The 57,671-nt window shown below is 36.2% G+C and carries 55 protein-coding genes, 7 pseudogenes and 1 riboswitch (2 of these 63 running past the window's edge); of the genes and pseudogenes, 33 read left to right on the top strand and 29 right to left on the bottom strand.

What is annotated here, in order from left to right; genetic code table 11:
• Positions 1-44, top strand: partial view of a hypothetical protein gene (locus NYE61_RS17970; RefSeq protein WP_339316234.1) — the end only. The gene continues 133 nt to the left of window position 1, outside the view; only the last 44 of its 177 coding nucleotides appear in the window; its start codon lies beyond the left edge, outside the window; the stop codon is at positions 42-44.
• Between the two features lie 453 nt (positions 45-497).
• The gene (locus tag NYE61_RS17975; protein WP_339317518.1) at positions 498-1,940 is read left to right on the top strand and encodes a M14 family zinc carboxypeptidase; all 1,443 of its coding nucleotides are present in this window, start codon (positions 498-500) and stop codon (positions 1,938-1,940) included.
• 105 nt (positions 1,941-2,045) lie between these two features.
• Here the strand turns inward: NYE61_RS17975 and NYE61_RS17980 are convergent.
• Positions 2,046-3,493: pseudogene (locus NYE61_RS17980) on the bottom strand (DEAD/DEAH box helicase).
• 247 nt (positions 3,494-3,740) lie between these two features.
• Between NYE61_RS17980 and NYE61_RS17985 the strand changes: the two are divergent.
• Complete coding sequence (locus NYE61_RS17985; protein WP_168927303.1) at positions 3,741-3,914, top strand: hypothetical protein; 174 nt, start codon at positions 3,741-3,743, stop codon at positions 3,912-3,914.
• A gap of 125 nt (positions 3,915-4,039) precedes the next feature.
• Here the strand turns inward: NYE61_RS17985 and NYE61_RS17990 are convergent.
• A pseudogene (locus tag NYE61_RS17990) lies at positions 4,040-4,162 on the bottom strand (hypothetical protein); the annotation flags it as partial.
• A gap of 1 nt (position 4,163) precedes the next feature.
• Between NYE61_RS17990 and NYE61_RS17995 the strand changes: the two are divergent.
• The gene (locus NYE61_RS17995) at positions 4,164-4,322 is read left to right on the top strand and encodes an arginase family protein (RefSeq protein ID WP_316246675.1); all 159 of its coding nucleotides are present in this window, start codon (positions 4,164-4,166) and stop codon (positions 4,320-4,322) included.
• A gap of 47 nt (positions 4,323-4,369) precedes the next feature.
• Here the strand turns inward: NYE61_RS17995 and NYE61_RS18000 are convergent.
• A pseudogene (locus tag NYE61_RS18000) lies at positions 4,370-4,653 on the bottom strand (YeeE/YedE thiosulfate transporter family protein); the annotation flags it as partial.
• 302 nt (positions 4,654-4,955) lie between these two features.
• On the opposite strand from NYE61_RS18000, the gene NYE61_RS18005 reads away from it, so the two are divergent.
• A complete protein-coding gene (locus NYE61_RS18005) occupies positions 4,956-5,060 on the top strand; it encodes a putative holin-like toxin (protein ID WP_222863058.1) in 105 nt (34 codons plus the stop codon).
• 391 nt (positions 5,061-5,451) lie between these two features.
• Here the strand turns inward: NYE61_RS18005 and NYE61_RS18010 are convergent, their stop codons facing one another.
• Positions 5,452-5,760, bottom strand: coding sequence for a hypothetical protein (locus tag NYE61_RS18010; RefSeq protein ID WP_339316239.1), 309 nt, complete (start codon positions 5,758-5,760; stop codon positions 5,452-5,454).
• Between the two features lie 496 nt (positions 5,761-6,256).
• Between NYE61_RS18010 and NYE61_RS18015 the strand changes: the two genes are divergently transcribed.
• The 8 genes from NYE61_RS18015 to NYE61_RS18050 all read left to right on the top strand — a co-directional run bounded on the left by NYE61_RS18015 (position 6,257) and on the right by NYE61_RS18050 (position 14,667).
• Positions 6,257-6,787, top strand: coding sequence for a PTS transporter subunit EIIC (locus NYE61_RS18015; RefSeq protein WP_339316241.1), 531 nt, complete (start codon positions 6,257-6,259; stop codon positions 6,785-6,787).
• Between the two features lie 309 nt (positions 6,788-7,096).
• Complete coding sequence (gucD, locus tag NYE61_RS18020; RefSeq protein WP_339316243.1) at positions 7,097-8,563, top strand: alpha-ketoglutaric semialdehyde dehydrogenase GucD; 1,467 nt, start codon at positions 7,097-7,099, stop codon at positions 8,561-8,563.
• A 96-nt stretch (positions 8,564-8,659) separates the two neighbouring features.
• Positions 8,660-9,604: a U32 family peptidase gene (locus tag NYE61_RS18025; protein ID WP_187393191.1), complete on the top strand. Its 945-nt coding sequence runs from the start codon at positions 8,660-8,662 to the stop codon at positions 9,602-9,604.
• Between the two features lie 138 nt (positions 9,605-9,742).
• Positions 9,743-10,939 carry an iron-containing alcohol dehydrogenase gene (locus NYE61_RS18030; RefSeq protein ID WP_251660682.1) on the top strand — a complete coding sequence of 399 codons (1,197 nt, stop codon included), beginning with the start codon at positions 9,743-9,745 and terminating at the stop codon, positions 10,937-10,939.
• Positions 10,923-11,978 (top strand): DctP family TRAP transporter solute-binding subunit, encoded by a 1,056-nt coding sequence (locus NYE61_RS18035; protein WP_303448837.1) that lies wholly within the window; start codon positions 10,923-10,925, stop codon positions 11,976-11,978. The genes NYE61_RS18030 and NYE61_RS18035 overlap by 17 nt, the downstream gene beginning before the upstream one ends.
• 69 nt (positions 11,979-12,047) lie before the next feature.
• Entirely contained in the window at positions 12,048-12,572 is a 525-nt protein-coding gene (locus NYE61_RS18040) for a TRAP transporter small permease (protein WP_303448835.1), read from the top strand.
• Positions 12,573-12,593: 21 nt separating this feature from the next.
• A complete protein-coding gene (locus NYE61_RS18045) occupies positions 12,594-13,859 on the top strand; it encodes a TRAP transporter large permease (RefSeq protein WP_251660676.1) in 1,266 nt (421 codons plus the stop codon).
• Positions 13,860-13,887: 28 nt separating this feature from the next.
• Entirely contained in the window at positions 13,888-14,667 is a 780-nt protein-coding gene (locus NYE61_RS18050; protein WP_095308354.1) for an IclR family transcriptional regulator, read from the top strand.
• 64 nt (positions 14,668-14,731) lie between these two features.
• On the opposite strand, the pseudogene NYE61_RS18055 reads toward NYE61_RS18050, so the two are convergent.
• The 7 genes and pseudogenes from NYE61_RS18055 to NYE61_RS18085 form a co-directional block, all read right to left on the bottom strand.
• Positions 14,732-15,229, bottom strand: a pseudogene (locus NYE61_RS18055) (transposase); the annotation flags it as partial.
• A 487-nt stretch (positions 15,230-15,716) separates the two neighbouring features.
• On the bottom strand, positions 15,717-17,027 hold the full coding sequence (locus tag NYE61_RS18060) for an LLM class flavin-dependent oxidoreductase (RefSeq protein ID WP_303448833.1): 1,311 nt from the start codon (positions 17,025-17,027) through the stop codon (positions 15,717-15,719).
• Between the two features lie 81 nt (positions 17,028-17,108).
• Positions 17,109-17,861, bottom strand: coding sequence for a 3-oxoacyl-ACP reductase (locus NYE61_RS18065; RefSeq protein ID WP_095308357.1), 753 nt, complete (start codon positions 17,859-17,861; stop codon positions 17,109-17,111).
• A 150-nt stretch (positions 17,862-18,011) separates the two neighbouring features.
• A riboswitch (TPP riboswitch) is annotated at positions 18,012-18,111 on the bottom strand.
• Between the two features lie 255 nt (positions 18,112-18,366).
• The gene (locus NYE61_RS18070; RefSeq protein WP_095308358.1) at positions 18,367-18,612 is read right to left on the bottom strand and encodes a DNA alkylation repair protein; all 246 of its coding nucleotides are present in this window, start codon (positions 18,610-18,612) and stop codon (positions 18,367-18,369) included.
• 167 nt (positions 18,613-18,779) lie between these two features.
• Positions 18,780-18,917: a hypothetical protein gene (locus NYE61_RS18075; RefSeq protein WP_251660673.1), complete on the bottom strand. Its 138-nt coding sequence runs from the start codon at positions 18,915-18,917 to the stop codon at positions 18,780-18,782.
• Between the two features lie 24 nt (positions 18,918-18,941).
• On the bottom strand, positions 18,942-19,151 hold the full coding sequence (locus tag NYE61_RS18080; protein ID WP_095308359.1) for a hypothetical protein: 210 nt from the start codon (positions 19,149-19,151) through the stop codon (positions 18,942-18,944).
• Positions 19,144-20,688 (bottom strand): annotated as a pseudogene (locus NYE61_RS18085) (transposase); the annotation flags it as partial. The gene NYE61_RS18080 and the pseudogene NYE61_RS18085, both read right to left, overlap by 8 nt.
• Here NYE61_RS18085 and NYE61_RS18090 point away from each other — a divergent pair.
• Positions 20,688-20,876 (top strand): annotated as a pseudogene (locus tag NYE61_RS18090) (glucose-6-phosphate isomerase); the annotation flags it as partial. The pseudogenes NYE61_RS18085 and NYE61_RS18090 sit on opposite strands and share 1 nt — an antisense overlap.
• 104 nt (positions 20,877-20,980) lie before the next feature.
• On the opposite strand, the gene NYE61_RS18095 reads toward NYE61_RS18090, so the two are convergent.
• Positions 20,981-21,346: a winged helix-turn-helix transcriptional regulator gene (locus NYE61_RS18095; RefSeq protein WP_118890494.1), complete on the bottom strand. Its 366-nt coding sequence runs from the start codon at positions 21,344-21,346 to the stop codon at positions 20,981-20,983.
• 208 nt (positions 21,347-21,554) lie between these two features.
• Here NYE61_RS18095 and hxlA point away from each other — a divergent pair, with 208 nt between their 5' ends.
• The 4 genes and pseudogenes from hxlA (at position 21,555) to NYE61_RS18115 (ending at position 26,184) form a co-directional block, all read left to right on the top strand.
• Complete coding sequence (gene hxlA / locus NYE61_RS18100; protein ID WP_118890493.1) at positions 21,555-22,187, top strand: 3-hexulose-6-phosphate synthase; 633 nt, start codon at positions 21,555-21,557, stop codon at positions 22,185-22,187.
• Between the two features lie 7 nt (positions 22,188-22,194).
• Complete coding sequence (gene hxlB / locus NYE61_RS18105) at positions 22,195-22,752, top strand: 6-phospho-3-hexuloisomerase (protein WP_118890492.1); 558 nt, start codon at positions 22,195-22,197, stop codon at positions 22,750-22,752.
• Between the two features lie 541 nt (positions 22,753-23,293).
• On the top strand, positions 23,294-24,427 hold the full coding sequence (locus tag NYE61_RS18110) for a zinc-dependent alcohol dehydrogenase (protein WP_065180902.1): 1,134 nt from the start codon (positions 23,294-23,296) through the stop codon (positions 24,425-24,427).
• 106 nt (positions 24,428-24,533) lie between these two features.
• Positions 24,534-26,184, top strand: a pseudogene (locus NYE61_RS18115) (IS1182 family transposase).
• Positions 26,185-26,284: 100 nt separating this feature from the next.
• On the opposite strand, the gene NYE61_RS18120 reads toward NYE61_RS18115, so the two are convergent.
• Positions 26,285-26,485 carry a hypothetical protein gene (locus NYE61_RS18120; RefSeq protein WP_303448824.1) on the bottom strand — a complete coding sequence of 67 codons (201 nt, stop codon included), beginning with the start codon at positions 26,483-26,485 and terminating at the stop codon, positions 26,285-26,287.
• Positions 26,486-26,917: 432 nt separating this feature from the next.
• On the opposite strand from NYE61_RS18120, the gene NYE61_RS18125 reads away from it, so the two are divergent.
• The 3 genes from NYE61_RS18125 to NYE61_RS18135 are packed head-to-tail and all read left to right on the top strand — an operon-like array spanning position 26,918 to position 30,164.
• Positions 26,918-28,324: a PTS transporter subunit EIIC gene (locus NYE61_RS18125; protein ID WP_303448823.1), complete on the top strand. Its 1,407-nt coding sequence runs from the start codon at positions 26,918-26,920 to the stop codon at positions 28,322-28,324.
• Between the two features lie 32 nt (positions 28,325-28,356).
• Positions 28,357-29,406, top strand: a complete 1,050-nt coding sequence (locus tag NYE61_RS18130) for an ADP-ribosylglycohydrolase family protein (RefSeq protein ID WP_095313812.1) — start codon at positions 28,357-28,359, stop codon at positions 29,404-29,406.
• 44 nt (positions 29,407-29,450) lie between these two features.
• On the top strand, positions 29,451-30,164 hold the full coding sequence (locus tag NYE61_RS18135; protein ID WP_095313814.1) for a GntR family transcriptional regulator: 714 nt from the start codon (positions 29,451-29,453) through the stop codon (positions 30,162-30,164).
• Positions 30,165-30,402: 238 nt separating this feature from the next.
• Here the strand turns inward: NYE61_RS18135 and NYE61_RS18140 are convergent, their stop codons facing one another.
• The gene (locus NYE61_RS18140) at positions 30,403-30,975 is read right to left on the bottom strand and encodes a sigma-70 family RNA polymerase sigma factor (RefSeq protein WP_303448820.1); all 573 of its coding nucleotides are present in this window, start codon (positions 30,973-30,975) and stop codon (positions 30,403-30,405) included.
• Between the two features lie 363 nt (positions 30,976-31,338).
• Positions 31,339-31,587, bottom strand: a complete 249-nt coding sequence (locus NYE61_RS18145; RefSeq protein ID WP_303448817.1) for a DNA alkylation repair protein — start codon at positions 31,585-31,587, stop codon at positions 31,339-31,341.
• Between the two features lie 528 nt (positions 31,588-32,115).
• On the opposite strand from NYE61_RS18145, the gene NYE61_RS18150 reads away from it, so the two are divergent.
• A complete protein-coding gene (locus tag NYE61_RS18150) occupies positions 32,116-32,253 on the top strand; it encodes a hypothetical protein (RefSeq protein ID WP_303448815.1) in 138 nt (45 codons plus the stop codon).
• 70 nt (positions 32,254-32,323) lie between these two features.
• On the opposite strand, the gene NYE61_RS18155 is transcribed toward NYE61_RS18150, so the two are convergent.
• The 8 genes from NYE61_RS18155 to NYE61_RS18190 all read right to left on the bottom strand — a co-directional run bounded on the left by NYE61_RS18155 (position 32,324) and on the right by NYE61_RS18190 (position 39,817).
• The gene (locus NYE61_RS18155; protein WP_303448812.1) at positions 32,324-33,052 is read right to left on the bottom strand and encodes an SIS domain-containing protein; all 729 of its coding nucleotides are present in this window, start codon (positions 33,050-33,052) and stop codon (positions 32,324-32,326) included.
• The gene (locus NYE61_RS18160; protein WP_303448936.1) at positions 33,052-33,768 is read right to left on the bottom strand and encodes a KDGP aldolase; all 717 of its coding nucleotides are present in this window, start codon (positions 33,766-33,768) and stop codon (positions 33,052-33,054) included. The genes NYE61_RS18155 and NYE61_RS18160 overlap by 1 nt, the downstream gene beginning before the upstream one ends.
• A gap of 20 nt (positions 33,769-33,788) precedes the next feature.
• Positions 33,789-34,508 carry a creatininase family protein gene (locus NYE61_RS18165; protein WP_303448809.1) on the bottom strand — a complete coding sequence of 240 codons (720 nt, stop codon included), beginning with the start codon at positions 34,506-34,508 and terminating at the stop codon, positions 33,789-33,791.
• Positions 34,509-34,540: 32 nt separating this feature from the next.
• Positions 34,541-35,533, bottom strand: a complete 993-nt coding sequence (locus NYE61_RS18170; protein ID WP_303448807.1) for a phosphotriesterase — start codon at positions 35,531-35,533, stop codon at positions 34,541-34,543.
• Between the two features lie 91 nt (positions 35,534-35,624).
• Positions 35,625-36,920 (bottom strand): PTS ascorbate transporter subunit IIC, encoded by a 1,296-nt coding sequence (locus NYE61_RS18175; RefSeq protein WP_303448805.1) that lies wholly within the window; start codon positions 36,918-36,920, stop codon positions 35,625-35,627.
• Between the two features lie 35 nt (positions 36,921-36,955).
• Positions 36,956-37,225, bottom strand: coding sequence for a PTS sugar transporter subunit IIB (locus NYE61_RS18180; protein ID WP_118890265.1), 270 nt, complete (start codon positions 37,223-37,225; stop codon positions 36,956-36,958).
• 6 nt (positions 37,226-37,231) lie between these two features.
• On the bottom strand, positions 37,232-37,672 hold the full coding sequence (locus NYE61_RS18185) for a PTS sugar transporter subunit IIA (RefSeq protein ID WP_303448803.1): 441 nt from the start codon (positions 37,670-37,672) through the stop codon (positions 37,232-37,234).
• A gap of 36 nt (positions 37,673-37,708) precedes the next feature.
• The gene (locus tag NYE61_RS18190) at positions 37,709-39,817 is read right to left on the bottom strand and encodes a BglG family transcription antiterminator (protein ID WP_303448801.1); all 2,109 of its coding nucleotides are present in this window, start codon (positions 39,815-39,817) and stop codon (positions 37,709-37,711) included.
• Between the two features lie 456 nt (positions 39,818-40,273).
• On the opposite strand from NYE61_RS18190, the gene NYE61_RS18195 reads away from it, so the two are divergent.
• On the top strand, positions 40,274-40,468 hold the full coding sequence (locus NYE61_RS18195) for a hypothetical protein (RefSeq protein WP_303448799.1): 195 nt from the start codon (positions 40,274-40,276) through the stop codon (positions 40,466-40,468).
• 205 nt (positions 40,469-40,673) lie between these two features.
• Here the strand turns inward: NYE61_RS18195 and NYE61_RS18200 are convergent, their stop codons facing one another.
• Complete coding sequence (locus NYE61_RS18200; protein ID WP_303448797.1) at positions 40,674-41,216, bottom strand: NAD(P)H-dependent oxidoreductase; 543 nt, start codon at positions 41,214-41,216, stop codon at positions 40,674-40,676.
• A gap of 167 nt (positions 41,217-41,383) precedes the next feature.
• On the opposite strand from NYE61_RS18200, the gene NYE61_RS18205 reads away from it, so the two are divergent.
• The gene (locus NYE61_RS18205; protein WP_303448795.1) at positions 41,384-41,569 is read left to right on the top strand and encodes a gamma-type small acid-soluble spore protein; all 186 of its coding nucleotides are present in this window, start codon (positions 41,384-41,386) and stop codon (positions 41,567-41,569) included.
• Between the two features lie 56 nt (positions 41,570-41,625).
• Here NYE61_RS18205 and NYE61_RS18210 read toward each other — a convergent pair whose 3' ends face one another.
• Complete coding sequence (locus NYE61_RS18210) at positions 41,626-41,865, bottom strand: alpha/beta-type small acid-soluble spore protein (protein ID WP_303448793.1); 240 nt, start codon at positions 41,863-41,865, stop codon at positions 41,626-41,628.
• Positions 41,866-42,157: 292 nt separating this feature from the next.
• Between NYE61_RS18210 and NYE61_RS18215 the strand changes: the two genes are divergently transcribed.
• From NYE61_RS18215 to NYE61_RS18225, 3 genes are all read left to right on the top strand, one after another.
• On the top strand, positions 42,158-42,769 hold the full coding sequence (locus tag NYE61_RS18215; protein WP_303448791.1) for a hypothetical protein: 612 nt from the start codon (positions 42,158-42,160) through the stop codon (positions 42,767-42,769).
• 231 nt (positions 42,770-43,000) lie between these two features.
• Positions 43,001-43,537, top strand: a complete 537-nt coding sequence (locus tag NYE61_RS18220; protein ID WP_303448789.1) for a TetR/AcrR family transcriptional regulator — start codon at positions 43,001-43,003, stop codon at positions 43,535-43,537.
• A gap of 110 nt (positions 43,538-43,647) precedes the next feature.
• Positions 43,648-44,775, top strand: a complete 1,128-nt coding sequence (locus NYE61_RS18225; protein WP_303448787.1) for an MFS transporter — start codon at positions 43,648-43,650, stop codon at positions 44,773-44,775.
• A 279-nt stretch (positions 44,776-45,054) separates the two neighbouring features.
• Here NYE61_RS18225 and NYE61_RS18230 read toward each other — a convergent pair whose 3' ends face one another.
• The 3 genes from NYE61_RS18230 to NYE61_RS18240 all read right to left on the bottom strand — a co-directional run bounded on the left by NYE61_RS18230 (position 45,055) and on the right by NYE61_RS18240 (position 49,233).
• A complete protein-coding gene (locus NYE61_RS18230; RefSeq protein ID WP_118890245.1) occupies positions 45,055-46,308 on the bottom strand; it encodes a YeeE/YedE family protein in 1,254 nt (417 codons plus the stop codon).
• A 290-nt stretch (positions 46,309-46,598) separates the two neighbouring features.
• A complete protein-coding gene (locus NYE61_RS18235) occupies positions 46,599-48,026 on the bottom strand; it encodes a Na+/H+ antiporter NhaC family protein (RefSeq protein ID WP_118890244.1) in 1,428 nt (475 codons plus the stop codon).
• Between the two features lie 25 nt (positions 48,027-48,051).
• Complete coding sequence (locus NYE61_RS18240) at positions 48,052-49,233, bottom strand: Xaa-Pro peptidase family protein (protein ID WP_240033855.1); 1,182 nt, start codon at positions 49,231-49,233, stop codon at positions 48,052-48,054.
• A gap of 119 nt (positions 49,234-49,352) precedes the next feature.
• Between NYE61_RS18240 and NYE61_RS18245 the strand changes: the two genes are divergently transcribed.
• From NYE61_RS18245 to NYE61_RS18255, 3 genes are all read left to right on the top strand, one after another.
• Positions 49,353-50,240, top strand: a complete 888-nt coding sequence (locus NYE61_RS18245; RefSeq protein ID WP_118890242.1) for a LysR family transcriptional regulator — start codon at positions 49,353-49,355, stop codon at positions 50,238-50,240.
• Positions 50,241-50,733: 493 nt separating this feature from the next.
• Positions 50,734-51,186 carry a VanZ family protein gene (locus NYE61_RS18250; protein WP_303448781.1) on the top strand — a complete coding sequence of 151 codons (453 nt, stop codon included), beginning with the start codon at positions 50,734-50,736 and terminating at the stop codon, positions 51,184-51,186.
• 100 nt (positions 51,187-51,286) lie between these two features.
• Entirely contained in the window at positions 51,287-52,210 is a 924-nt protein-coding gene (locus tag NYE61_RS18255) for an LCP family protein (protein ID WP_303448934.1), read from the top strand.
• Between the two features lie 385 nt (positions 52,211-52,595).
• Here the strand turns inward: NYE61_RS18255 and NYE61_RS18260 are convergent, their stop codons facing one another.
• On the bottom strand, positions 52,596-53,456 hold the full coding sequence (locus NYE61_RS18260; RefSeq protein ID WP_303448779.1) for a carbonic anhydrase family protein: 861 nt from the start codon (positions 53,454-53,456) through the stop codon (positions 52,596-52,598).
• A 432-nt stretch (positions 53,457-53,888) separates the two neighbouring features.
• Here NYE61_RS18260 and NYE61_RS18265 point away from each other — a divergent pair, with 432 nt between their 5' ends.
• The 3 genes from NYE61_RS18265 to NYE61_RS18275 form a co-directional block, all read left to right on the top strand.
• Positions 53,889-55,076, top strand: a complete 1,188-nt coding sequence (locus NYE61_RS18265) for a glycerate kinase (RefSeq protein ID WP_303448777.1) — start codon at positions 53,889-53,891, stop codon at positions 55,074-55,076.
• Positions 55,077-55,084: 8 nt separating this feature from the next.
• The gene (locus tag NYE61_RS18270; protein WP_303448775.1) at positions 55,085-56,530 is read left to right on the top strand and encodes an SLC13 family permease; all 1,446 of its coding nucleotides are present in this window, start codon (positions 55,085-55,087) and stop codon (positions 56,528-56,530) included.
• Positions 56,531-57,142: 612 nt separating this feature from the next.
• Positions 57,143-57,671: the 5' portion of a GntR family transcriptional regulator gene (locus NYE61_RS18275; RefSeq protein ID WP_339316261.1), read on the top strand. 194 nt of this gene lie beyond the right edge of the window; only the first 529 of its 723 coding nucleotides appear in the window; the start codon lies at positions 57,143-57,145; its stop codon lies off the right edge, out of view.

A 57,671-nucleotide genomic window follows, 5' to 3' on the forward strand; every position in this document is an offset into this window, starting at 1 on the left:
AGCCATTAACCTATTCGAGACTCAACCCGCCAATCACTGGCTAAAAGACCTGATAGAAATCTTTCATGTTATTAACGATAGTTATCAGACACAGAAGACTTCGGATGGTTCAATTAAAAAGCCAGCAAAAAGTTAAACCTCCATCGTCTTCTTAGGAGGACATGATAAGAGGAAGAAAATGATTTGTTTTTTGGCGAGACCTAGTCCTTACATAGAGGACCATTAAACCTAATTTATGAATAATTGCTAGTGATAAGGACTCGATTTTAAAAAACGAAGGAGTAGATTAGATTCATTTTTAATTTACTAGAAGGAAATTGCAATAAGTAGAAAGAATAGTTTTAATTATGAAATAAATATATAAAGGAGTAAAGATGAAGGGAGGGATTTTTAGGAAAAATTATAGGGATTCGTGATAAAACTACTATTTCTGTTACTATCGGGAACAACGTGAAAAGGTAAATTGATATTAGGAGGAGGGTATTAAGGTGGCTAATATGAAAAATGACAGTTGGAAGAAATTTATGTTTTTTATAATTGTCTCTCTGATAATGTGGATTCCAGTGAGTGGAATATCTGCTGAATCTGAAAGAGATTGGATGACCAATGAAGAATTTCTTGTAAAACTAAGCGAAATTGTGGAGGCTAGTGATGGAAAAGTTGAGACGGATGTCGCCGGTTATTCCATGCAAGGAAATGAAGTAATGTCTGTACGTGTTGGTACTGGTGATCAAGTGTTACTAATCACTGGTAGCATACATGGCAATGAAAAAAGTGGTGGCGAGGCACTTGTGGAAATACTAGAATACCTTGGGACTAGCGATAGCTCCTTCGCTCAATCTGTTCGTAATGAGATTACTATAGTGGCTATTCCACGATATAATGTTGATGGTCTCGAGATACCGCAAAGACAAAATATCTTTCCGTGGGACGAAGTTGTTTCTGCATACCCACATCTAGAGGGTGCTGCACCAGCTTGGTATTATAATGAGAGAAATGGTGGCTTTGATATTAATCGTGATTTTAATGCTGATTTGAACTATGAAGTTGCAGCGGAAGATTTACCTGGACACACGAATGATTTTGGTTTCTTTATAACGAAGGAATCTCAACTACTGAGAGATCTATACGTGGAGTTGCAAGATGAGTTTAGTCATGTAGAAGCTTATGTTGATCTTCATCACATGGGGACCCCAGTAATGAATAAAACAGGTGAAGACGTTACAATTGCTATAGACTACCCACCTTTGGGGCCAGACGATAGTACAAAATACGATGACTATCCATTATTGGATCAGGATAAATCAAAACGTTATGCGTTAGCTGCAGCTCGTGGAGTAAAGGAATTCTCAGATAAAGAGGAGCCTGGTGTAGCCCAGTATATTGCCTTTCAAGAACGTGATTTTCCTGGACAAGCTAGATCTGCATTTGCTCTTAATGGAACGGCAACTGTTCTTTTCGAAATGCCTGGTCAACAACCCCAATTCGGCTATGATCAAGATCTAGTAGATCGTGTGGAAAACGGGTTATGGGGGATTATTTCTCACATGGCTGATGGTTCTATTGATGACCTGAATGGCGATGATTTTCTTACAGAAATACCTAGGTATTGGACAGACAACATAACTGACATGAGAGATGTTATGGTACGCTTTACGGAAGAGGATCAATTTGAGAATGATAGGGATGCTCGTTTAGTAGATAACCATTTAGCTGCACTAGAAATTTATGAAAATCAAGAGAATAGCGAGAAAATGGTCAAGCATTTGAATGGATTTAAAGTTTTACTTGATAATCAGCGAGAAAACGGACTAATCAAACAAGAAGCGTATAACAGACTCAATAGTGACGCCAATCTTTTACTTGAAAGATGGGAAAATAAACTCTACGATAATGCCAGCCTTTTATTTGAAGGATGGGACAGTAATTTAATAGATTAAGTTAGCGAGAGTACCCATTTATGTAAAGTTATTTTAAACAGGTGCTTACCCCTAACATACTAAGATTAGTATGTTTAGGGGTAAGCACCTGAATGGCCTGCTTTCTTACCTTTTATTCGCTTCATAAACTTTCAACAATTTCCCTTTTATTTTCGTATGCTTCATCGATTTCAACACAAGTGGCCCTTTTCCATTTAATATTTCCACGAAAGATGCCGTATCTTGGATTGTAATGATACCAATATCCTCTACAGCTACACCATCTATTTTTGCAATTGTGCCAACGAAATCAACTGCTCGAAGCTTCTTTTTCTTTCCGCCATTAAAATATAACCTCATGATTTCTTTATTTAGTTGCTCACTTTTAGACTTTTTCAAGGTTGGTCGCTTGTTCATTTTTTCCTTGAAAGCAGACTTGTTATTTGCAACGTCTTCCACTGTCGGTGCATGCTTCACTGGAATGTTAAAACCAACATATCCCTCTATTTCATTCAAAAAGCGATCTTCAAATGGTGTTACCAAGGTAATCGCTTTTCCGCTGGAGCCTGCTCGTGCCGTTCTGCCTGTACGATGGACATAGCTTTCTTTTTCTAATGGAATATCATAATTAATGACATGGGTAATATTCTCAATATCAATTCCTCTTGCAGCTACATCTGTCGCAATTAAATAACGGAATTCTCCTTTTTTAAAATCATTCATGACTGCTAAACGATCGTCTTGTTCCATACCGCCATGGATTTTATCGGCGCTATAGCCTGAATCGGTTAATGCCTCACACAACGTATCGACTCTATCTTTTGTTCGGCAAAAAATGATGCAGCTGTCTGGATTTTCAGCAATCGTTATGTCTTTGAGCAAGGAGAGTTTATTTTGTTCGTGAACATTATAAAGAAAATGTTCGATTTTATCCGTCGTCATTCCAGAAGCTTTTATTTCAATATCAATCGGGTCTTTCATATAATTCTGTGCTAAGCTTTTTACTGCTTCTGGTAGGGTAGCCGAGAATAACAGAGTTACTCTTTTTTTAGGTAACTTATTAATAATCGCTTTTACTTGTTCAATAAATCCCATATTCAACATTTCGTCTGCTTCATCAATAACAAGATAGTGAATCTTCTCGAGGGCAAGTGTACCTCTTTCAATATGATCAAATACACGTCCGGGGGTGCCAACTACTACATGGTTTTTTTGTTTCAATTCGGTCTTTTGAATGGCAATTGGCTGTTCCCATAGATGGCTGTGGCCTTAATTCGTTTCAATCTTCCTATATTGGTCAAGTCGTCCTTCACTTGGACAGCGAGTTCTCTTGTTGGAGTTAAGACAAGAGCCTGTGGCTTATTTTCGAGCCAGTCGACTAGCTCACAGATTGGAATCCCGTAAGAAGCAGTTTTCCCACTACCAGTTTGTGATTTCGCAACGAGATCTTTCTTCTCTAACACAAGTGGAATAACCTTGCTTTGCACCTCTGTTGGCTTTTCGTAACCTAAGCTCTTTAGAGCAGTCATGATGTCTTCGCTTAGTTTATAATCGGTAAAACGTATCTCTGTCATTTGTTAACCTCTTTTATGTTATTTTTTCTTATATTTGTTTTCTTAGTATTGCTTAAAGCCCAGTATATCATGAAATAGGTGGAGGGTTCTCTCGTTTCATATGTGCTTGACACGGGGCCCGTCACTTTCCGTTTCAGGTTGCGTATGAAGTTATTGATTGACAGCATCAAAAGCTTTGGAAAATATAGATAGCTAAATGTAACAAAAATAGATTATAATAAGAGTAAATGAACGGAGGAGACAATACATGTCCAACGAAAAAAAACTTAGTACCAGAGAGATTGTACAACAGCAGCTGGAACGAAAGAAACAAGCGCAAGCAAACAATACAAACACCAAAAACGGCAAAGGCGGAGCAAAGCATATGCAAAGCCAACTCGCGAAGAAACCGAGTATGACTCGCCGTAAAATGGGAAGTTAATAACTGATTTAGAGTACCGTTGAGATAGAAACGGTACTTTTTGCTTTTTTACAGATTCTGGGGTCAGACCGCTATTGCTTTTAGGAATCACTTAGATTTTTATTTTTTTATAAATAAAAAATGACCTACCTATTGGGCAAGTCAAGTTCCCGGTATGCATCCTGATATTTCTCGCCTGAAGCAACCTCAGCATGGTACAAAGCCTTAAGCGCAAAGGTTTTTTTCAAGATCATTTTAAACGATATCCTAGTGGGGATTGCTGATAAAGGGAATGTTATCTGTTTTGATTTTGTGGAAGTTGCCCCTCAATATGATCCAACCGGAGCAACAGCACGAATTGCAGCAATGACTATGTTGAATTTTATGGGACATATTATAAAAAATAAACCGAGGTATGAATATATTTGATTGATAGATATGGAGTCTTTGTATCTCTTTAGAAAAAACCTCGCCCACTATGGATGAGGTTTTTTCGGATTATTCAGCCTAAATAACAGTCTGATAAAAAAGCAACTCCTATGCGATGCATTGCCATGACCATCCATACCCAGCCGTGCAAGCTAAAGGATGCAATACCTTCAAAGTATGTACCCATATTACAGCCAAAGGCAAGGCGTGAGCCATACCCCATTAATAACCCACCGACAATAGCGGCACCTGCAGGACCTGCTTTTAGTTTTTTGGGCTTAAAGTTACCTTGTGCAGCAATGAAGGCACCCAAGATAATTCCAAAGTTCATTTAACAGATTATAAAGAAGAAAAGGCAAAACAAATCCTTCACGAAATTATAAAAGGCGCAAATCAAATTTCCACTGAACTTGGTTATACAGCACGGCAAGGATACAGGATTTCTATGCATTGATGGGAGCAGGTTGAAAGAAGAATGGATAAGTCGTATTTGATGTTAAAAAAATAAGAGAACGAATTCCTTTCAATAGATTCGATAGATATTGTTTAAGAATATTGCTATAAATAGAGTTGTAGCAACCACATAAAGCGGATGGACGGTTGACCATCTTCCATGAGGGGAGGTGGTATAAAATGACGGCATATGAAGCAATCATCATTGCACTGACATCGAGTATAGTTCTAGTAAATGTGCTAGCACTAGTTGTGCAGATCGTCAAAGAAACAAGAAAAAAGTAACCGTCCTTCGCCCGATCAAAGTTTAGGATAGGTTACTTTTTAAAACTTAACCAACTATTCTGGTCAGCCGCTCTTCATGCGGCATGTAGTTGCTTTGGCTGAGTGTTAGTAGCACTCAGTCTATTTTATTCTATATTGCTTCTTAACTTATTATACATGAATACATTACCCATATGCAATAATTCTATAATCGGTTTGTGAAGGTCAATATTATTGTTGAATTTAAGGAAAACATTTAGATTGTTGATTTGATACTCTGTTACTGCGATAACTGTTCTTAGTAAAGCTCAAGATATATTCATGATGAATGACTGAATCCATTAACGCAACTGTAACATAATTAGTTACCTGTCACTCCTCATGCAACGATTTTTATCTTAAAATAATAGCCCTATTGTCCAATCTCCTTTAAAAATTTGTATCCTGTAATAAAACCGCCAATAAAATGTTTTTCAGATTCAAGTACGGTTATTCGGTTAAGCGCTGATTCAAGATTAAAAAATGCATCTTCTTGTTCTTTGGTACTGCATTGCTCTAGGGCATTGTTTAATGAATCGTCCAATTCTGTATATGTATTGTCACTATAGTTTAGATTATCAGTTCTATTTTCATACTTTAAGAGTTCAGTGTAAGCAATCTCTTTTAAAACTTCTATCATACCTTTCTCAAAAGCAATTTCAAGGTGTTTCATTGCTTCCATATCATTCTTATGAGGAGTTTCACTGTATATCCTCACTAAATTATCGAAGGGCACCATGGAAATTCGGGGCATATCACCTTTCTTTTGTTCTTTGAAACTAGTATTTACAAATTGGTTTTATTCTAAACATCGAGATTGGTGAACTGTCTGTTTTAAATTTAGCATATATGAAGTTCCAAGCTTAAAAAGGTCAGAATTATTTTGAGAATAGCCTTTTCTATTTTTTAATCCAGTGACCTTGCTTCTAGGTATTCTTGTGTTGTACTACAACAAAGGTTTTTCATCAACAGATTCCAAGAAGGAGTGAAATAGATGTCTAATACCAAAGCCATGCCATTGAAAAAGGAACGGATATATTAGAAAATAATATCAACCACTTTAGTACCGATAATACAACGATACATGAGTCCAGTCAGCATATTCTTGATGCTGTACAGCAAATGTCGGCTGGAATACAAGAAGAGAATCATCTAGCTTAACGCTTGTAAATGAATCCATGAGTGAATCTTTGGAGGAGGCGAATGAAACGATAACGATCATCCAACAAATTGTTGAGGAACCAGATGAAATGGATGGAAGGGTTCAAGATGGTTCAACTGGCTTACATCACTTTATGTGGCAACCATTTGTATATGTTCCTGCTGCAGTTAATGAGGGACTTCTCACAAACTGGTTTACCAACTTAGGGAACATTGCTGCTTCCTCTGAGTCTATGACGACTCTATTTCCAAGAGCTGGATTTATGATGTATGGGAATACAAAAGTGTTTGGATCACTAGGTATTGCAATTGCTATTATTCTAGCAAGTAAACCAGAAAAACGTAAAAAGACAATTGGACTAATTGTACCTGTTGCATTAACAGCGGTTTTAACTGGTATTACAGAACCACTTGAATTTACTTTCTTATTTATTGCACTATTCCTATTCAGTTCATGCGGTACTTGGCGGGCTTATGGCAGTTATTCATTTTATGAGATTGGTAATAAGGTGGATAGCTTTTCTTTGGGTTACTTAAAAGTCTATTGAATATTTATTAGTTGAGAGGATCTTAAAAACACTTTTTTATTTGATTCTATGCATAGTTTAAATTCTAGAATAAACTAATTAAAAGCCCTACAGTTTAACGAAATGTTGACTGTAAGGCTTTTTTAATTTATTGGTAAACTAAATCTATATAAAGTATTGCAACAATTCATGAAATATGATAGTCTCTAAAACATAAAAGTTTATTATAAAGAATGTAGTTTATTATAATAAACCAAAACTTAAATTACTTAATTAAGCCTTTTGATTCTAAGTAAGAATCTAGGAACAATTCTAAAAGGAGGAAGTAAAATGGAAACGGTTACTACCGAAAGGACATTTAAAAATTTAATCAATAACAAATGGGAAGAATCTTCTTCAAATGAAACATTAAAGAGTATGAATCCATCAAATAAACATGAGGTTGTTGGATATGTTCAAAAATCAGATAAGCAGGATTTAGATATGGCTGTAGAAGCAGCTGTCCAAGCTAGGAAATCTTGGCGAAAGATTGGAAAAGTGGAACGTTCTCAATATTTATATAAAGCTGCAAATATCCTAGAAGGTAGATTAGATGAAATAGCTGAGACGATGGCAAGAGAGATGGGGAAAACTCTTCCTGAGTCGAAAGGAGAAACGGCTCGTGGTGTAGCAATTCTTCGCTATTATGCTAGTGAAGGAATGAGAAAAGATGGAGACATGATTCCTTCGACAGATAAAGATGCGCTATTATATACGAAGCGTGTACCAGTGGGAGTTGTTGGGATTATCACTCCGTGGAATTTTCCGGTTGCAATTCCAATTTGGAAAATTGCACCTGCACTAATATATGGAAACACAGTCGTATTTAAACCTGCTACAGAAGCGGCAGTAACTGCAGCTAAAGTTGTAGAATGCTTGGCGGAAGCTGGTTTACCAGCAGGTGTACTTAACTTTGTGACTGGATCTGGATCAGTTGTTGGACAAAACCTTATTGATCATTCAAAAATTCAAGCAATTACCTTCACTGGTTCGGATACCATTGGAAAAGTAGTTGCGAGATCTGCTTCAGAACGTGGTATTAAGTTCCAACTAGAGATGGGTGGGAAAAACCCAGTTATCGTTACAAAGGATGCTGATCTTAACGTTGCGGTCGAGGCAGTAATAAGTGGGGCATTCCGTTCTACTGGACAAAAGTGTACCGCAACTAGTCGAGTCATTGTAGAAGAAGGCATCTATAATCAATTCGTAGAGAAACTTATTCAAAAGACGGAAGAAATCAAAGTTGGTAACGCACTAGGGGAAGACGTTTGGATGGGACCATGTGCGCATGAACAACAATTTAACACTGTTAAAGAATATCTAGAAATTGGAAGGGAAGAAGGAGCAACTCTACTTGCTGGTGGGGAAGTTCTGACAGATGGAGAATATAGTAATGGATTCTTCGTTACACCAACTATTTTTGGAGATGTTGATGCCGATATGAGAATTGCAAAAGAAGAAATATTTGGACCAGTTATCGCATTATTTAAGGCAACAGATCTAGAAGATGCGATTACTCAAGCAAATGATACTGAATGCGGATTAAGTGCTTCTATTTTTACAACAAATATCGGATCTTTCCTGGAATTTGTAGATGAAATTGAAGCTGGACTTGTTCGAATCAACGCGGAAAGTGCTGGTGTAGAGTTGCAGGCTCCATTTGGTGGAATGAAGGCAACAAGTACTGGTTCTAGAGAACAAGGCGAAGCGGCAAAAGAGTTCTACACAGAAATCAAGACTGTATTTGTTAAAGGTTAAATTTGAGCTTAGTTCTCCGGGGACAGGGGATATTGGTGTCTTCTTTTATCCCCTTATCTCTGGGAAAGACACGTAACCGAATGGAGGAGTGTGATTATGAAACAATCTCAAGAATTACTGGAAAAACTCGGTTACCCTTCTAGTGATTTAAGGAAGCTACCGACATCACCGAAACGTTTTCCAGATGGTGCACAATATAGAATCGAATTACCTAGCACGGAAGGTCCGGTAGCGCTGAGAGAAACCTTAAAAGAGATTGATCGATACGGACTAGAAATTCACCGCATTTCCCAAGGTAGCGGTATTATGTTGTTAACGGATGATGAAATTAAAGAAATGTGTGAGTTAACGGCAGAAAGAGGAATGGAATTAAGTTTATTCGTAGGTCCACGTGGTACTTGGGATATTAGTGCACAACCTTTTACTTCTAGTGGGAAGGCGATGGGGTTACGTCACGAAGGTGTTGACCAACTAATATATGCTATGGAAGATTTAAAAAGAGGAGCTAGCTTAGGGCTCCGCGGAGCATTAGTAGCAGACGAAGGATTATTGCTATTAACGAAGGAAATGAAAAAAGAAGGTCAATTACCGAATAACTTTATCATAAAAGCGTCGGTACAAATTGGTGCAGGTAATCCTGTATCGGTAAAACTCATGCAAGATCTTGGTGCGGATACTTATAATGTTCCAACAGCGCTAACTTTACCTAAACTTGCTGCTATTCGACAATCAATTGATATTCCAATTGATTTATATGTTGAAGTCCCAGATAACTTTGGTGGTTTTCTAAGGTATTATGAAATTCCTGAAATTATTCGTGTGTTGTCCCCATTATATATTAAGTTCGGATTAAGAAACCACCCTGATGTTTACCCATCTGGAAAACAATGGGAAAGTACAAATGTATCTTTAGTAAAAGAAAGAGTGCACCGTGCTGCATTAGGTCTACAAATGATTGAACGCTATTATCCTGAAGCAAAAACATCCAAATTAGGAGCTGAAGGATTAGGAGTAGCGAAGGTTATTCAAACTAAAAGTTAAACTAAGAACCGATTCTCTATTATTCTATAAATAGATAATGGGTCGGTGGAACAAATGAAAGTGCTTACAATTTATTGTGATTGCCTCAAAATGGAGCTTGAGGCATTTTAGAAGATCGTAATCGAGGAGGAATAAAGTTTGTATAATTATACTTATTATATGCCTACAAAGGTTATCTTTGAATTAAATAGTGCAAGTAGAATAGGAGAAATATTAAAGTATGAAAATAAATATTCCGTACTGATTGTTACGGATAAAGGGATTACTACTGCAGGATTATTAAGTTCTTCTCTACAGTCTTTAGAAGAGAATAATATTCATTATGAAATATTTGATGAAGTAGAGCCGAATCCAAAAACATCAACAGTAAGAAAAGGTGCAGAAGTTTTGTCCAATCATTCCTTTGATGCGGTGATTGGGTTCGGTGGAGGAAGTTCCATTGATACGGCGAAGGCACTTGGTGTAATGGCTACGAATAAAGGAGATATCCTTGATTACGAAGGGGTAGGGAAACTTGTAAATGAGCCAATTTACACCGTTGCTATCCCTACCACGTCAGGAACTGGTAGTGAAGTAACAGCTTCTACAGTGATTACGGATGAAAATACATTATTTAAAGCTGCTATCATTAGCGAAAAAATTTTCCCTGATTTAGCAATCTTGGATGCTTCACTTACAATGAAATGTCCTCCATCCATTACAGCTGCGACAGGTATGGATGCTTTAACACATGCCATTGAATCTTATATTTCAAAGGAAAATAATCCAATTAGTGGTTCTGTTGCTCTTCATGCTATTTCTTTAATATCTGTAAATCTATCCAAAGCTTATTTCTACGGTACAGATAGAGAAAGTAGAGAAAATATGTTAGAGGCATCAATGTTGGCAGGCTTAGCATTCTCGCAAACTAGATTGGGGAATGTACATGCTATCTCTCAATCTTTTGGAGGGCTATTCGATATACCACATGGCATCGCAAATGCAACACTATTGCCTTTTATTCTCAAATTTAATGCACCAGCATGTTTGGATCAAATGGTAGATATTGCTATAGCGATGGGGATTGATACTGCTAATGACTCTAAAGAAATTATTGCGGATAAAGTAATTGATACTATTGCGGAATGGAATCACTCATACGATATCCCTAATAATACAAAGGAATTAGGTGTAGATATTTCGCAATTAGATAAACTTGTCAAAGACTCTATGAGAAGTGGAAATGTGTTGGTTAATCCTAGATTAACTACTGCAAAAGATGTAGAAAAAATTATTAAGAATTCTTATGACGGAATCTTAAATGAAAGGGATGTTAAACATGAAAGCTTTGTGTAAGTTATGCGGAATCATCGTATTAGTATTATTGTTAGCTGCTTGTGGAAATGCTTCTAGCGGTGCCTCTGGAGGGGATAATAATAGTGCAGACGGAAATGGTGAAACATTCACCATTCGTGTTGCTCACTCATCTGCTGCAACAGATGACAGGTTAGAAAACTCTTTACAAGAATTTAAAAAAGCAGTTGAAGATCGAAGCGAAGGCAAAATTATTATTGAAACATATCCTAATAGCCAGTTAGGTGGTGAACGGGAGCAACTAGAAGGTGTACAAATGGGATCGATTGAAATGGCAGTTTTGTCTACTGCACCATTCTCTGGATTCTTTGAAAAAATGATGATTCTTGACTTGCCTTATATTTTAGATAGTCAAGAGGTTGCAGATGCTGTTCTAGATGGTCCATTTGGGGATAGTTTGTTTGATTCAATGTTAGAAGAAACAGGGATTAGAGGTCTAGCTTGGGGAGAAAACGGAATTCGCCATATGGCAAACAACTCTCATCCAATCGAAACTCCAGATGATGTTAAAGGATTAAAAATTAGAACACAAGAAAATCCAGCACATATGGATATGATTGAAGCATTTGGTGGTAGTCCGACTCCAATTGCGTTTCCAGAATTATATAGTTCTTTACAACAAGATGTTATTGATGGATATGAAAACCCTTTCTCCCTAATCGAGGGAATGCGTTTCTATGAAGTAACAAAATATATATCTCTAACTTCTCACGTAAATGGAGTGTACGCATTTATTGTAAATGACGCTTATTTCAGCAGTCTGCCAGAAGATATACAAACTATTCTAGTAGAGGAAACGAAGAACTGGAGTGATATTCAACGGCAAATGAACAGAGATCAAGAAGCAGCGGGTATTGACTACATTAAAGAGCAAGGTGTAGAAGTGCTAGAATTAACGGATGAGCAGGTAGAAGAATTCAAGAGATTAGCGGAACCAGTTGTAGATTATTATATCCCTAAAATTGGGGAAGACATATATCAAGAATTACAAGATGCTATTGCTGAAGTAGAGTCAAACTAACAAAAAAATAGAACAATAAAGAAGTTATCCTTTTTTATTGTTCTTACTTTTGCTAAAGGAGTGAATCATGTGAAAAAACTATTAAACCAGACAGATAAAAATTTAACTAAGGTTGAGGAGAATTTGATATTTATTCTATTATTCTCGATGTTAATGGCTGTTTTTGCTAGTTTTATTAGTCGTTACTTTTTTGATGCCCAATTAAGATGGTCTGAAGAATTGTCTCGATATTTAATGATCTGGGCAACGTTTATCGCAGTAAGTTATGGGGTGAAAAAGGGAGCACATATTACGCTAGACGTTTTAGTAGTCTATTTCAATGAGAAAGCTAACAAAGTGTTACGGGCAATAAGTTATATTGTTTCTTCTATTTATTGCCTTATTGTCATTTTTGCGGGTATTCCTTTCGTTAATAATCTAATGCAAACGGGGCAAACCTCTCCTGCAATGCAAATTCCAATGTATACTGTTTATTTCTCCATCGTTGTAGGGTCTATTTTAATGTTAATACGATATATAATTTTGTTTGTTAATGATATTTTCTATGGAAAAACTATTGAAAATACAAATAATTTAGATCAGAAGGTTTCTTAATAATCGAAGGGGGGGAGAGAGATGGCAGCATTGCTATTCTCATCATTAATAGGTCTTTTATTATTAAACGTACCTCTTGCTATCGCTGTGGGGTTAGCGTCCATTTTAGTACTGTACTTGGGGGATTTAGATCTTTTTGTAGCGGTACAAAGAATGATTACAGGATTAGACGTCTTTTCTTTAATGGCTATTCCTTTATTTATGATTGCAGGGAAAATTATGGAGATTGGTGGTATATCAAAACGCTTGGTTGATTTAGCTGCAAGTATTGTCGGGTCCATTACCGGCGGGTTTGCGATTATTGCAGTTATTTCTAGTATGTTCTTTGCAGCCATATCTGGTTCTGCTCCAGCAACAGTAGTTGCGATTGGAAGTATCTTAGTACCTGCTATGATTAAAGAAGGGTATGATAAGAAGTTCTCAATCGCACTAATTGCAGCTAGTGGAACAATTGGTATTATTATACCACCTAGTATCCCTTTTATTACATTTGGAATCTCTGCAAATGCAAGTGTGGGAGACTTATTTATTGCAGGAGTATTACCTGGACTTCTAATGGGATTAACTTTAATTATCTATTGTTTTATCATTTCTAAGAGAAAAGGATATAAGGGTTCAGAAAAAACAAGTATTAAAAAATTCTTTCAGAGTCTTAAAAGTTCTATCCTTGGTTTATTAATGCCACTTATCATACTTGGTGGAATCTATTTAGGTTGGTTCACTCCTACGGAATCAGGTGCTGTTGCATGTATTTATGGTTTAATCGTTTCTTTATTTATCTATCGTACGATGAAAATATCTGAGTTAAAAAGTGTTTTTGTTGAAGCGGGAACATTGTCAGCAATGGTATTATTCATTGTAGCAACAGCAAACCTAATGAGTTGGTTAATTACTGTTGAACAAATTCCATCGAAAATTGCAGGTGCATTGTCATCTGTTACGGAAAGTCCTTTAGTATTCTTATTTATTATAACTCTAGTATTACTAGTTGTCGGGACATTTATGGAAACAAATGCAGCAATCATTTTAATCGTTCCGATTTTACTACCGTTACTAAATACTTATGATATTAATCTTATTCACTTTGGTGTATTAATGATTTTTAACTTGGCTATCGGATTGCTTACCCCACCTTTAGGTGTGAACTTGTTTGTCGCGAAATCATTAGCTAATATCCAGTTTAATCAGCTGATAAAAAGTATTATTCCATTTATTTTACTGATGCTATTAAATTTGGTTATACTTATAATAATACCAGAGATAAGTTTATTACTTCTTTCTGAATAATAGTAAGGTAAGTTAGAGGAGATAAAAAATGAAAGAAAAGTATTGGAGCCCAGCTATAGAGAGAACAGATAAAATTCTAAAATTACTTGCTTTGAATCCAAATAAATACCGGATGATAGATCTATCAAAGAAACTTGATATTAATAAAAGTAGTATGTTTACATTGTTAAATACGCTTGAGAAATTAGGATGGATTCGAAAAAATAATGGTGGTGTATATTCTTTAGGTACTACGATTGCAAATATTGGTGCTTCCTATTTAAGTCAGTTTAATATTTTACAAGCTTATTACGAGGAGGGTGCAATAACACAAAAAGTCATTAATGAGAACTTACAAATGGGTATATTCGATAATGGGTATGTCGTCTACACAGGTAAAATGAGAGGAGATTCCATGCTCCAATTAGTCACGGAGCCAGGTATGAGATTTCCTGCCTATGCATCATCGATTGGAAAAATATTACTTTCCCAATTTAGTTATAAAGAATTAAAAGCGATTTATCCAGATGAACCTTTACCAGCAAAGACTGAAAAAACTATTGAGTCAGTAGATGAGTTATATCAACAACTAACATTGGCTAGAGAGCGTGGATTTGCCGAAGAACATGAGGAATCTGCCGAAGAAATTCATTGTGTCGCTGCTCCAGTGTTTAACCATAAAAACGAAATCATTGCAGGAGTAAGTATTGTCATGACAACAAATCATTGGCAGAAAAAGAAAGACGTGGCGAGAGAAGAAGTTGTTAAGTTAGCAAGAAGACTTTCAGAACGATCTGGACAATCTAATAACTCATTAATGGAGAGATAAACGATCGACGAAAGAGCAAAGCCGGGTCTGTCAAATAAAGTGTGTAAGTCCCAGTTTACTCAAGCTACTTTAACACTCTATCTTTTAGCTCGTTTTGGAGAAGTAGTTGGTTCATAACCATTGCCCAGTTTTGGATATGGCCACCTTCCCATTTGGTTTCAAGTTCTTTTACCCGTGAAAATAATACTTTTAATAGGCGTTCTCGTTGGGGAATGCTCCTTTTTTGGTTGCTTTTCTAAAGCTGGAATGGATACTTTCTACCGCATTGGTTGTGTACATAACTTTACGAATGGAACTTCCATAATCATAAAGTTGCTAGACATGGTGGAAGTTTCTTGTCCATAAATCAATAGCTCCTGGATATGCAGCCCCTTGTTGTTGAAAATATTCAAAAACACTTAGGCAAGCCTTAAGGCATGGTGCACCATAGACTTTCTTTAACGCTTTGGGGATAATCCTTACTAGGAACATATTTGACGGAGTTACGAATCAAATGAACCATGCATCATTGAACGATTACGTCAGGGAAAATTGCTCGTACTCCTTCTTTCAAACCACTCACTACTTGGGACATAATGTGTGATTTACGTAATACATGACTGACCCAACCTCCTATATAATAAAGGAGCACATACGTGCAAATTTATTATATAGGAGTTATTTTGTGTTTCAGTATCCAGAAATTCTAAGGCTTTATTGCAGGGAGTCACACAGAGTGAGGTGGCTTCGAACTGTGGTCATTCAAGGAATACGATTAGAGAAGTTATTCGGTTAGCGAAAGAGAAAAATAGATTAGTGTAACGGTTAAATATCAATTTCTAAAAGGACCGGTCGGGGTTTGCCTGGTTTTTCTTTTTTCTTATTAATGTAATCGGAACTTATATCCTGTTTAAGTTTCCTCACTTGTTAAATCTATAATAGATTTGCTTAACTACTCATTACCGGATTTATTTTCTTTGTATTCATAATTTCAAGTCCAAGATAACAGGTTGTTTAATTTTGACTGTGCTGCTCTATTTCAATGGCAAAATAATAGTGCAGCACTTTCATTATTTGTTTAACCCTAAATGTTCACGGAAGGTATGACTTTCATAATTCTTTCTGAAAATCCCTCTTCTTTGCATTTCAGGAACAATCAGTTCCACAAAGTCTTCTAAACTGCCGGGTAATGTAGGAGGCATTAGATTAAATCCGTCAGCAACACCAGCTTCAAACCAGACCTCCATTTGATCCACAATTTCTTCGGGTGTTCCTATTAGTGTGTGATGTCCACCGCCTGCACTGAGATAACCTAATAATTCTTTTACTGTAGGCTGGGTATCATTGATAATTTCCAGTATTGTTTCGTAACGTCCAACTGGACCAGTAAATTCTTCTACTGGAGGTAATGGAGGGACTGCTTTATCAATTTCCCAATTCGAACAGTCCTGCTGAATAAAGAAACTCAACTGTTTTAAAGCTGTTTCAATAGGTAATTGCTCATCTAAAGCTGCTTTTTTGGCTAAAGCTTCTTCACGTGTATGCCCTACATAAGTTACTAGGCCTGGGAATACTTTAATATGTCTATTGCTGTCTTCGCTTTGTTTAACTTGTTCATCTAATTTTTTATGAAAACTTTTTGCTTGCTTTAAGTTCCACGACACGGAATAGACTGCATCGGCATATTTTGCGGCTAATGCAATGCCTTGTTTAGATGCCCCCGCTTGCATGGATACTGGCTTGCCTTGCGGACTTTTTGGCGTGGTGGATGGGCCATGCACTTTAAAATACGTACCATCGTGATGAAAAGGCTGAATGTTTGATGGGTTTATCAATTTTCTTTCTTCCCGCTGATGCAGAAACGCATTATCATCCCATGAAATAAATAACTTATTCATTAAAGCAGCGAATTCATCTGCCTTTTCATAACGTTTGTCACGAGGAGGCAGCTCTTCCATACTATGATTCAACGCCTCTAAATCAGTCATGGAGGTAACGAGATTCCAGCCAACACGCCCTTTTGTAATATGGTCTAAGCTTAAGAGCTGCCGGGAAGCTGTGAAAGGATTAGAAAAAGTGCTTGAAATTGTTGCAACTAATCCAACATGATTTGTCACTTGGGAAATAGCTGTTAAATTGACTACTGGATCAAACCAAAATGCTGGCATATCACTGGCATGTTTAGCCGGAAATGATTGATTATCAGCAAAAAATACTGCATCAAAATAACCTTTTTCCGCAACCTGTGCTAAAGATTGATAATAAGAAATCTCCCCAATATGTTCAATGCTTGAGTCAGGCATTAACCAAGCAGCTTGATGGTGTCCGCAACCATACAGCAAAACACCTAAATGCAGTTGTCTTTCTTTCGTTTTTGTCATTTATTTACACCTCAACATACATCATTATTAACTGTCTTGTACATTCCGTTTTTGAAGGATCAGCTATCGTATTTTAAGCTATTAGTTCATTGTTAAACCGCCGTCTATTGTGAAATTTTGCCCTGTAATACCGTCAGCATTTTCTGAAGATAAATAAGCGACCATATTGGCTACATCTTGAGGTGTGGTCACTTTCTTCAATGGCGTTGATTGAGCAATTAAATCGAATACTTCTGGTGTTGTAACGGCACTCGCGTTAGTTGTTTTTAATAATCCACCTGAAACTACATTCGCTTTTATGCCATATACACCTAATTCGGCAGCGATATTACGTGTAAAACCGATTAATCCAGCTTTTGCTGTTGTATATTCATGGTAGGGTACAACAGGATTTTGATATAAATTTGTACCAATGCTTATAATACTTCCATTTTGTCGTTCAATAAATTGGGGGATGACGCTTTGAACGACATTAAATGCTGCTTTTAACGTACCATCCAGTTGTTTTTGATAATCTTCCCATGTAAGTTCTGTGAAGGATTTTTGTTTGGTTGGATCAAACTTGAAATCTATTAATGCATTATTGACGACAACATCTATTTGGCCAAAATATTCCGTTGCTTTTTTTATCAATTCATCTACTTCTTTACGATTTGTTACATCAGCCCGAATGGCAATAGCATTCTCTTCACCAATCTCAGAAACGAGCTTCTCAGCAGCTTCTTTGCTTTGATAGTAGTTGATAACCACTTGAAATCCTTGCTGTGCCAATGTCTTTGCAATAGTTGCCCCTAACCCTCTGCTGCTGCCTGTTACTAATACTGTTCTAATCATCCTAACCACTCCTATACTATTAATTTAGCGTGAAACTTACATCATAAAAATGATAGATAAAATAAAAAATACGCAACCTTCCCATAGGAAAGCTGCGTAAAAACAAATAACTACATATTAAGAATAAGGCATAAATGTTCTTTAAGTATGTATTTAGAGTTTACACTTTCCTACGCTAGTTTCAACTAGTTCAGGTTCAAAGGGTTTGAGTAATACTCATCTCAGTTAAATAACACCCCTAGTGCATATAATTAAGTTATATCCATATGTTATAATCTTTAGAAATTTATGTCAAGGGAATAGGGATGGTTAACGTAATTTTATGATTTTTTGCTATAAAAACGTGATTGTTTTTTTATTCAATTTATACTCTTGATCATAATGGATTCATATTTATAATCGATCATTAATTAACAGAGTTTAGGTTCCTTAAAAGGTTTGTTCAAATAAATGTTTTCTCAACAACAAAAAATCATTAGGGTCGCAGCAGACACACATACAAACATTAAAAACCTGCATATTTAGCAAACTGTTCAAATGTATTTTCATTCTCTATCAAACCACATATCCCACATTGAATACGGTATTTTGGCCCCTTATACATCTGATGGAACATTTCCGTACTCTCATCTGTATAACTTTCCAGTAATTCTCCAGTTTTTGCGTCTAGTTTAACAGGTATTGCGATTTGCTCAATGAGATTAAAGCGGGATTTATTTGTTTTGCAATTTGGACAACGGTATGGCTTGATCCGTATTGCACCTCCATATGTCTTTTAGTGATGACAGTCATTTTCTGATTTTCATGTTTATTGTGGCCTATTTGCTTTTTATTATTCGGGAAACTGTTTGTTTGGGAGTTTTGTTTTGGTTAATGAGCTTCTAAAACAACGTGTGGTGGATATTTATATACAACTTGTTAGTATCTTTCACTATAGCCGATAAGGATGAATGAAACGTTAAAGTCACTTTTCGATAACATTTTTTCAATGGTTCCCTCTTTCAGTTCATTGGCCAAGTCTAAAATATCGGTAACGGCCTGTTTCAATTCACTCACCTGATTTTGAAGCCGTTGCAGTTCCTACAGTTGCGCCGACGATAAATCCGTTTCCTGTTGCCACTTGACGAGTTGCCTTTCGTAGATCGGCGCAAATTCAAGCTGTTCCGTGTAGGATCGGATGACACGGTTGACTGTGGCATCGTCTAATATATGCGGTTTAGAACGGGCTGCCAATTTGGTTCTGGTTTCATTGATTCTCACCTTTCCTTCGAATGGATATGAATTATTCATTCGGAATAACCTCCAATTGAGCCAACTCTTGGATAATGGCATCCATGTTAACTGATTCCGGATATTTGTTAAATTCGTAATGCCCGTAAAAATTAATATGCTGCCATGCAACGGGGGAAATGCGTTTCAATACATCTGAATTGAGGGCTTCCCTGTCTCTGTATTCTAGCATATTGGATAATAGACTGGCATTGTAAAAAATGATGCAATTGGCGATGAGACGACTGCATTCGTCCCAAATTTGTTGGTCTTATTCTGTTTTGAAACGGAGTTTACCAAAGTTCGCATAGGATACGGCTCGCTTTAATTTATGATAACTTTCACCCCGATTCAGGGTACGTTGCACATTTTGACGTAGGGGTGGGGAGTCTATATAATTCAGAAGGTACAAACTCTTGATGATGTTATCGTACTCCCACAAGGCCCGCATGGTTTTGTTTTTGCGGGCGTAAGCACTTAGTTTCCCAATGATAATACTCTGTGTTGTAGATTTCAATGCAAGTGACAATAGAATACGCTGGATATTGTCCCATTCCTCAATAATCAGCTTCGTATTGATTTTTCGAACAGGTTTGATGAGGACATCCCCGTATTGGCTCGGGTGTTTGAATCCGGATAACGACTTGCTCACGGTACGATAGATATCCTTGTAGCGGAGTGCAAAATCATAATCAAAAGAGTGAAGAATGGCGAAATTCACTTCATTGGTTCCATGGGTGTCGGTGGAATGCACATCCGGTCGGATATCGGTTGTATTGTTGTATAAAATATCGAACACGTAATGACTTTTATGCTCATTTGCGCCAATGACTCGGGCATTGATGGGAATATGATTGGCCACCGCTGTATAGGAAACGATCCCCTTATTTAAGCCGAAATATTTGGGGGAATGACGGGAGCGCATCGTATGGATCCTCGTTTCAAATTTCTGCCCGTCACTGCTCGAATGAATGACCTCATTAATGTCAAAGTGGTGAAAGATCGGCAGCCTTCGAACAGCATTACTGATGCGATCATTGGCTTCTTTTAAGGTTTCCAATCGTATAAAGTTCTCAGATGTAGCCGCAAGCAGGGGATAACCGATGTCGGAGATTTCACCCATTCTCCCCAACCCCATATTGGTGCCCCAAGCAATCAGACAAGCAATTAAAACCCGATCATCCCTGGCTCGTTTCGCATAACGCCCCAAGATATGATCAAATGCCTCTATAAATTGACAATGTTGATTTGCATAGTGCAGAACACTGCCAATGTCAATAGAGTTCAACGCATCAAAAAAGGAGTGGTTGATGGTTTCTGTTTCCCGTGAATTTGAAAGTATCCAGCGATTATTTGCGCCATGTTTTTTGATATGTTCATTTTCCCCCGACGCAATCCGTTGGTTCACTTCCGTCATTCTGGCTTCAAGTTTCTGTTCCAGTTTCGTTAAATAATCGTGAATGGGTTGGTTGGTATTTGTCAGACCGGCATTGGCCAATAATGTTTCTTTTTGTTGTCACTGCCTGTCATCAATTAGATCGTCCTCAAAACTTCGGTATATCGGTTAATGTTATTTCTAAATCAGGAACAACAACAGAGCCTGCCTTAGCCTTCCGTATCTTTTGTAACTATCTGGAACAAAAATATGGAAAGGAAGAGGCAAGAACACGTATTTTTACCGCTACTGATCAGGAAAAAGGTGTATTAAAAAAACTTGCTGACGCAGAAGAATATGAAACATTTGTGTTGTTGTTTTTACTCTTTATATAGACAATAATAACTTACCACGGTTAAAAATGGCTAACCGTGGTAAGTTATTATTGTCTTACAGAATGAAAAGAAACCTTTTTCTACTTAACAGCTGATTTATCCTCAGTTTCCTTTTCCAATACATTCTCAATGTAATCTTTGCCCCAGTCGTACATAGCCTCTAAAATCGGTAAAAGTTTTCTTCCATGCTCAGTTAATGAATATTCAACTTTCGGTGGAACTACAGGGTAAACTTCACGATGTACAATTAAATGATCTTCAAGTTCGCGTAATTGATTAACAAGCATTCTTTGGGTAATACCCGGCATAAGGGCCTTTAATTCACCAAATCGTTTAGTTCCTTCCTTACCTAGATGCCATAAAATCAACATTTTCCATTTACCACCAATTACTGAAAGTGTCAATTCTTTTTCACAGTTAAAAGCTTTCTCTCCTAAATTTGGCATACATGTCACTCCCCCTCCTATTTTACCCAATAGTATACTTTTTAGCACTATATGTGGTAAAAGTGCGTACTTTTAATTTCGCAACATAATGAGTATACTAAACAACGTGCTAGTGAGTAAATAGATTTTCAAAAGGAAACATTTGCCCATGTCTATTGACAGCCACTTAGTACAACAAATTAAAATATTCTATAAGGAGTGAGTATAAATGAAATTACAATTAGCATTAGATCTTGTCGATATTCCCGGAGCAATTGAATTAGTGAAAGAGGTAGAAGAGCATATTGATGTTGTAGAAATTGGTACACCTGTGGTGATCAATGAAGGTCTTAAAGCAGTGAAAGAAGTAAAAGCTGCATTTCCTAACTTAACCGTATTAGCTGATTTAAAAATTATGGATGCAGCTGGATATGAAGTAAGCCAAGCATCTGCTGCAGGCGCTGACATCATTACGATTCTTGGAACGGCAGAAGATGAGTCAATCAAAGGCGCAGTAGAAGAAGCGAAAAAACAAGGTAAACAAATCCTTGCTGATATGATCGCTGTGAAGGATATTGCAGCCCGTGCAAAAGAATTAGATGAACTTGGTGTTGATTATATCTGCGTTCACACAGGTTATGATCTTCAAGCTGTTGGAAAGAATTCTTTCGAAGACCTTGCGACCATCAAGAGCGTTGTTAAAAATGCGAAAACGGCCATTGCAGGTGGAATCAAATTAGAAACACTTCCTGAAGTAATTAAACAAAACCCAGATTTAGTTATCGTAGGTGGCGGAATCACGAGTAAAGAAAATAAAAAAGATACAGCTCGCGAAATGCAAGAATTAATTACACAAGGTTAATTCAACTATGAAGACTACTCAATATTTAGCCGAAGTCGTTCAAGAATTAAGTCAAACGGTCCACTTAATTTCTGATTCAGAAGCAGAGAAATTAGTAAACCAGATTTTAGAATCCAAGAAAATCTTTGTGGCTGGTGCGGGCAGATCTGGATTAATGGGTAAATCTTTTGTAATGCGAATGATGCACATGGGGATTGATGCCTATGTAGTTGGTGAAACAGTAACAGCTAATTTAGAAAAGGACGATCTATTAATCATTGGTTCAGGTTCAGGAGAAACCAAAACCTTAGTTGCCATTGCCGAAAAAGCTAAAAGCTTAGGTGGTAAAGTCGCAGCTGTAACCATTTCTCCTGAATCAACCATTGGAGAATTAGCTGATATTATTGTTAAATTACCGGGGGTAACGAAAGACCAGTCTAAAGGTGATTACAAGACCATTCAACCAATGGGATCTCTATTTGAGCAAACGATGTTGTTATTTTATGATGCCATAATCTTGCGTTTTATGGAGAAAAAAGGGTTAGATTCTAATAAAATGTATGGTAAACATGCAAATCTCGAATAGAGAAAAATAAATTATTTTCTCCTACTTTAAATAATTAAATTAACGGGTAAATACCTATCTAAAATAGAGCATAGCTAAAATATACAGAAAAGGCCACATTCTTTGTAAGTTTGTGGTCTTTTCCGTATATTACCATTTATTCTATAATGTAAAGTCAAAAACAGATTTGAAGACAAAAAATAAACAAATCCATCATTTCGCAAAAGTGATTGTGGAATAGCATCGACTAAGAAACTCAGCTAATCTTCTCATGTGAAGGTAGTTGGGTTTTAAAGTTGGATGTGCAAAATAACACTTAAAATAAGCGCAAAATATCTCCTGAAATGATAAGCTAATGATCCCAAGGAGCCAACTATTATCAATAGGGTGTACCCTATTGATAATAAAATAGACTATCGGTTTTACCAATCAGTCTATAAATAATTGTGCAACTTCTTTAACTTACATAAAACAATTACGCTAAGAGTGTATATTATTTACTTTCTTTGTTAACCATAGTTAAGACTGTTAACAGTATTAGAAATAGGAGGGCCCTGCTTTTATGAAGGCTGTAACTTATCAAGGACCAAATCATGTACAGGTTAATCAAGTAGAGGATGCAAAATTAGAAAAAAAAGACGATATTATTGTTAAGATTACTTCTACCGCTATTTGCGGATCTGATTTGCATTTATATCAAGGTAACATGCCATTACCCCCAGGATATATTATTGGCCACGAACCAATGGGTATTGTGGAAGAAGTTGGACCTGAAGTCACAAAAGTAAAAAAGGGAGACCGTGTTGTCGTTCCCTTTAATGTTTCATGTGGACATTGCTTTTATTGCCAACATGAAATGGAAAGCCAATGTGATAACTCAAACCCTCATTATGATTCTGGCGGATACTTTGGTTATACTGAGAAGTTCGGTAACCATCCGGGTGGTCAGGCTGAATATTTAAAAGTCCCTTTTGGAAACTTCACTCCCTTTGTTATCCCGGAGTCATGCGAATTGGAGGATGAGTCACTGCTCTTTTTATCGGATGTTCTGCCAACAGCTTATTGGAGTGTAAAAAATGCAGGTGTAAAATCAGGCGATACAGTTATTGTTCTTGGATGCGGACCTGTTGGGTTGATGGTACAAAAATTTGCCTGGATGGAAGGTGCAAAGCGTGTAATAGCAGTTGATTACTTGGATTACCGAATCAATCATGCGAAAAAGATGAACAATGTTGAGGTATTTGAGTTCACAAAATACCCTGATATGGGGGAACATTTAAAAGAAATCACACATGGTGGGGCAGATGTCGTCATCGATTGTGTAGGTATGGATGGAAAGAAATCCCCCCTAGAGTTTCTGGAACAAAAATTCAAACTGCAGGGCGGAACCCTTGGACCTATTCAAATTTCTACTAAAGCTGTCCGAAAGTATGGGACAGTGCAAATGACTGGTGTTTATGGAGGTAACTATAATCTATTTCCATTAGGTGCATTTTGGATTAGAAATATTAATCTTAGAATGGGACAGGCTCCAGTCATTCATTTTATGCCAGAATTGTTTAAAAAAATAACAAATAACGAATTTGACCCAAGAGATATTATCACACACAAAATGTCCCTTGAAGAAGCAAGTCATGGTTATCGAATTTTTAATAATCGTGAGGATGAATGTATAAAAGTCGTTTTAAAACCGTAATACTCTTCTCTTTCCAAAAAGAGGCTGGGACAAAACCCCAGTAATTAAAAAGGACACCTTTTGATAAAATTAAAGTTACCAGACAATAATTTTCGGAGGTGTCCCTATGTTTAAACATTATACCATGAATCAAGTTGTATTGCCGTTAGATTTAGAAATAAAACTTCAAGAAAATGATATTGCCTACGCTGTGAACGATGTGGTGGAAAGTATTCCAGATGAGGCATTCATTAAGTTTTTGCGTACTACCGGTTGTCCTGCCTATCATCCGCGAATGATGATGAAGGTTATTCTGTGTGCCTACACGCAATCTGTTTTTTCTGGCAGAAAGATAGAAGGGTTATTAAAAGACAGTGTACGCATGATGTGGTTAGCACAAGGATATGAACCAAGTTATCGTACCATCAATCGTTTTCGTGTGCATCCAGAAGTGAAGGAGTTACTACGTCAATGCTTCGTTCAATTTCGCTGCCAACTTGTCCAAGAAAAACTAATTGATGAGGAAGCAATTTTTATTGATGGAACGAAGATTGAAGCCAATGCCAATAAGTTTACGTTTGTTTGGCGTAAATCGATTGAAAAATATAGTACTAATTTGGTGGAGAAGTCTAACCAAGTGTACGATGAATTATTGGAAAAGGAAGTTATTCCAGAAATAGAACGAGAAAGTCTGGATAAATATCAACCGAAGAACTCGAAAAAATAGTGGAAAAGCTAGACGACAAGGTAGAAAAATATGACAAAAAAATAGAAGAGAGTGAAGGTGTAAGCGAGCGTAAAAAACTCCGTTCAGAGCGTAAAGCACCAAAACAATATCGAAAACAATTTAAGGATTATTTGGCACGCAAACAAAAATATCAAAACGACATGGAGATCTTCGGAGAACGTAACAGTTATTCGAAGACGGATCACGATGCCACTTTTATGCGAATGAAAGATGATTATATGAAGAATGGCCAACTAAAAGCAGGTTATAATGTGCAGGCTGCGACAGAAGGACAATATGTGCTCGCTTATGATGTATTCCCAAATCCAACTGATACACGTACTTTCATCCCCTTTCTGGATAAAATAGAGGAAGGCTTCTTTGAGCTACCTCCATATATCGTGGCTGATGCAGGTTATGGAAGTGAACAAAATTATGAAGATACCATAGAGAATCGAAAACGCACACCTCTCATTACATATAATCAATATCGAAAAGAGAAGAAAAAGAAATATAAAAATGACGCTTTTAACTTAGCTAATTGGGAATATAATGAAGAGGAAGATTCGTTTACTTGCCCAAATAATAAAACATTGTCATTCCGCTACCTATCTAATCGAACAGACAAATACGGATTTACACGAACATTTAAAGTCTATGAATGTGAAAACTGTTCAGATTGTCCGTTACGTTCCTTATGCACAAAAGCAAAAGAAGGAAATAACCGAAAAGTTTATTATAACGAAAAATGGGAACAACAAAAAGAATATATAAGAGAACAGCTTTCGAATAAAGAAACTGGAGAAATTTACGGCAAACGTAAAATAGATGTGGAACCAGTCTTCGGATTTCTGAAGGCTAATTTGTGCTTCACTCGCTTTTCTGTGAGGGGAAAAGGAAAAGTGGAAAAGAATTAGGTTTTGCGTTCATGGCGGTAAACTTGAGGAAGTACACCGCCATGAACAGAAATCAAACAGTAGATAATAAAAATAATCCAAAGCAAAATGGTTCCGATCATCAAAAACCGATGATCGGAACCATTTTTCAGTAATTTAGGCTAGTTATGTCTCAGCCTCTTTTGCTGTTTACACAGACTCTAGGATCAGAAGAACGCTTCTGTTTTTAGAACTTCGATTTTCAAAAAAAAAGACCTACCTATTGGGTAAGTCAAGTTCCCGATATGCATTCTGATATTTCCCGCCTGAAGCGCCTGCAGCAACCTCGGCATGGTACAAAGCCTTAAGCGCAAAGCTTTTTTCAAGATCATGTTCTTTCATTATTCTTTTTAACTCTTTTTGTAATTCTTCATTTTGCATAACCAGTTTTTTCATGTGAGATGTATAATATTTCATCTGCTACTTTAACCCCTTTTGTATCCAATAATTCAGTAAGTATAGCATTCCTACTGTGTAATTACATTATTGCCTTATAATTGCTTACACAATCTTTAATTTAAGGTGTCTGTCACTACCTATTACACAGTCAGATTTCCAAGTGATTAGCATTATCAAACGATGAGCGGAGATTTGTTGGTAGGCAGGGTGGAAAGAAGTGAAAACACTTGGGATATTCCGTTTTTGGTTCATTGATGGAAAACCGTATTCCAGGGAGTTACTTATCTGTGTGCTGTACGGATAATATGATACTATATTTAATTGTTCAATTAATGTAAGCCTTTACAATAATTGAACAATTGTGTATTCTTAATATGAGGATAAGACGTTATAACGTCTTATTGGGGGTAGCAATTATGTTTCTAGGTCTAAAAGAAAGGAGAAGTTTTTATGAAAAAAACAGAGTCTTTATCTTTAGCAAACCAGTTGTTATCGTTGATGGGAGGTGCGAATAATATTGTGTCGATAACCCATTGTGCGACGCGACTACGCCCTACATTAAAAGATCGTGCGCTAGTTGAAAAGGAAAAAATCGAAACCTTAGATGGTGTAGCAGGGGTTGTTGATAGGGACCTAGGATTTCAAATAGTAATTGGTACCAATGTCGATGAAGTTTATAACGCATTTATGAAGGTATGGAAATCAACTGAATCAAATGATATGAATAAGGACATGGCAGATCTTTCTCAGACAGATAATAAAAAGAATAGTTGGTTTAACAAGTTTATTGCTCTAGTTGTCAGTATTTTTTCACCACTATTGCCATTGTTAGCTGGCGCAGGATTGCTCCGAGGATTTACGATTTTAGCTAATGAGTTGGGCTGGTTATCAACTGAAAGCACAACAAATCTGATTTTAACTCTTACGGCGACTTCAGTGTTTTATTTCTTACCATTATTAGTCGCTATTACATCAGCAAAACGATTTGATACAAGTCCGTATATCGCGATTGCTGTGATGGGTGCACTAATTATGCCTGAATTTATCAACCTGGTGCAGGGTGATGGCGGAAATATGATTACATTTCTAGGTCTTTCAATTCCTGTATTCAATTATACTAGCCAAATCATTCCTGCGATTTTAACTACTTGGGTACAATCAAAAATGGAACACTTTATGAAAGGTAAACTACCAAATAGTTTGCATATGATTGTAATCCCTACAGTATTATTAGTGATACTAGTTCCTATAGTCGCTGGAATATTTGGACCAATTGGAAATTACTTAAGTATTGGTATTGCTAGCTTTGTAGATTGGTTAGCAAATATAAATCAAATCGTTACGGGAGCTGTTATTGGTGGAATTTGGAATATTTTGATTATGTTTGGTGTACATTGGGCACCGAATACAATGGTGATTATTCCGGAAATTGCTTCAACAGGTAGCTCTGCTTTTATTGCGTATGGTGCGAATGCGAACTTTGGTATGGCGGGTGCAGCATTTGCCATTTTCCTACGTAGCAGAAGCCAGGAATTGAAGAATTTTTCATTAACTGCAATAACATCTGTCTTTTTATCGGGAATTGTTGAACCAGCAATTTACGGTTTGGGTGTAAGATTTAAGAGTCCTTTAGTAGCGGGATGTATAGGTGCAGCTTTAGGTGGTGCCTTTATGGGTGCATTTAATGTAGTAGGAAATGCATTTGTATTTGGCGGATTGACAACAATCCCTGCATTTGCGGGACCAACGTTATGGGCATATGTCGTTGGTTTAACAATTTCGTTTTTGGGTGGTCTGTTATTAACACTTCTTTTTGGTATTAAGGATCCAAAAGCAGAAATGTCTGCTTCAAAATAAATATAAGATTATTTATAGAAAGGATGATAAAAATGAGTTTAAACTCAAAAATACAAGGAATTTTAGGATTAGCAGCAATTGGTGATGCAATGGGAGCAGCAACAGAAAATCTATCGTTTGATCAAATCCGTACGCAATTTGGTAAAACTATAACTAAATTTGAAAAACCGGGAGAAACAGCATTTGCACTAGGAAATGAGGCAGGACAAGTTACAGATGATTTTTCCCAAGTGTATTTTCTATGCCAAGCTATCTTGAAAAATGACGGTATTATTAATAAAGATATTGTAATTAAAGCTATTTTGGATTGGTCAAATGTTCCATGGTATTTTGATCGTTTTGCTGGTCCTACAACACGAAGTGCAGTAGCAATGTATAAAGACCCCTCGTTAAAAATGAAGCCGTTACCAGGAGCAGCAACGGTGGACTATGCCTCCAAAGCAACAAACGGTGCAGCAATGAAAATTGCGCCAGCTGGTATTTTATATCCTAACGATTTGGAAGGTGCGATTGATGCTGCAATTACAATTACACAGGTAACACACGATAACGCTTTGGCTATTTCTGGTGCTTGTGCAGTGGCTGCTGCTACAAGTGCGTCCTTAGCACCCCATGCGACAGTTGATGAGGCTTTAAGTGCAGGTTTTTATGGGGCTTTACGTGGTGAAACGAAAGCAAAATTCATTTCTCGTGAAGTAGCAGGTCCAAGTGTTGTAGAACGTATCCGATTAGCGTATGATATAGTAAACGGTGTTGGTACAAAAGAAGAAAAATTGCGTAAATTATCACAAGTGGTGGGGAGCGGCTTACATATTTCTGAAGCTGTGCCTTGTGCATTTGGAATAGTTGCTTTAAATAAAGACAATGCCTTGCAAGCAGTAATTGATGCTGTAAATATTGGGTACGATACCGACACTGTTGCAACAATTGTAGGGTCTATGGTTGGGTCGTTTGTGGATTTAACCGATCCAAGTTTTATGTCTTTATATGAGACTGTACAAGTTGCTAATGATTTTAATTTGATAGAATTAGCCAATTCATTAGCAAGTATAGTGAATACTAAGGAAGAGAAACAAAATTAAACATGGTAGAGTTGCAAATTTGTTAGTAAGTATGGTGGATGCTTATGAAAAGAAACAAAGTTAAATATTTAGCTATTTATGAAGAATTACAACAACAGATCATCAATGGGGACTACCTCGTTGGTGATCTGATGCCAGCAGAGCCTGACTTACAAAAACGATATAATGTAAGTCGAATTACTGTAAGGCATGCAGTACAATTACTGGTAGATGAAGGATACGTTGAAAGGATTCATGGTGTAGGAACGATTGTTCTTAGTCAAAAAAAATCGTTGCAATTACAAAATCTATTAAGTTTTTCGGAGGAAAATAAAGAGCATAATATACAATCAACGTTATTCTCATTTGAAGCTTCTATTCCAGCAAGTCCGCTGGTATGTTCCCAACTTGATTTGCCAAAAAATGCGATGGTTAGTTGTCATGAACGAATACGCTGGATTGATGAAATTCCGATTGGCTTTCAACGTGTATATTGTCCTTCGTCTATTCCTTTATTTGCTGAAGAGCTCAGTTCAGTGGATGCTTCCTTGTATCAGTTGTTTCGCATAAAAGGATATATGGTGAAAAAAGCTAATGAAACAATTGAATCTGTAGTTGCGAATGAGGAATTGGCTAAAATTTTGAAAGTAGCAGAAAATAGCCCCTTATTATACGTTCAACGAGTAACAAGAGATGAACAAGATCGACTAATTGAATATGCTGAGTTCTTTTATAGAGGGGATCGATACCGGTACAATGTTCAATTGGAAATTCCATGATGAGGATATAGGAAAGCATTTATCACTTGATAAACGAAAGCATTTTTTTACTGGAATCATTCCGGTATTTGAGCTATTCATTTAGAAGAAACTGTCTTATAAAACCTTGAACTATTATAGTGTAAAAAAACTAGCACTTAACTTCCAATTGACTATACCATACTAATGCCACATAAAATCAAGGTCTTCGTCTTGATTTCATGTGGCTTGTAAGTTACATTTTCTGCTTCACACATCGTTACGGATCAATACTCTCCATAATTACTTTCTCAAAATCAGCATTTCGTAGCTTCTTTTTTGCCTCTTTTCCCCAGCTTTTTACTGCTTCAATAGAAACTTCCTCTTGTTCAGCAATTTCTTTTAATGACTTGTCCTCAATAATGTAATATCTTATCCAGTTCCATTGTTTTTCGGTTAATAATCTTTTAACTTGCTGCCAAAGATAATCATCGCTTTTGATATTTTCTTTCACAGTTAATCCTGAAAAATTAGTGTTACTCGCTTTATGATACACTTCTGCTTCAAACGTAGCTTCCTCCTCTGTGGAGACGAGTACTTCTCTTTCAATTCTACGACTCTCTTTTCGAATTAGATCAATCAGACGATGGCGAATAATAAAGTTGAAGTATGTGGAAAGTGGGCCTTTATCTGGCTGGTAGTTTTTATATGCGCTCCACATCGAGATAAGCCCTTCTTGATAAAACTCTTGGTGAGGATCTTGTATGTTTAATTTGTGAAGGTGATAATGAATCCTACGCTTATTTTGCTCAAAAATTTCTTCAAATGTAAATGTGTTTGTATTCTTTTTCATTTAATTTACACTCCTCATCATAAACGGTATTCATATCTATAATCGACCATTCATTACAATATGGGGTGCAAAAAGTGAATTTTAGTTAATATTTTAAATAGACCTGTTACAGAACGTTTATTTTTGTTTGCGGATGAAGAGGGAAATGGATAAAGTAAGTTCCTTTTTGAGCAAACTCTGCGAAATTGATTTATAAAAATCCTCAATAAGCAATGAATCGATAATCTAATTACGCATTAATTCTAATAATGATGCCAAACAACCTAAATTTAGATGACATCTACACCTTAAAAGGCTTGCTGTGTTTAGTGTTTTCACACCAACAAAAAATCATCGGGCAGCAGCAGACACATATACCAAACTTTAAGACCCTTCGTATTTAGCAAATTGTTCAAATGTATTTTTATTTTCTATCAACCCACATACCCCGCATTGAATACGGTATTTTGGACCATTATACATCTGATGAAACATTTCTGTATTCTCAGATGTATAATCTTCGAGGACGTCCCCAGTCTTTGCATCGAGTTTGACAGGCGTTGCGATTTGCTCAATGATATTAAATCGAGATCTGTTTGTTTTGCAATTTGGGCAACGGTATGGCTTATTCATATTGCACCTCCATATTTCAATGATGACGGTCACTTTCTATTTTTAGAATGTGAAGAGAAAGATTCGTCTACTATTCCTTTGAACGTGTTTATTGTGGCCTATTTGCTTTTTTATTATTCGAGAGGCTTTTGTTTCTTGGTTAAATTGTTACTGGTAGGCAGGTTTTTATCTTATTATAAAGTTACAATAGGCGAGGGTATTAGATAGACCTGGTCTCCATTTTTTCCAATATTTGTTGTCAAAAGAAACCACTTTGATTGCCACATTACACTATAACTATTTTTCGGTATTTGGGTTATCCTTTGAAAACTTTATATCAAATACTTAGTGTTACTGAAGATTTAGATGTAACCTTTCATCTCGCTTTCAATTTTGCACGAGATCAGATGGTATATTTGGAAAAAATTTATCCAAATATACACAAGTTAAACGTATTTTCTAACTGTAAGTGGAAATTTTATAGCGCCAGAAGCTGTCTTACCACATAATGAGATTATTCAAATTACTAAAAATACGCACTTAACAATTATGACAGGACATGGTTTACGTGTAGATGGTTTTGAAGAGTTTTACAATGATGTACAGCCTGAAGAGGTTCACTTTGGATTAGGAGCAAGAGTTAATGAGAGTTTTGACTATCCAATAGATAAGAATAAAAAAAATTAATGAGATTCTTAATCAGTAAAAAAAGAACAATACAATTTTTTATTGATCCAATTGTATTGCTCTATTTTTTTTATAGCTTAATTCGCTCTTTATATTTATCAATTAGTTTTTCATTATGATCATCTGCACCTTCAATATTCCCACTCAAGAACACCGGTGGTTCAAAGTTATTTTCGGCCATTAGTTTAATAGACTGGGCAAAAACTGCGTTTAAAATAGTTGATCCTATTACCGTTGAACTTGGTGAAAATCTTACATCCACGTCAATATGAGACAAAAGCGCATCACCCGCTGGTGCATGGTTATTAATAACAAGATCAACAGCATCAAGCAAAAGCTCGCCACTGATATGGCGTGAAGGCTGACTGGATGAATATTCAATCGATGTGATTCCAATTACAAATGCGCCTTTTTCTTTGGCGAGATGGGCTACATCTACAGGTACAGGGTTTCTGCCAGATGTTGAAATGACAAATATAACATCTCCATCACGGATGTCCTGTGCTTGCATAAATGTCTTTGCATAATCATTTTTTCGTTCGTAAGTGGACGAACGGACAGCGCCTTCGTGAAGCATTAATGGCTCATGTAAAATAGGATGTATTGGTACTAAGCCTCCTGCTCGATAGTAAACTTCTTCTGTTAATATATGAGAATGACCACATCCAAATAAGTGGATTACACCGCCATTTTGTATCGTCTCGGCGACTTTATGGCCCGCCTGAATCATAACATTATGCTCTTCTTTTTGAACCTTAGCTAATAAATCTTTTATTTTATCAAAGTAGTTATTAATCACTATAAACCCTCCATTATTTCCATAATTTCATTAACCTTCGATGGGATTGTTTCCCCTGTTATTTTGTCAATGGTTGAACCGAAGATATGCGGCATAAAGAATTCGATATCAATGGCCATTACACCCATAACAATGTCTTTAATATTGCTAGCATCAATTCCACCCGCAGGCTCTACACCACGAATTCCTTTTGCAGCAGCAACTTTTGTTAAGTAAATTAGTTCATCTAAATGCTGATTTCCCTTTATAGGCATCATTTTAATACTTTCAATACCCAGACTAGCGGCAATATCGATGAATTGTTCTACCTTTATAATACTACCTGAATTTGCTAATCGAATTTTCCCAATCTCTCCAGTTGGCTGAATAAGTGCATTGGCCAATTGTTTTCGTGTACCTTTTCCATCTAAAAACCCTTTTGTATAGGCCGCTGTTTCGAAAGGCTGATTGATATGACCTGGATCAGATGCTACAGCGATGTCCAATACTTTCCGCCAATTAGCTGTATTTCCACCACCACCAAGTCCAATGCTTACCATATCCGTGATCGTTTTTAGTTCTATTACTTTCTTAGTTGCTGCATCGATTGAGTCATAGTTATCTGATACAATCCCAGGAATAACATATCCAGAGCCAGCTTCCATAACATCGGCGGCATTAGCGGCGTCACGAGCTATAAAGTTAAATAAAAATTTATCATAGAGTTTTTCTTTCATAGACTGCTTCACACTTTCAATTAATATTTTGAATTAATCAATTTGGCCATATTTTCAATTGCGATATCAATGATATATTTTCCTTTTTCTTCTGTAGCAAGCTTCGCATCACCGAGTACAGCTGTTTGGGTAAACTCTTCCCATGGTGTCGGAGTTACATCGGCATGTATTGGAATATCAGGTATATCAGTAATTGCTTTATCCATATCGACATGTTCTGGCGCTAAGTAAAGCATATAGGATGTTTCAATCTCACATGCATGAAAGTACGTGTTATGAGAGGACTTAGTTTCTCGTACCTCAGCTGCCGTTTTATTCATACCAGGATAAAAAAAGTAAAAAACCCGCATTTCTGGACAATTCTCAAACAATACACGTGCTGCATCTTTAAGTGCTGGTCCATTTCCCAAATGTCCATTAACCATAGCAAATGTAGTAAATCCCTGTTTATAGAGGCTTTCACCAATATCAACGAGGAAGTTCATGAGAGAGTCATTACTTATATTGATACTTCCTGGAAAATTACGTAAACTCCATACTTGTCCATATGGCAATGTCGGTAAAACAAAAGCATTAACTCGTTCAGCTAGTTTTTCTGATAATCGTTCTGCAAGTAAATTATCTGTGCCAAGGGGTAAATGCGGACCATGTGCCTCAACTGCACCAATCGGTAGAATAGCAATTTTAGATTTATGAATACTATCTTTTACTTCGAAAGAATTTTGATATTGAAATTGCAATTTATTTCACCACCCAGTTTATTTATGAAAAGTTACTTTTTAAATGTAAAGCATCGAGCAGGATTTTGGACGAAAAACTTATCAATCAATTTTTTTCCATCAAAATCTTTTTGATTTGCTTCTTCAATAAATCGTGGTACCCATTTACCAAGAATATTTTCCAAGCCTAGTCCATGATCATAATGCTTATAATATGTTTTTCTAGCAGTATCTCCACTTACTAGTATTTGGTCTTCATGTCCTTTTTTTACAAGCTCTAAAATACAATCAATTCTTGTGCTTTCTGGTGCATATTTTATTTTTGAAATACCATCAAAGCAAAGCAATGCGCCAGTTTGAGCTATCTTTTCATGATAAAAAGGGTCGGGGTTACGATCCATATGACCGAAACTAATGTATTCTAGGTCAACGCCTTCACTTTTCAAAAGCTCAATTTGTTCAAAGCCCATTGTTCCAGCCTCTGTATGGGAATGTAGTGGTGCCTTCGTTTCGTGATGTGCCCTTGCCACTGCACGTAAAGTTTTCTCTTCTAACGGGGTAATTCGATTATAACCAGTACCAAATTTTACTTGACCACCACGTATATTGGTACCTTCTAGTCCCTCTTCAATTTCTTTAATGACAAAGTCTGCAAGCTCATTTATTGATTTTGCGTCAATCCATTCATAAAACGTTTTATAATCTCCTGTTAACTTTTTTAAATGTTCAGGAATTGTTGCCTTCCAGAGAAAGCTCTTGTTAAATCCTGCTGTTCCTATCATGGTGACACCAGTTTCCTCTGAAATTTCCTTTACTGCTAACACATCTCGGCCATAATCAATGGCTGTTGCATCTACAATTGCTTGTCCACCAAGGTTTTTAAAATCTAAAACATCAAGCTTCGATTTCTCTTTGTCATCAAGTAATAAATCATCAACATTATGCTCAACCCAGTAGGGTGGTCTACACACAATATGTTCATGTGAATAGGTGGTACCTAATTTTGAAGGGTGTATATCACCATGAAATGTTCGAATAAAGCTCATCATAATCACTCCTTGTAGGATCATCTTGTCGAATTACTTTTATCATTGTGAAAAGGGGAGAATGGCTTCCCCCCGAGGATTGAAAAATCAATTAGAAAAATAGTTGTGCTAAAAAGCGAACGATTGGTCCTAATATAAACATATCTGAGTCCGCTGCCCACATTGCAGTATCCGGAATTGTATCTGAAAGAAGCATCTTAACTGTGATAAATTGTCCCCAGGCTACAACAGTTGCAGTAATAAAACCACCCATTAATGCACCTCTTACACCACCAGTTACATTTCCGAAAACCCCTGCAGTTGCAGAGTGAAAGAACAATACGATCATTGTCGGAACGAATACATACCCAACCGTATTTCCCAAAACTACCAACCAAATAAGTGCCCCTGCAAAAGATCCTAGAAATCCTAAAATTACAGCATTAGGAGCAAACGGAAACACTACTGGGCTATCTAAAGCTGGCTTTGCTCCAGGTACGATTTTTGTTGCAATCCCTTTAAATGCAGGAACCATTTCACCAATAAACATACGTACACCAAGTAATACAACTGCAATCCCAGCAGTAAAGGTAAATGATTGAATAATCGCATATACAATAAAGTTTTGGTCTCCAGCAGCTTCAACTAACGCCTGAGCACCAGGTGTATCTTTAAAGGAAATAATGATTGCACCAACTAAGAATAATAATCCCATTGTAAGCGCAGTAATAACATTTGAATCCCTTAAAAATTCCAATCCTTTTGGCAGCCTGATTTTTTCAGAATCATTTTCTTTATTACCAAGCAATTTACCAGCTAAAGCACTTAGTAATGCCACTGATGCTGAAGTATGTCCAAGGGCGATATTGTCATGACCCATTATTTTACGCATGAAAGGCTGCGTTAATGCAGGTTGTAATGTCCAATATATTCCCATGATTACAGCTAGGAATATTACAAGCTTTCCAAAAGAGATATCTCCAACTGCTTGAATTGCAATCCCAGCAAAAATTGTTGTTGTCCAGAACATCATATGACCAGTCAGATAAATAAACTTAAATCTTGTAAATCTAGCTAATAAAACGTTAATAACAAATCCAAGTGTCATAGCTAAGGTGACGGCGCTTCCATATTTTGCGTTAAACCCTTCTTGACCCATGAAATCACCAAGAGGTTCAGCTGATAGATTAAATACCTCTTTCCATAACGGTTCAAATACAGTTAGTGCATTAACGATAACACCTGAACCTGCACTGATAATTAAAAATCCAATAATAGCCTTAAATGTTCCACTAATCGTTTGACTGGCAGATTTCTTCTGTAATAGCAATCCTAAAAGTACAATAAACCCTAGTAAGATCGCTGCTTGTCCAAAAATATTCGTAGCAATCCAAAAAATAACATCCATTCTGCACTACTCCTATTCCTATTATTTTTTATTTACTAGCTTTCAATGTTCTCATCAATTGCCTTGTTAATTTCATCCATGTCAAAATAATTATTTACTAAAAATACTTTCGCTGTATGACCTACTAAACTTTCTGCAAGTTCATTACTTGTAATAATATAGTCTGCTTCCATACTTGAAGCTGTTGAAACATCAGTATGTTCTACATCTGCTTGAATGCCTTTTTCTCCAAGTACTTGCTCGACATTCATTCTCAGGATTAAACTTGTACCCTGTCCTAACCCGCAAACTGTCAAAATTTTAATCATCATTTATCTCTCCAATTCTAAAATATATTTTATATCTTCATAACTTGTAGCTTTCATTAACCTATTAATATTATTGGTGTCATTTAATAGAAGCGTTAATTTTTTCAACAATGTTAAATGTTCATCACTTGATGAAGCCCCTAAACTAAAAACTAGTTGTACAGGATCATTAGAACTATGACCAAACGCAATCGGCTCCTTTAACTGTACAAATGATACAGAGGCCTCGTTCACTCCATCTTCAGGCCGTGCATGTGGAATTGCAATGTATGGTGCTAGTACGAAATAAGGACCATTTTCCTTATATGCATTTTTCATTGCTTCAATATAAGATTCTTCAATAAGCCCCTTTTGCAAGAGTAGTTTACCGGCTGCTTCAATTGCTCCCTCAGCACTCGTTACTTCCACTCCAACCTTTACGATATCTTCTTCTAAAAACTTCATAAAACTCACACACCTATCGTTATGTTGTTAATCAATTCAGTTTGAATATGCATAAATTAATTTTGTTATTTCACTCTTGTTTGTTGTTTGGATCATTTTTTCCTTATTCGCTTTAACCGAGAATAGTTTCGTCAATTGCGATAATGCTTTTAAATGCTGTTCATTATCCCGCGAAGCTAATATTATAATGACACTTGCCGGTTTCCCAAATAGGTCGACAGGTTCTGTCAAATGCAACATGCTCATTCCCGTTTTCATTACACCATCTTCTGGATTAGCATGTGGCAATGCGAAGTGTTCGGATATAACGATATAAGGCCCTTTTTCAGTTATATTTTGGATCATTTTTGTAATATAGCTCTCTTGAATATAACCCTGATTCAATAATGGGTCAGCAGCACTTATAACTGCTTCTTTCCAGTTTGAAATGCTCTTATTTAATACAATCCTCTCAGGGGGTAAAAGTTCATATAAGTTTGGCTTGCCTACTTCGTTTTCACCTTTTATCGGAGTATGAAAATACCTTCTGAGCTCTTGGCGTAATGTATCATTATCATGAATTGTCGCATACCTTTGAACCATATCGATGACTGAATCTACCGAGTACACTTGTTGCTTTTGTGAGTATTCGAACAAGCTGTTAACTTTTTTCAATAGCTGTTCTCTATCAGCATTATTTAGAACTGGATTGACAACAAAAACTGGAACTCCTCGATCAGGAAGGGATATTGTGGATACAATATAATCGATAGTTAAATTCATTCTTTCATATTCTCTTAATGAAGTAACACCGACAATATCAGTGTCTGAAAATAATCCTTCCAGTTGACTTTCCAAAAGCCTCGATGTACCTAAACCATTCGTACAAACAATTAATAATCTTTTACGAGACTGTCCAAGCATCACACCTTCCTTGCGCAGCCATCCACCAAAATGCATGGCGCAATATGCAATTTCATTTTCATGAATAGGTTGACCAATTAAATCTTCAAAATGATGTATGACCTTTTTTGTTAGATTAAAAATCTCTGGATAATTTTGTTTAACTGAATCTCTTAATGTATTTTCAATCTGAATCCCATATTTATTTCGATAATAAGCAGGTTTTAGGTGTAAAAGCAGATTCTGGATCATATTCTGTTGTTCATGGAACTCAACAGCTGCAAACAGTTGAAAATCAGCTACCATTTTTTCGACCACATGAAGTAATGATTTTATTTCCTGCGTTTCCACTTGTAGACTTTGATCATAGTTCACCTTTGCACTGAGTAAATATTTTGCAAAATAGTATACTTCATTATCAGGAACTATAATATCCGATTGTTTGGATAGATTGATACATAAAGCTTTTGCGCCATCGAACTCACTGGTCGATTTAATTACTTCTTTTTCAATTGGATCAACATTAACTATTTTTCCTTGCATAATTCGTCTTAAAAAGAAATGGAACCAAATGACGAGATTATTTAATACATCATCTGTAATCTCAATCTTAAATTGCTTTTCATATTCATTTAACAAGTGACGTAATTCCTTTAGCCACTGGAAATTAAAGATTAAGAAAGGTTTAAATACCTGTTCTTCTGGTAAAGAATTCATCTCAGATAAAAGCTCATGGCAGCCATTTTGAGGAATGACCAAATCCAAATAATAAGTAAGCAATTTCCTGGTATCGTTTTCATTTCCTACTATTGAATACCCAGTATTTCGCTCAGAAGTAATGCTCAACTTATATTTTTTTAGCTCCTCTTTCAGCTTGCTTATATCATCGAGCACGGTATTCCTACTTACTTTAAAGAGATCCCTTATATGCTCCAAATAATATGGCTGTTCTCGTCCAGCGATGTGAATGTAAATCCATGCTTTCCTTTCAATAGGAGAAAATTCATAGTACATATCACCTGAAACAAAATGCTCTTTCTTTTTTATGATTTCCTTTTTCGATCTTTCATCAATATAAAAACCTTGTCCCCTAACCTGCTTAATATCAGCAAAATGTTGTAACTTCAACCAATCATTAATCTTATCCAGATCATTATAGATCGTACGCCTTGAGACATTGAATATCGTTGCAAGTTTCTGTACAGAAATATAAGAATCTTGCTGTATAATTTTATTTAAGATTGCCATACTACGTTGGTCCATAATATTCATCTCCTTATACAGTAGTGTATGGTAGTAGTATGTCTAATTCTATTATAGTAAAAAGAGAAATAGGTAATAAGACCAAATAAGGCACAGAGAAATATGCAAAATTGGACTGGTGAAAAAGGAGTCTAAATCTACAGGATATTTTTAATGAGGATAAATGTGATAGTGGTATGTTAAAGTTTTTTAGCCAATAGGTCAAAACCAAATTATTACAAACGCTATCTAAATGAAGAAATTTAATTCGTGAAAACAATTGCTGACCAAAACAATTTTTGTGCACTTTATGAGCCATTGAGTCGGCACGTGTAAGGAACATAGGGAAGGGGTTGTTATTGTTATTGTTGCTGATGAAGTCCGGAAGTTAGCGGAGGAAAGTGCGGTGATTACAGTCTCAATTTCAGATGTCATAACGATGCTATTTGAAAAATCAAATCAAGATATGAAAGATCGATGCAAGGTAAAGTTGCTGCAGATGAAGGTCAGCAGATATTAAAAGAGGTGGTAGATTTCTTCACGGAATTAAAAGAATCCTTCCAGCAAAATAATAATAGTTTTCAAAAGGATTTGGATGAAATCAAAGCAGAGCTGCCAGTAACTCCACTTCTATTAAGTCACAAATTGAAAAGAAAATACCATTGCTACTGAAGAAATTGTAGCAACGGTAGAAAAAGAACATGCGTTGGTTGGTTCCATTAAGAAAGCAGTGAAGGAAATTGAAGATTAAATGTTGTTATAAAACAAATAGTCCACAGTGAAACGAAATAAAATGAATGATAAATCCTCAGCTATTGAATTTGCACGGCCTGATTCTAAAGGCAGATAATAAACTCCTCGCTTTGACAGAAGGTAATTACCTATTATTTATCCCATGCTGCAAATAAACCATTTCTTCCGCGAGCGCTTGAATTCTTTCCGAAACACGTTCATCTATAATTTCATCACTATTTTCATTAAAAGAATTATTGTGGACAAAGACATTGCCTGTTGGAACTAATCCTTTAAAGTAAGATAAGATGGATCTCAAATGGTATTCCATGACAAGAAAATGTCTGTTTGACCATCCAGTCGCAACCATGCCGGTTACTTTATGTTTAAATGCATATTCCGGTAAGTGGTCTAACAAATTTTTTAAAGCACCTGAAATAGATGCTTGATAAATCGGTGTACCAAATACGAGGAAATCGGCAGATAAAATCTTTTGAACAACATTCCAAGTATCTTCGTTATATGCTATTAATGGAGACCCATTAAATAAATCAATTTCATAGTCTCTTAAGTCGATTAATTCAGTCTGTATGGTTGAGTCAAGATGTTGAGCAGCGACTAAAACATCATTTACAACGATGGATGTCTTTTCGCCAGCGAGTGCGCCTGATACGCCGACAAGTTTCATTATGGTTACCTCATTTCAATTATTATTCTTTCAATTGGATATAGTATAGTATGAGTTTATCATTTGAGGAGGGAAGGTTCTATTCTTAGGTTTAGAAGGAAAGAATTGTCTATTTGAATAAAGCATTTCTGGGGAAACTAAGTTCATCAAGAGATAGGGGTGATTTTATGGAAAACAGTAAAAAATATACAGCAGCTGGTACAAATATTGCAGCTGTAAAACAGTCAAATGAACAATCTGGCATGTCTTATAATGAAGCAAAGGAATACATTGCTAGGACCACTGGTGGCCACGGAACGGCAATTTATAGCGACACGAATATAGAAGAGGTTCGTAAAAAGAATCAAAAATGATAATAAAGCGACGTTTCCTGCTGATTCGTGTTAGAACCAGCAGGGGAGGATTATCGTTATTTTTTCATCTGTTCTTTGGCAATGTTAATCATTTCTTTAACCATATTGCCACCAATTGGTCCTCCAACTTTTCCTGCTTGTCTGGATGTAAGATCTCCATTATCTCTTTTTTCCAAAGCGATGCCTTGCTCTTTAGCAACTTCAAATTTTACATCATCGGCGTTATTATTATCCACGTTATATCCCTTTGCTTTCATGACACGACCTTTGAACTGACTGAGATTTTTCTTTGCCACGTAAAACACCTCCTTATGAATAGAATTTCCGAGAATTTTATATTTAACCGGCTATGTATGTGCTTTTTTCTGTAATTCCACTGTGGTGCCTTTAATGTATGGAGAAAAACATTTTGAAGCGGGAAGCGTTTAAGAAGAAATATAGAGAGAGAATACGTCCTAAGTAGGTTGGATTTTTTTATGCTTTATACCCATAAAAATGAAAATTGAGGTACTAACGATTCATTCTTATGATTTTGTATATAAATCTTCCTGAAACTTATATATCATAAGTAGTAAATATATTGGAGGAATGATTGGAAAAATGGAAAACCAAAATGAAGCAGTAGAAAAACAGAAAGAGAATAAATGGAAAGGAGGACAGCTCGGTAATTATTTTCAATATGTGATGCAAGTCATAAAGAACCCAGATCATCTCCTTTCAGATGGGACGCAAAGCAAGCAGCAATTCGGTCTTATTACATTAATAGCTTTTCTTGGTCTAATATTACTAAGTAATGTTATTGGTATTTTTACATATTTAGATGCATTGCGTTACCTTGGATTCAGTGATTACTTCAATTATTTTGAACGTACGATTGCTTACGCGTTAGCACTAGCTTTATTGATGTTTGTTTTTAAAAATGTCGCTGCTAAAAATGGGAAATCATATGATCTGAATTTTTTCTTTGAAAAGCTAGGAGCACTGCTTGTCGTCCCAGCCATATTATTAATCGTATCGATTCCGTTAGAGCTAGTAGATATTACAATCTATTCATGGTTTAGTTCATTGGCCTATACATTTTTGTATTTAGCTATATTTTTGATTTCTTATTTCTTTGTTGCTAAAAACAACTTGAAGACAGCAGTATTGTTTGTTGCTGGTTTCTATTTTGTTTATCGACTTATTTTTTTGATTCTTTAAGTAGGAGGCATTTGTCCCGTTAAGGTTGAATGCAATAGCTCGTTGTTCCTCCTTTTACAAGGGCCCTTACAATATCCCAAACTTCATTACGGCTTTTCGGGTCTAACCCTTTTTTCTGCATCTTCAAGACGAAACGCTACATAAGTATTTATCTTTAAAAACATTGCAACAGGAATACTTTCATGGTATTTTTATAATGATCGTTCTATATAAAAAAGGGGTGTTTTTCTTATGAGCAAAAAGAAACAAGATCTCATTGAACATGCGGAGCAGTTATTTTATAACCATGGTATTCATGCTATTGGCTTAAAACGAATCGTCAAAGAAGCAAATGTTGCTCTTATGACGTTATATAATCATTTTGACTCGAAAGAAGACCTGATCCTTGAAGTACTTAAAAAACGAGAAGAAAAATATTTTTATATGTTGAAATCATACGTTAGGAATTCCAAAAGCTCCATTGTATGGTCCTTAGCGGAAGCCCATATTGATTGGATTCGAAAACATGACAGGAATGGATGCATGTTTTTAAGAGCTAAAGAAGAGTTTTCTTCTAATGATGATCATGAAATTGTCCAATATGTAAATGAGCATAAAAGGTCATTGCTGGCTTTTTTTGAAGAACTTGGCTTCAACCATAGCGAGGCTACACAGTTAGTGCTATTGTTCGAAGGAGCCACTGCTTTAGCAGAAACCTTGAATGTGGATGACGTGGAAATGGCGTTTATACATTTCATAAAGTCTATGGAGCTCCATAAGAGGGGATAATAAGATAGTGTCGCACAACTAGAAGGAAAAGTCTTAGGGCGGTGTCTGCTCAAGATTTTTTCTTTTTACTATAAATTATATAGATCGTTCTATATAGTGAGGTGTTGTTGATGGATTGGAAAAAATTAATCATGGTTGGTTTACCCATGATTGCGGTAACTTATGGTTTTGCAAGGTTTAGTTATGGATTAGTTCTTCCTTATATACGTGAGACTTTGAATATCAGCCCATCTGTGGGAGGAGTGATCTCTTCATTATCGTATTTGGCATATTGTATAGCGATTATCATTTCGATGTTGTATATGCAGAAAGTTGGTTCCCGTATGCTGATTTTAATAGCAGGGATCACAGCAGCCATGGGAATGGGCATCATATCTATGGCCAATGGTTCAATATCCCTTGGCATTGGGATCTTTATTGCTGGCTTAAGTACGGGGTTGTCTTCTCCCCCTTATGCAGATGTGATAGAAAAATGGGTGGATCAGGATAAGCGTTCTTCAACAAATACGTGGATCAATGCAGGTACTAGTTTGGGAACTGCATTAACAGGAATTATGGTCATTTTTTTGGGTAGCAACTGGAGACTGACTTACCTTCTGTTTACACTCATAGCGATCATTATATTGATACTTAATTATAAGGTTATTCCTCAAACAAAGGATACGAGCAAAAATCATCAGAGCCAAGCATTTCATGTGACAAAAAAGGATCTTGGTAATGCTTCTCCCTTAATTTTATCTTCTTTACTATTAGGGATTTCGAGTGCGGCTTATTGGACGTTTTCAAGAGATTTTTTGCTTCAAATGGAGAATATTCCTGAAGTTATCACGCAAGGATTTTGGATCATCATTGGTATAGCAGGAGTATTAGGGGGGCTCGCCGGATATTTTAGTTCGCAAATCGGATTATTATCCTCCTACCGAGTAAGTGTCATTTTTCTAGGAGCCTCTTCCTTATTACTGGGTTTATTTACAAGCATCCTCCCTGTTGTCATATCAGCGATTTCTTTTGGAAGTTCGTATATATTCATGACAGGTGTTCTGATCATTTGGGGCACCAATATCTTTAAAACAAATTCTTCATTTGGTCTTGGGTTACCATTTTTACTATTAGCTTTAGGGCAAGTGTTTGGCTCATTGATTGGAGGAATGGTTGCTGAGTTTGTAGGTTATGAAGTCATGTTTACCCTATTTGCTATGATTAGTTTTATTGCTTTAATTTTTAAACCGAAAAAATAATTTTAACTACTTAAGGATTGGTCTATAACATTTTAATGAAAATCTTTCTTCTTGCTGGAGTAAAAGAAATTCATGTAAGTATGTTAATCTCAATACTAAGCAAACTGGCGAGCCTAATTTCTCGTTTAAAAGAAGGGGAGATTAGGCTTTATATATTTATTTACAATACAAAATAGTTCCTAAAGAAGGTGCATAATAGTGTTTAAAGTGACACCATAGACCTCCAATACCTGTTTATAATTATCAAAAAACCTCGCCCAAAAACCGACGAGGTTTTCCCTAACAGAACAAATCATTCTTCTTCGGGTTATTAAGACCAAACAACGGCCTAATAAACAAAGCAACTCCTGTGCCAAGCATTGCCATAACCATCCATACCCAACCGTGCAAACTAAATGACGCAATACCGCCAAAATATGCACCGATATTACAGCCAAAGGCAAGTCGTGCACCATATCCCATTAATAATCCGCCAACAATAGAGGCGCTGGCTGGACCGACTTTTAGTTTTTTAGGTTTGAAGTTACCTTGCGCAGTCGCAGCAATGAATGCTCCTAAGATAACTCCAAAATTCATCACACTTGTCGAGTCAGCTAGAACGGTTTGGCTTAATGCCATGCCGTTTTCCCCTTGGAAATATCCCCACGAAGCAACGTCGACACCAACGGAATCAAGCGCTTTTCCTCCCCATAAAGCAAAGGCGGATGTGATTCCCCATGGCTGACCACGGACTGCTAGTGTCAGAGCGTTTAAGATTGCTAGAATTATTCCAGCAACAAATAACGGCCATGCCCCTCTAAAGATTTTCTTCCATCCGCTTATTGTCACGAGTGGCTTCATTCTTGGAGGATTCTTTCTCTTTGCAAATTGAGCGAGAATAAAGTAAATCACAACAAACATAATTATTTGTACGATCCAAGCCCCACCATATCCCAGGCTTGTTGATGTAGCAAGGGAGAATGGTTCAAGTGACGGTGTGCTCATCCAGAATGGGAAATGAAGTGCGCCAACTGTTGATCCGATGATAAATGCTATCAGCGTAAGGATCATCGAACTGGAACCACCACCGAGGTTATAAAGTGTTCCAGAGGCACAGCCGTTTCCGAGCTGCATGCCAATACCAAATAGAAACGATCCAAAAATGACGCTTATTCCTACAGGAGAAACATATCCTGCGGGATCGGCACCAGTAAATGAAAAACCAGTACTAAGAATGACGGCAAATAATGTTGTTGCAACCATGAGCATTAGCATATGAGCCTGGAGTCCCTGTGTATTACCAACGGACATAAGTCGTCTGAAAGCTGAAGTAAAGCCAAAACGAGCTTGCAGTAGTGTAACACCTAATGCAATACCTATTAAATAAAGCACTCCTTGCACCATATCCGTTGTGCTAACGATCGCAATAAATAAGATAACGGAAGCAATAACTCCGAGTGTTAAAAATGGTTTTTGGACAGGCTGTAGTTCTTTAATAACGGTTGTGGGATGTTTAATCCATGTCTTTGATGATTCAGCTACCTGCTGTTCCAAGAAAAAACCTCCTTATTCCTATTAAGTTAATAGGGTTTATGTGTATTAAAGTTTATAATAAATACGGTAGTTTGTAAAGATGTTATGAGGATGATGTTAATCGTACTCATCATCTTAACCAAAAAACTGGTTCTATATTTTATACATTCTGCCTCAAAAAGGATGCCTGAATTTCCATGACTGCGGACGCAAGCTGTTTCCGATAATTCTCCTTGTAATATTTATTAAAAAAACTATTATGAAGAATAACCTTATTGATTCTCCATAATAGTTTCTAAGTTTTAACGGAATTAGAAAGGACCTAAATTAATTGCAAGAGCTATAGCTAAAGCAATTGCTCCTATAACTATCCAAATCATTAATAGAGGGAGCATAAATCTTAACCACTTTACCCAAGATACTCCAGCTACCGCTATACTAGCCATAAGTATGCCTGATGTAGGAGCGATCGTATTAGTGAAACCATCTCCCATGTTGTAGGCTAATACGGCAACTTGTCTTGATATACCTATAATATCTGCTAAAGGTGCCATAATTGGCATTACAATTGCAGCTTGTCCACTTCCTGAAGTGATAATTAAGTTGAAAAGTAAGTTAAAAATGTACATACTAAATGCTCCTATCGCAGAGGGAAGTGGCTCAATAACAGAAGCTATGGCATGAACAATCGTGTCTAATATCAATCCGTCCTCTAAAACTACCACAATTGACCTTGCTAAACCTACAATGAGCGCTGCATATATCATTCCTTGAGCACCCTTAACAAACTTCTTAACAAATTCATTTGGATTAATTTTTCCTATAATCGCAGTACCAATCCCTATGATAAGAAAGATTGCTGCCATTTCATTTAATCCCCAATCTGCTCGAAATACACCAACAGTATAAACTGCTAAACAGACAATAAAATAAAGTAAAACAACTTTCATTGTTCCGGTAAATGGTATGTTCTCATCAATTTCCTCATGATTAGAACTAAAACGATTTGTACCCATTATACTTCGTTCTGGGTTATTTTCTATCCTTCGAATATAATAAAAAATATATAAAATGGAAGAAATTAATATAGCTAAGTATATGATAAAACGATACCAAAGTGCACTAAATACAGGGAGACCAGCTATCTCTTGTCCGAATCCTGTCGTTATTGGATCTAGTCCTGCAACAGTATATCCTGAGTAAGCTCCTAAGTATATTAATGCTACCCCGACAATTGCATCTAATTTAAACGCACGAGCAATAATTACTCCTACAGGAATAAAAGCAATAACTGCAGTGTGTAAAATACCTAAAAAACCGGCAATTGAAAAAACAGTACATACAGAAATGACTAGTAGAATTTTTTTATCCCGTGTTTTATTGATTAAACGCATTATTCCTGAATTAATAGCTTGAGTTGAGTCTATAATTGCAAATGACCCACCAATAATAAGAACTAGAAATATAATATTTGCTGCTTCCATCATCCCTGTTTGTATGGATAAAAAGAAATCCATAAATCCAACTGGATTACTTTCAATTTGAGAATAGCTTCCAGGTATTACAGTTGGTACAAGACCATCTTCTTCTCTCTCAAAATTTCCCGCTGGTATAAGGTAAGTAGCGATTGAGGCAAAAATTAACATGATAAATAGAAGTATATAAGAATCCGGCATTTTAAATAATCTTTTTTTACTTTTACCCACTTTCAAAAAATATTCTTTTTTTTGTAGGTTCATTCCATCATCCCTTATCTTGTTTTTATTAACCAATAATTAAAGAGTTTAAATCCCTTGGATAATAAGTGATTTTCTCCATTCCATTCTCAGTAATCACAATGGTGTCGGAATGACGAAAAGCACCTAATCCTTCTACATATAAACCTGGCTCTACAGAAAAAACCATTCCAGGTTTAAGAATCGTATGGTCTCCTAAATCAAAAAATGGTGCTTCATGATTAAGCAATCCCATATTATGACCAGTATGGTGTCTGATATATTTGTTTAGATTATTTTCTTGATAATAACGTTGTACTTCTTCCTCTATTCTAGATGCAGGAATTCCAGGTTTTATTGTGTTAAATGCAATATCTTGAACATTAATCATATGTTGGAAAAATGATTCCTGTAGTTTATTAACTTCTAATATGAACATCGTACGTTCTAATTCACTTTTGTAGCCCCATACATCTGCTGCTGCTTGAGAAACGACATTGTAACCATGTTTAATTTCAGCATTTTGATTTTGGGAATGTGGAAAAGCAGAATGAGGTCCGATTTGCCCTCGATAAAAGGCATGAGCTGGTGAACCATATGGTCTATACTCATTACCAAGGGTTTCGAACATAGCTCTGGTAGCTTCATACGTAGCTAGTCCTTCAATTTCTATCTCTCGCTTTCCTAATCTTGTGTATTTAACAAGAAGGGTGTGAGCAAGATTTCCCCATCGTGCAGACTCTTTTATTAATTCTATTTCATCTTGGGATTTAACATATCTCATACTTTCTACCATGTCTTTGATATAAACCTCTCTATCAAAGTTTAAGAGATTTGCAATGTTGGGTCCTCTATATCCTTTTGAGGAATTGTAACCGCTTGCATCTAATCCAACAATTTTGTTCTCAAAATTATTTGCTTGAAGTACTTCCTTCAAATGCTCCATAGGATGGATCAAACCAGGATATTCCTGATAGTAATGAACATTGTCAATTACCGCATATTCTTCAGCGTGTTCTTTTTCTAATCTTGGTACAAATAAATGTGTTTTTTGTTTAGTATCTGTAATAAAAGCTATCGGTCTCTCAGATGGTCTAAAATGAAAACCAGTTAAGTAAAAAATATTAGTAGTGTTAAATAAGATACTTGCATCAACTTTCTTTTCCGTTAATTTTTTAAGATAGTTATTTTGCCTATTTCTAATTTCTAACTTATTAATATCAAGTTGCAAACTTATCATCTCCGTTTTTTAAAAATTAATTTGAATTGATATTATCAAATTATTAAATATATGTATAATATATTATAAGTAAAGAATGATACCTTTTAGGTATCACAGGAGGAAACCATATGGAATTAAGACATCTGCGTTATTTTGTGGCAGTAGCTAAGCACTTGCACTTTAATGAAGCAGCATTAGAATTAAATATTTCACAACCTCCTTTAAGTAAACAAATCAAACAATTAGAAGATGAATTAGGAGTTATTCTGTTATGGAGAACTAACAGAAAAGTTGAATTAACGGAAGCTGGAGAATACTTTTTTAATGCCGCAAACAGGATATTAAAGTTAGTAGAGAAAGAGATTAATGTAACGAAGGAAATTGCATGCGGGGAAATTGGCTCACTAACAATTGGATTTGGAGGTTCTGTTGTTTATGATTTACTACCTAATATTATCAAGCAAATGAATGAAATTTATCCTAATATCAAATTGGAAGTACGGCAGTTAACAACTAGTGACCAAGTGAGATTACTGCAGGAAGGTACAATAGATGTTGGGTTTTTAGTTCCACCTATCAATGAAGATGATATTATAAATTTACCTATTCGAGAAGAACCTTTTGTAGCATGTGTTCCATTAAATCATAGACTATCGCAGAGTCAACATCCTGTTGAAGTAATGGAATTTGAACGCGATAGGGTTATTATGACCCCTGAAAAATCAGGGAAAGGTTATTATGATTCTATAATTGCATTGTGCAGAAATGCAGGGTTCTATCCTAATATTACTCAAACTGCACAAGAACAACAGACAATTGTCTCTCTTGTTGCATCTGAAATAGGTATTGCATTTGTGCCGAAAACAACGGAACGAATTGTTCATGAAAATGTAAAATACCTTCCTCTTAAACAACAGCATAAAAAAATAACAGCGTTAGCATGGCATAAGGATAATCATAAGCCAGTTATAGGATTATTTGTAGATTTGATCAAGTCATACTTATTGAAAGAATAAAGTATTTTTAGAGATTTAGTTCAATCAAATAAACAGAGAAATTCAATTTATAAGTTATAAGTATAAGGTGATAAATGTAAAAAATAAGAGAGATATTTTTGATAATAAGTTATAGAAAGTTATCCCCTTATAAGAATATAATCTAAACTGTGTAAACATCATAGCATATGGTTTGGTGGTTACCCCAAAAAGCTATCATTCAAAAATTCCCAGTTGATTTGCAAAGCCTGCTGCTTATAAGACTTTCTGCAGAATAACCTCTCAGAACATGAAAGTACTTTTATTCCTTCCCCTATCAAAAGTCTTTAGATAATCCCTGAATCTAGATTTCTCATCTTCATAATTATTCTATTATTTGATAATATAAAGGATGTTACATTCTTTAGAAGTTGTGAATAAATCTAGTAAAAAATTGATTTAATCCACTTAAAAGCATAATCGGTAAATTGGTAGATATAGTACCAGCATAATGAAAATAAAAAGGAAGATTTCTATGCAAAAAACCCTTTCCTGGGCAGCTGTTATCCTCTGGATGGGGTTAATTTTTCATTTATCACATCAAGCTGCTGCAGCGTCTAGTGAACTTAGTACAGGAGTTACAGAAATAGTGTTAGCCTTTATAGAAAAAGTTGTTCCAAATGAGGAGTTAGATGTTAGCAGCATCCACCATATCATCAGAAAGAACGCTCACTTCTTCATTTATTTTTTCCTCGGAATGCTAGTGCTTCATGCATTAAATATGAGTAAAGGAACTGGATGCAAAACAATCGGATTAGCGTTACTCATCTGTGTGCTATACGCGATTTCAGATGAAGTGCATCAGCTATTTGTTCCAGGTAGGGGAGCTCAGGTGAAGGATGTTTTAATAGATAGCGCAGGAGCTAGTGTGGGGATAGTTGGCTATCTGTTGTTAAGTCGATTGATAAATATTGTCCGCAAGACGTGATTGATTTGGCGGGTGACAATGTGTTTTGTAAATGTAAGGAATGTTGCAAGAGTTAGATATAAACGTAATTAATTCGAATGCTGAAAGAGGGAAACAGGTAATGACTAGAAAATCAAATCAGAAAAAATCTAGAAAACTATGGTTGAAAATTCCATTGATACTTATCGGGGTGATTGTCCTTGGAGTGGGAGCATATGCCATTTCCATTTACAATAACGTTGCCAAAACTGTAAACGAAAAAATGCATGAGCCCGTAGATTCGATTGATCGGGAAACAACGAAAAAGAAAATGAAAGCAACCGAAAAGCTTACTATATTATTATTGGGAATTGATTCACAAGAAGGAACGAGCGGTCGATCTGACGCATTAATGGTTCTATCACTTGATCCAACAGACGATTCCATGCAGCTAATTAGTATCCCGCGGGATACGAGAACAACAATCGTCGGAAAAGGAACCGAGGATAAGATTAATCACGCGCATGCATTTGGCGGTACAGATATGTCTATAGCGACTGTTGAGAATCTATTGGATATCGAGCTTGATTATTATGTACGTATGAATATGGATGGACTGTCCGAATTAGTAGACGAGCTTGGGACGATTACAGTAGATAATGAGATTGCTTGGAATGATGGTACAAATAATTTTAATGTTGGCCCAGTCGAACTAGACGGCGACCAAACAATGGCTTTCGTCCGAATGCGGAAGCAAGATCCAAACGGAGACTTTGGACGAACATCCAGACAACGGCAAGTAATCGAAGGCATTATTAACAAAGGTGCTTCTGTAGGTTCCGTTACAAAAATCAACAGCACAATTGATATTCTAGGGAATAATATGGCAACAAATCTGGATTTTGACGATATGAAAAAGCTCTTATCTGGCTATAAAGATACAAGAAATAATGTTGTTAGTTATCAATTGCAAGGGGACGGAACGACGATTGACGGGATTTATTATTTGATTGTAACAGGTGAGGAGATTGCGAAGGTGCGGGGGATGCTTGAAGGAGAGGTTTAGGAAATGTGTGTTTGGCATTTGATTTTTGTATGAAATGGCATTCGATATTATCCGGATGAAAGTATATATATTCAATCTAATGGAACTTGACATGGAGCCTCTGTGGTAGAGGTCAAAGGCTATATAGCAAAGTTTGATCTTGCTTAGTAAATAAGCCTACCAATACCACTTCTCCATGTAGTGTTGTGTTTATACTGAATTCATTGCAAACTCATGAATGTCAAGAGATACATTTATTAATCCTAACCAAAAGTTTTACGTACACTTTTTTGATTAACTCTACACGAATTATCGAGCTTATCTGTTTATTGTCCGGAAAATCATGGATAATGGGTACCGAAATTAATAGATATGTTTTTTTGTGAAAACAGTAAATGAATTCTATCTAGTTTTTAATAATCTCTCGTTCATTTAAAGATTGAACGGGACGATGGTTGGCAGGAAAAATGTCTTGGAATGCTTGAATTTGTACGTTTGACATTTCGATTGGTTGTTCAAAAATCATCCATTTCACTTCTTCTGTACAAGGAGGTGTTGTTAACGAACCGTTATAATGGAAAGATGTTTGATCTTGGGGTAGCAGTGCTTGTAAATCAATCGGTTCTTTTACGGGAATATCTTTTTCCGTTTCTTCCTGCGGTAATGCATTCCAAACAGATGCTAGATTTTCATTTTCTATACCTTCTTTAATCATTAATCCAAGTACGACAAGATTGCCATTTGCATCGTTATGTACTAGGTGCAGCTCCATATCATAATTCTGGCCGTTAAATTGATGTTCACTCGGAGTATGGAAATGAAATTGAGCAAGTTTGTACTCATTTCCTTCAATGACAATGCTGCTGCTTTCTGTTACAGCATTTGCCTGAACTGTGTGACCGTTGTTTACGAGTGAAAATGTTGTTGGCTCATATTGAATCTGAATTTCCTCTTGTTTTTTATTCGCTTTTACTTGGGGGAATTCGACATTAATGGGTGATTGTTCACTTCCATTGGCACAGGCTAAGTTTGCATTGTCCAGTTTTCCCCAGTGCTCAGGCCCTGTATCCCCGTTATAAGACCACTGGGAAGTATGTGTAGTAGTATCTTCTGATTCCTTTTCTTTCATACCAGTGTTTTGTTCCTCGTTGGCATCCTCTGTCTTTTCTTCTTTTGATCCAGCTGTTTCCGGATTTTGTTCCGAGCAAGCTCCTATAAAAAAGCTTAAAGATACAGCTAAAATAAGATAAACGAAATTCTTCTTCATACTTAATAGGACTCTCCTTTTTCCATTTTCTTCTTGTTCATCCAACAATATACTAAAGAATAGAAGAACAATAAAGCGTTATTTTTCAATAATTGTTTGAATCCTATATTTCGGTAAAAACAGACTATTATTTCATAAGTATAAAAGAACGACATATGAAATATTCCTCCTACTAATTAATTAGTTATCGATTTGTATCCCGGATGAAAAATGATGAAAAAGGGAATCAACGATAAATTGCATCTGGCCTGAATCAAAAGAAGACGAGTGAGACAGCGATTTAATCCAAAAAATTAAGAAAATTTGGATCTTCGTATTCTTAATCATACAATTACAACGAATTTATAATAATTTTCCCATCATTCTCTCATTATGTTCTCATCTTTCAGCGGTATATTGATTAGTAATAAAAACATATGGAGGAATGTTATCATGAAAATCGTTATTGTACCGTCTGGGTTTAAAGAGTGTTTGGGCTCTGAGGAAGTGGCTTCAGCAATGGAACGCGGGGTAAGACGCTTTGATCCGTTTATTGATTTGGAAGTTATTCCGATGATTGATGGTGGAGAAGGATTTGCAAAGACGATTACTCATTTAAAAAATGGAGAATTAATATATGAAGAAGCTACAGGTCCTGTTGGGCAGAAGATATTAAGCCATTTTGGCGTTTTTGTTGAGAATGGAAAACGAACTGCGGTGATTGAAATGGCAGCAGTTGCTGGGCTGAAGCTCGTTCCTCGTGATCAACGAAATCCATTAAGAACAACTACTTATGGTGTAGGTGAGTTAATATTAGCTGCTCTTGATTTAGGTGTTGATCGAATCTTAATCGGCTGTGGTGATTCTGGAACGTCTGATGGTGGTGCTGGAATGGCGCAAGCTTTAGGAGTTCAGTTTTTGGATAAGCAACATCGATCAATTCCTATAAACGGTGGGAAGGATTTATTGGAGGTGGATTCTCTTAATCTAGCGAAATTAGATAAGCGCTTACAAACCGTTGCTATCGATGTTGCATGTAATTGGCAAAATATTCTATGTGGCGAGAATGGAGTGGCCAGAGTTTTCGGACCGCAAAAAGGGGCCACCCCGTTAGAAGTAGAAAAGTTATCAGCTGCTTTAGAGCATTATGAAGCGTTAATTCAGGAATCCGTTGGGGTAGAGGTAGGTTCATTGCCAGGGAGTGGTGCTTCTGGGGGATTAGGTGCTGGTTTAATTGCATTTACCGGTGCAACATTACACCCACGTTTCAATATTATTATGGACTATATTAATATTGAGGAAAAAATTTTTACTGCAGACATCGTATTCACTGCAGAAGGAAGTTTAGATTTTCAAACACCAAATGGAAAAATTCCAGCGGAGGTTGCACGAATTGCGAAAAAGAATAACATCCCTGTGATTGCGATTACTGGAACAATCGGTAAAGGAGCAAATTTAAACTATCGTGCGGGTATAGATGCTTACAGTAGTATTATTCAGAAACCAACAACTTTAGAAAAGGCGATGAAAAAGGCGCCAAAGTGGATTGAGGAAAGTACAGAATGCGTACTGCGACAAGTTGCTATTGGCTTAGGTATTGGTGAAAGAAAATTGCTAAGGGAAGGCATGAATCAAAAGTGATGTCGCGAATGGAGAAACGATTAGAAAAGCAGAATTGGATCAAATCATGGGTAACATGGGTAAGCCAATTATCAACAAAGTCGTTCGTAATTATCAGCATACATGTCCTACTAATAGTACTGACCCTATCCATAGGTCGTTTGGACTTCAATGGAAAGATAGCTTTATTCGCGTTTTTATCAGCAATGACGCTATGGATCACAACTAAAATACCCGCAGGATTCGTAGCGATTACACTTATTATGTTTGTCATCATGATGAATGCGGCAGGTACGGAATTGTTATACGAATCACTATCTGAGAAGGTAGTATGGTTAATGATTGGTTCTTTTATTATCGGTGAAGCAGTGAAACGATCTGGATTAGCAGAACGATTAACCCGTTCTGTATGCAGAAGGTCAACGAAAAAAAGCAGTGTGCTTTTTGGAATAGGCTCGGTTTTCTTTGCATCTGCATTTTTCATTCCATCTACCTCAGGTCGGGCTGCATTATCCAGACCGATTGTGAATCAGCTAGGTGAAAAGCTTTCAACGAAAGAACAACGCGTATTGGCTATTATCACACCTGTACTTATATTAATGAGCACGTCAGCAACATTAATAGGTGCAGGCTCTCATTTAATCGGAGTCTCTTTACTGGAAAGTACATCTGGTCAAACCATTTCCTATTTAAAATGGTTTCTATGGGGAGTGCCATTTGCCCTCGTTGTTACGCTTGTTTCATTTTTTATTATTAAATGGTGCTTGTGGCCAAAAGGTGAAACGACGGAGATGGATGTAAAACCAGAAGAAAAAACAATGCAAAGAAATCAGTTGTGTGGGGGTGAAAAGAAGACACTGATTTTGATTTCATTTTTAATTGCAGGCTGGATGACAGAAACGATCCATGGCTTTGATATAGCATTTATTACGATGATAGGTGCCATCCTGGTCATGATACCAAAATACGGAATCATTCGTTGGAAAGAAGGACTAGCGGCGGTATCCTGGAATTTGATTTTATTTGTTGCTGCTGCAACTGCGCTAGGAAAAGTGTTAGTCGATACAGGTGTAGTCCACTGGATTGAAAACGAAATGCTGCATGTGCTGCATTTGTTTGTAGGAGCACCAGATTGGCTCATTGTTTTCATTATCTTGGTTGTGACCGTAACGAGTCATTTGTATATTACTTCTCATACGACACGAGCGATTATTTTTATTCCAAGTTTATTAATGTTTAGTGAAACAATAGGAGTTGATCCTGTTGCAGTTGTTTTCTTAAGTTTAGTCGGGATGAACTATTGTGTTACATTTCCGGTTAGTTCAAAAGCATTGCTGTTTTTTTATGAGGAAGGCGACATATCCTATGATGCTAGCAATCTATTAAAGATGAGTGCTATATTAATGCCGCTCTATATACTTCTTATGATGTTATTCTATTTTTCGTATTGGCAGTGGGTTGGGATGGGGCTTTGAAGGTACCTTTAACAGGCAGCGTTACCTTTGAGGGTCTGTTGCCTGTAAGGATATTCATTTTTATAAGAGGCATTGCCCTCTGCTACAACTCAACGAGTTATCCCTCCGTTCTTATCCATTCGATCCCTCATGTAAAAATAAGAGATCGAATACATAAATCAAATAGATTGTTTACTCATGTGTAATAAAACGACGTTCCCTGCTGGTTCGTGCGTTAGAAGCAGCAGGGGAGAATTATAGTTATTTTTTTTAAAGTTTACAAAGCATATATTTTTGTCGATACCACAGTAATTTCAACTGTGATGCCAGTCATAAAGAATAAAGCAGAATGTCTTTTTAAAGTATTATGCTAAATAGGTATGAGGGATGTAATTATAGACACAACAATTAATACAAATCGAATAGTACCCGCAAGTAGTGACTGGTTGGCAGGTAATATTTACTTTGAAGCACAAAGTTTTTTTTAAGAAATATGTGCAATTTAAAAAAGAAGCACAAAATATAATTAGAAAATTCTAAAGATGATGTTGACTATGAATGATAATGTAGCTATAATATACAGAAATAAATTCTTAAAAATTATAATATTATAACAAAAGTGAGTTGAAATACATGTCATTAGAAGAGAATTCAGCAATACCATTACACAGGCAAATAAGACAATACCTAGAAAACAAAATAATTTCTGGAGAGTGGGAGCCGGGGTATAAAATTCCAACAGAAAAACAGCTTTCATCACTTTTTAAGGTGAGTAATATTACAGTAAAACGCGCTGTACTTGACCTAGTTAACAATGGGAAGTTATACAGGAAAAGCGGAAAAGGTACATTTGTAAATAAACACGATAAAACTGACTTGTCTAGACTTGTTTCCATACATAATAAGTTTGAAGATGAGAAGCCCTATCCCCATAAAACATTAAGCTTTAAAAAAATAGTAGGAAATACTGAATTGATAAAGAATCTGCAGATAGACAAGAATGAAGAAATCTATTATATTTCTAGGATTAAACTAGAAGAAGAGAAACCCGTTATAATTGAAAATTCCTGGATACCTGCAGCTTTAACACCAGGTTTAACAGAGGAGGAAATTGAAAATAAACTACTATATAACTTATTTTCAAAAAAGTATGGGCTTAAGC

The organism is Oceanobacillus sp. FSL W7-1304 (assembly GCF_037969805.1).
In the GTDB taxonomy this organism is placed as follows: domain Bacteria; phylum Bacillota; class Bacilli; order Bacillales; family Amphibacillaceae; genus Oceanobacillus; species Oceanobacillus profundus.

What these genes read in the sequence shown, in the direction of transcription:
- NYE61_RS18270 (WP_303448775.1), top strand. Translation starts at nt 55,085, where the DNA reads ATGGAGAAACGATTAGAAAAGCAGAATTGGATCAAATCATGGGTAACA.
- NYE61_RS18145 (WP_303448817.1), bottom strand. Translation starts at nt 31,587, where the DNA reads ATGAATAAGCCATACCGTTGCCCAAATTGCAAAACAAACAGATCTCGA.
- NYE61_RS18110 (WP_065180902.1), top strand. Translation starts at nt 23,294, where the DNA reads ATGAAGGCTGTAACTTATCAAGGACCAAATCATGTACAGGTTAATCAA.
- NYE61_RS18200 (WP_303448797.1), bottom strand. Translation starts at nt 41,216, where the DNA reads ATGAAACTTGTCGGCGTATCAGGCGCACTCGCTGGCGAAAAGACATCC.
- NYE61_RS18265 (WP_303448777.1), top strand. Translation starts at nt 53,889, where the DNA reads ATGAAAATCGTTATTGTACCGTCTGGGTTTAAAGAGTGTTTGGGCTCT.
- NYE61_RS18025 (WP_187393191.1), top strand. Translation starts at nt 8,660, where the DNA reads ATGAAACAATCTCAAGAATTACTGGAAAAACTCGGTTACCCTTCTAGT.
- NYE61_RS18170 (WP_303448807.1), bottom strand. Translation starts at nt 35,533, where the DNA reads ATGAGCTTTATTCGAACATTTCATGGTGATATACACCCTTCAAAATTA.
- NYE61_RS18220 (WP_303448789.1), top strand. Translation starts at nt 43,001, where the DNA reads ATGAGCAAAAAGAAACAAGATCTCATTGAACATGCGGAGCAGTTATTT.
- NYE61_RS18205 (WP_303448795.1), top strand. Translation starts at nt 41,384, where the DNA reads ATGGAAAACAGTAAAAAATATACAGCAGCTGGTACAAATATTGCAGCT.
- NYE61_RS17985 (WP_168927303.1), top strand. Translation starts at nt 3,741, where the DNA reads ATGTCCAACGAAAAAAAACTTAGTACCAGAGAGATTGTACAACAGCAG.
- NYE61_RS18120 (WP_303448824.1), bottom strand. Translation starts at nt 26,485, where the DNA reads ATGAAATATTATACATCTCACATGAAAAAACTGGTTATGCAAAATGAA.
- NYE61_RS18050 (WP_095308354.1), top strand. Translation starts at nt 13,888, where the DNA reads ATGAAAGAAAAGTATTGGAGCCCAGCTATAGAGAGAACAGATAAAATT.
- NYE61_RS18125 (WP_303448823.1), top strand. Translation starts at nt 26,918, where the DNA reads ATGAAAAAAACAGAGTCTTTATCTTTAGCAAACCAGTTGTTATCGTTG.
- NYE61_RS18130 (WP_095313812.1), top strand. Translation starts at nt 28,357, where the DNA reads ATGAGTTTAAACTCAAAAATACAAGGAATTTTAGGATTAGCAGCAATT.
- NYE61_RS18185 (WP_303448803.1), bottom strand. Translation starts at nt 37,672, where the DNA reads ATGAAGTTTTTAGAAGAAGATATCGTAAAGGTTGGAGTGGAAGTAACG.
- NYE61_RS18065 (WP_095308357.1), bottom strand. Translation starts at nt 17,861, where the DNA reads ATGATTAGAACAGTATTAGTAACAGGCAGCAGCAGAGGGTTAGGGGCA.
- NYE61_RS18255 (WP_303448934.1), top strand. Translation starts at nt 51,287, where the DNA reads ATGACTAGAAAATCAAATCAGAAAAAATCTAGAAAACTATGGTTGAAA.
- NYE61_RS18015 (WP_339316241.1), top strand. Translation starts at nt 6,257, where the DNA reads ATGAGTGAATCTTTGGAGGAGGCGAATGAAACGATAACGATCATCCAA.
- NYE61_RS18160 (WP_303448936.1), bottom strand. Translation starts at nt 33,768, where the DNA reads ATGAAAGAAAAACTCTATGATAAATTTTTATTTAACTTTATAGCTCGT.
- NYE61_RS18235 (WP_118890244.1), bottom strand. Translation starts at nt 48,026, where the DNA reads ATGAACCTACAAAAAAAAGAATATTTTTTGAAAGTGGGTAAAAGTAAA.
- NYE61_RS18080 (WP_095308359.1), bottom strand. Translation starts at nt 19,151, where the DNA reads ATGAATAATTCATATCCATTCGAAGGAAAGGTGAGAATCAATGAAACC.
- NYE61_RS18010 (WP_339316239.1), bottom strand. Translation starts at nt 5,760, where the DNA reads ATGGAAGCAATGAAACACCTTGAAATTGCTTTTGAGAAAGGTATGATA.
- NYE61_RS18260 (WP_303448779.1), bottom strand. Translation starts at nt 53,456, where the DNA reads ATGAAGAAGAATTTCGTTTATCTTATTTTAGCTGTATCTTTAAGCTTT.
- NYE61_RS18175 (WP_303448805.1), bottom strand. Translation starts at nt 36,920, where the DNA reads ATGGATGTTATTTTTTGGATTGCTACGAATATTTTTGGACAAGCAGCG.
- NYE61_RS18225 (WP_303448787.1), top strand. Translation starts at nt 43,648, where the DNA reads ATGGATTGGAAAAAATTAATCATGGTTGGTTTACCCATGATTGCGGTA.
- NYE61_RS17975 (WP_339317518.1), top strand. Translation starts at nt 498, where the DNA reads ATGAAAAATGACAGTTGGAAGAAATTTATGTTTTTTATAATTGTCTCT.
- NYE61_RS18005 (WP_222863058.1), top strand. Translation starts at nt 4,956, where the DNA reads ATGACGGCATATGAAGCAATCATCATTGCACTGACATCGAGTATAGTT.
- NYE61_RS18245 (WP_118890242.1), top strand. Translation starts at nt 49,353, where the DNA reads ATGGAATTAAGACATCTGCGTTATTTTGTGGCAGTAGCTAAGCACTTG.
- hxlA (WP_118890493.1), top strand. Translation starts at nt 21,555, where the DNA reads ATGAAATTACAATTAGCATTAGATCTTGTCGATATTCCCGGAGCAATT.
- NYE61_RS18215 (WP_303448791.1), top strand. Translation starts at nt 42,158, where the DNA reads ATGATTGGAAAAATGGAAAACCAAAATGAAGCAGTAGAAAAACAGAAA.
- NYE61_RS18135 (WP_095313814.1), top strand. Translation starts at nt 29,451, where the DNA reads ATGAAAAGAAACAAAGTTAAATATTTAGCTATTTATGAAGAATTACAA.
- NYE61_RS18095 (WP_118890494.1), bottom strand. Translation starts at nt 21,346, where the DNA reads ATGCCAAATTTAGGAGAGAAAGCTTTTAACTGTGAAAAAGAATTGACA.
- NYE61_RS18150 (WP_303448815.1), top strand. Translation starts at nt 32,116, where the DNA reads ATGACAGGACATGGTTTACGTGTAGATGGTTTTGAAGAGTTTTACAAT.
- NYE61_RS18045 (WP_251660676.1), top strand. Translation starts at nt 12,594, where the DNA reads ATGGCAGCATTGCTATTCTCATCATTAATAGGTCTTTTATTATTAAAC.
- hxlB (WP_118890492.1), top strand. Translation starts at nt 22,195, where the DNA reads ATGAAGACTACTCAATATTTAGCCGAAGTCGTTCAAGAATTAAGTCAA.
- NYE61_RS18060 (WP_303448833.1), bottom strand. Translation starts at nt 17,027, where the DNA reads ATGACAAAAACGAAAGAAAGACAACTGCATTTAGGTGTTTTGCTGTAT.
- NYE61_RS18195 (WP_303448799.1), top strand. Translation starts at nt 40,274, where the DNA reads ATGCAAGGTAAAGTTGCTGCAGATGAAGGTCAGCAGATATTAAAAGAG.
- gucD (WP_339316243.1), top strand. Translation starts at nt 7,097, where the DNA reads ATGGAAACGGTTACTACCGAAAGGACATTTAAAAATTTAATCAATAAC.
- NYE61_RS18140 (WP_303448820.1), bottom strand. Translation starts at nt 30,975, where the DNA reads ATGAAAAAGAATACAAACACATTTACATTTGAAGAAATTTTTGAGCAA.
- NYE61_RS18190 (WP_303448801.1), bottom strand. Translation starts at nt 39,817, where the DNA reads ATGGACCAACGTAGTATGGCAATCTTAAATAAAATTATACAGCAAGAT.
- NYE61_RS18035 (WP_303448837.1), top strand. Translation starts at nt 10,923, where the DNA reads ATGAAAGCTTTGTGTAAGTTATGCGGAATCATCGTATTAGTATTATTG.
- NYE61_RS18250 (WP_303448781.1), top strand. Translation starts at nt 50,734, where the DNA reads ATGCAAAAAACCCTTTCCTGGGCAGCTGTTATCCTCTGGATGGGGTTA.